The organism is Prevotella phocaeensis (genome assembly GCF_900065875.1).
GTDB lineage: Bacteria > Bacteroidota > Bacteroidia > Bacteroidales > Bacteroidaceae > Prevotella > Prevotella phocaeensis.
Genome location: NZ_LT160623.1, coordinates 230,685 through 271,987 on the forward strand (window position 1 = coordinate 230,685; position 41,303 = coordinate 271,987).

General features: G+C 45.7%; 34 protein-coding genes (1 of these 34 only partly in view). 17 read left to right on the plus strand and 17 right to left on the minus strand.

What is annotated here, in order from left to right:
* The 12 genes from porL to BN3912_RS05310 all read right to left on the minus strand — a co-directional run.
* On the minus strand, positions 1-579 hold the 5' portion of the coding sequence (porL, locus tag BN3912_RS05255) for a type IX secretion system motor protein PorL/GldL (RefSeq protein WP_023984595.1). Its footprint begins 171 nt before the window's first position; 579 of the gene's 750 nt are visible here — the first part of the coding sequence; it begins with the start codon at positions 577-579; the stop codon falls past the left edge of the window.
* A complete protein-coding gene (gene porK, locus BN3912_RS05260; RefSeq protein ID WP_195906768.1) occupies positions 579-2,027 on the minus strand; it encodes a T9SS ring complex lipoprotein PorK/GldK in 1,449 nt (482 codons plus the stop codon). Before porK ends, porL begins: the two co-directional genes overlap by 1 nt.
* Positions 2,028-2,068: 41 nt before the next feature.
* Positions 2,069-3,022: a PorP/SprF family type IX secretion system membrane protein gene (locus tag BN3912_RS05265; RefSeq protein ID WP_023984593.1), complete on the minus strand. Its 954-nt coding sequence runs from the start codon at positions 3,020-3,022 to the stop codon at positions 2,069-2,071.
* Between the two features lie 150 nt (positions 3,023-3,172).
* Positions 3,173-4,111: a hypothetical protein gene (locus tag BN3912_RS05270; protein ID WP_023984592.1), complete on the minus strand. Its 939-nt coding sequence runs from the start codon at positions 4,109-4,111 to the stop codon at positions 3,173-3,175.
* Between the two features lie 369 nt (positions 4,112-4,480).
* Positions 4,481-4,702 carry a DUF2795 domain-containing protein gene (locus BN3912_RS05275; RefSeq protein WP_004369470.1) on the minus strand — a complete coding sequence of 74 codons (222 nt, stop codon included), beginning with the start codon at positions 4,700-4,702 and terminating at the stop codon, positions 4,481-4,483.
* 57 nt (positions 4,703-4,759) lie between these two features.
* On the minus strand, positions 4,760-5,308 hold the full coding sequence (locus tag BN3912_RS05280) for a cob(I)yrinic acid a,c-diamide adenosyltransferase (RefSeq protein ID WP_023984590.1): 549 nt from the start codon (positions 5,306-5,308) through the stop codon (positions 4,760-4,762).
* An 11-nt stretch (positions 5,309-5,319) separates the two neighbouring features.
* Positions 5,320-5,886, minus strand: coding sequence for a hypothetical protein (locus tag BN3912_RS05285; protein WP_230204656.1), 567 nt, complete (start codon positions 5,884-5,886; stop codon positions 5,320-5,322).
* A gap of 331 nt (positions 5,887-6,217) precedes the next feature.
* Positions 6,218-8,731, minus strand: coding sequence for a carboxypeptidase regulatory-like domain-containing protein (locus BN3912_RS05290; protein WP_023984588.1), 2,514 nt, complete (start codon positions 8,729-8,731; stop codon positions 6,218-6,220).
* Between the two features lie 11 nt (positions 8,732-8,742).
* Entirely contained in the window at positions 8,743-9,381 is a 639-nt protein-coding gene (locus BN3912_RS05295; RefSeq protein WP_023984587.1) for a DUF4974 domain-containing protein, read from the minus strand.
* Complete coding sequence (locus BN3912_RS05300) at positions 9,365-9,874, minus strand: sigma-70 family RNA polymerase sigma factor (RefSeq protein ID WP_023984586.1); 510 nt, start codon at positions 9,872-9,874, stop codon at positions 9,365-9,367. The genes BN3912_RS05295 and BN3912_RS05300 overlap by 17 nt, the downstream gene beginning before the upstream one ends.
* Before the next feature lie 248 nt (positions 9,875-10,122).
* Positions 10,123-11,580 (minus strand): aminoacyl-histidine dipeptidase, encoded by a 1,458-nt coding sequence (locus BN3912_RS05305; protein ID WP_023984585.1) that lies wholly within the window; start codon positions 11,578-11,580, stop codon positions 10,123-10,125.
* Between the two features lie 147 nt (positions 11,581-11,727).
* Positions 11,728-12,732 carry a lysylphosphatidylglycerol synthase transmembrane domain-containing protein gene (locus tag BN3912_RS05310; RefSeq protein WP_023984584.1) on the minus strand — a complete coding sequence of 335 codons (1,005 nt, stop codon included), beginning with the start codon at positions 12,730-12,732 and terminating at the stop codon, positions 11,728-11,730.
* A gap of 448 nt (positions 12,733-13,180) precedes the next feature.
* Here BN3912_RS05310 and rsmA point away from each other — a divergent pair, with 448 nt between their 5' ends.
* The 4 genes from rsmA (at position 13,181) to rsgA (ending at position 16,289) form a co-directional block, all read left to right on the plus strand.
* Complete coding sequence (gene rsmA, locus BN3912_RS05315; RefSeq protein WP_023984583.1) at positions 13,181-13,990, plus strand: 16S rRNA (adenine(1518)-N(6)/adenine(1519)-N(6))-dimethyltransferase RsmA; 810 nt, start codon at positions 13,181-13,183, stop codon at positions 13,988-13,990.
* Between the two features lie 124 nt (positions 13,991-14,114).
* Positions 14,115-14,588, plus strand: a complete 474-nt coding sequence (locus BN3912_RS05320; RefSeq protein ID WP_023984582.1) for a GAF domain-containing protein — start codon at positions 14,115-14,117, stop codon at positions 14,586-14,588.
* Between the two features lie 94 nt (positions 14,589-14,682).
* A complete protein-coding gene (gene frr, locus BN3912_RS05325) occupies positions 14,683-15,243 on the plus strand; it encodes a ribosome recycling factor (RefSeq protein WP_004369821.1) in 561 nt (186 codons plus the stop codon).
* Between the two features lie 113 nt (positions 15,244-15,356).
* Positions 15,357-16,289 (plus strand): ribosome small subunit-dependent GTPase A, encoded by a 933-nt coding sequence (rsgA, locus tag BN3912_RS05330; protein ID WP_004369822.1) that lies wholly within the window; start codon positions 15,357-15,359, stop codon positions 16,287-16,289.
* A gap of 49 nt (positions 16,290-16,338) precedes the next feature.
* Here the strand turns inward: rsgA and BN3912_RS05335 are convergent, their stop codons facing one another.
* On the minus strand, positions 16,339-17,958 hold the full coding sequence (locus BN3912_RS05335; RefSeq protein ID WP_023984581.1) for a sialidase family protein: 1,620 nt from the start codon (positions 17,956-17,958) through the stop codon (positions 16,339-16,341).
* A 311-nt stretch (positions 17,959-18,269) separates the two neighbouring features.
* On the opposite strand from BN3912_RS05335, the gene BN3912_RS05340 reads away from it, so the two are divergent.
* Positions 18,270-23,879 carry an alpha-2-macroglobulin family protein gene (locus BN3912_RS05340; protein WP_230204658.1) on the plus strand — a complete coding sequence of 1,870 codons (5,610 nt, stop codon included), beginning with the start codon at positions 18,270-18,272 and terminating at the stop codon, positions 23,877-23,879.
* Between the two features lie 12 nt (positions 23,880-23,891).
* Here the strand turns inward: BN3912_RS05340 and BN3912_RS05345 are convergent, their stop codons facing one another.
* Entirely contained in the window at positions 23,892-24,818 is a 927-nt protein-coding gene (locus tag BN3912_RS05345) for a hydrogen peroxide-inducible genes activator (protein WP_016665248.1), read from the minus strand.
* A gap of 391 nt (positions 24,819-25,209) precedes the next feature.
* Here BN3912_RS05345 and BN3912_RS05350 point away from each other — a divergent pair, with 391 nt between their 5' ends.
* The 11 genes from BN3912_RS05350 (at position 25,210) to BN3912_RS05400 (ending at position 38,986) form a co-directional block, all read left to right on the plus strand.
* Positions 25,210-25,911, plus strand: a complete 702-nt coding sequence (locus BN3912_RS05350; RefSeq protein WP_023984579.1) for a superoxide dismutase — start codon at positions 25,210-25,212, stop codon at positions 25,909-25,911.
* Positions 25,912-25,967: 56 nt separating this feature from the next.
* Complete coding sequence (gene ahpC / locus BN3912_RS05355; RefSeq protein WP_004369827.1) at positions 25,968-26,534, plus strand: alkyl hydroperoxide reductase subunit C; 567 nt, start codon at positions 25,968-25,970, stop codon at positions 26,532-26,534.
* A gap of 170 nt (positions 26,535-26,704) precedes the next feature.
* Positions 26,705-28,264 carry an alkyl hydroperoxide reductase subunit F gene (gene ahpF / locus BN3912_RS05360; protein WP_023984578.1) on the plus strand — a complete coding sequence of 520 codons (1,560 nt, stop codon included), beginning with the start codon at positions 26,705-26,707 and terminating at the stop codon, positions 28,262-28,264.
* A gap of 265 nt (positions 28,265-28,529) precedes the next feature.
* Entirely contained in the window at positions 28,530-29,012 is a 483-nt protein-coding gene (locus BN3912_RS05365; RefSeq protein ID WP_023984577.1) for a Dps family protein, read from the plus strand.
* Positions 29,013-29,316: 304 nt separating this feature from the next.
* A complete protein-coding gene (locus BN3912_RS05370; protein ID WP_230204660.1) occupies positions 29,317-29,601 on the plus strand; it encodes a hypothetical protein in 285 nt (94 codons plus the stop codon).
* Between the two features lie 230 nt (positions 29,602-29,831).
* Positions 29,832-32,006 (plus strand): TonB-dependent receptor, encoded by a 2,175-nt coding sequence (locus tag BN3912_RS05375; RefSeq protein WP_023984575.1) that lies wholly within the window; start codon positions 29,832-29,834, stop codon positions 32,004-32,006.
* 55 nt (positions 32,007-32,061) lie between these two features.
* On the plus strand, positions 32,062-32,817 hold the full coding sequence (locus tag BN3912_RS05380) for a DUF4625 domain-containing protein (protein ID WP_036859771.1): 756 nt from the start codon (positions 32,062-32,064) through the stop codon (positions 32,815-32,817).
* A gap of 36 nt (positions 32,818-32,853) precedes the next feature.
* Entirely contained in the window at positions 32,854-33,342 is a 489-nt protein-coding gene (locus BN3912_RS05385) for a DUF4625 domain-containing protein (protein WP_081710378.1), read from the plus strand.
* A gap of 668 nt (positions 33,343-34,010) precedes the next feature.
* Positions 34,011-35,417 (plus strand): T9SS type A sorting domain-containing protein, encoded by a 1,407-nt coding sequence (locus BN3912_RS05390; protein WP_023984572.1) that lies wholly within the window; start codon positions 34,011-34,013, stop codon positions 35,415-35,417.
* An 89-nt stretch (positions 35,418-35,506) separates the two neighbouring features.
* On the plus strand, positions 35,507-37,951 hold the full coding sequence (locus BN3912_RS05395) for a phosphodiester glycosidase family protein (RefSeq protein WP_023984571.1): 2,445 nt from the start codon (positions 35,507-35,509) through the stop codon (positions 37,949-37,951).
* A gap of 576 nt (positions 37,952-38,527) precedes the next feature.
* Positions 38,528-38,986 (plus strand): copper resistance protein NlpE N-terminal domain-containing protein, encoded by a 459-nt coding sequence (locus BN3912_RS05400; protein ID WP_023984569.1) that lies wholly within the window; start codon positions 38,528-38,530, stop codon positions 38,984-38,986.
* A 162-nt stretch (positions 38,987-39,148) separates the two neighbouring features.
* On the opposite strand, the gene BN3912_RS05405 is transcribed toward BN3912_RS05400, so the two are convergent.
* From BN3912_RS05405 to BN3912_RS05415, 3 genes are all read right to left on the minus strand, one after another.
* Positions 39,149-39,649: an SdpI family protein gene (locus BN3912_RS05405; RefSeq protein WP_023984568.1), complete on the minus strand. Its 501-nt coding sequence runs from the start codon at positions 39,647-39,649 to the stop codon at positions 39,149-39,151.
* A 21-nt stretch (positions 39,650-39,670) separates the two neighbouring features.
* Positions 39,671-39,868 (minus strand): type II toxin-antitoxin system antitoxin, encoded by a 198-nt coding sequence (locus BN3912_RS05410; RefSeq protein ID WP_023984567.1) that lies wholly within the window; start codon positions 39,866-39,868, stop codon positions 39,671-39,673.
* A 63-nt stretch (positions 39,869-39,931) separates the two neighbouring features.
* Positions 39,932-40,870 carry an SPFH domain-containing protein gene (locus tag BN3912_RS05415; protein WP_023984566.1) on the minus strand — a complete coding sequence of 313 codons (939 nt, stop codon included), beginning with the start codon at positions 40,868-40,870 and terminating at the stop codon, positions 39,932-39,934.
* A gap of 167 nt (positions 40,871-41,037) precedes the next feature.
* On the opposite strand from BN3912_RS05415, the gene BN3912_RS12425 reads away from it, so the two are divergent.
* Positions 41,038-41,303: hypothetical protein (locus tag BN3912_RS12425; RefSeq protein ID WP_230204662.1), on the plus strand; the 266-nt coding region annotated here is incomplete at its 3' end.

Sequence of the window (41,303 nt, forward strand, 5' to 3'; positions counted from 1 at the left end):
AACCTTACAGATACCGGTAAGTGTACGATTGAGGTTCTCCATCTCCTCACTATCGCGCGTAAGACGAGCACTTTGCTCACTAACTTTACCAAGAGTTTCCGTAAGTTTCTTCAATTCTTCTATATAATTACTTTGTGCTTCTGCCATTTCAGGCGATGCATTTTGCTGTTGCGAAACCCATTCAGCTTGCTCTACGGCGGCAACCTGATTACCTCCGACAGCAACCGTTCCACTTTCTATCGCTGTCGGTATAGCCTGTTGTTCGTCCTTTCCGTATTTATACTCGACTTGTCCTGTCTCAAGATATTCTTCTGTTATGCGTGTAGGAAGCTCACGTCCTTCGGCTGTTTTATCGAAAGGACGGTCGAATGCAGAGATGAAGAATACCAAAACCTCGGTTCCCATACCGCAAAAAAGCATAATATTGGCACCGGGCAGATGGGTTAGCTTAAAAAGCGTTCCAAGAATAACGATAGAAGCACCCCAACTATAGGCATAATTCAAGAATGTTTGCCCGGGAACACTATCCATCCACTTCTGCAGACGATAGACGATATTATATTTACTATATTCAGTCATTATTTCTTGCTTTTTTTCTGTTTATCACTTATTGTATTCGCTAAACTGCGTACGCATCTGAAACCGATATAAGATCGAGGCTGATTTTGATATTCCCATGTGCGCCATGCACTGCGGATGTACGACTCGGGATCCTTCCATGATCCGCCACGAACACTCTTCTTTTTTAACCGATAAGGATCTTCTTTAGCCGCCTTATACGAAAGTTCCGGATTAAGATCATTCATCGCTTCTACTCCTGCTTCAGTATAAATAGTGTTTGTCCATTCGGCAACATTGCCTGCCATATCATAAAGTCCGTTAGTATTGGCAGAATAAATTCCGACCTTGCTTGTTATCAGATTTCCATCTTTAGTATAGTTCCCTTTATCGGGTTTGAAGTTGGCATAGAAGCAACCATCGCCATTCATCACATCTTTATTCTCCCATGGAAACTCCGTTCCTTCCTTTCCACGGGCGGCATATTCCCATTCAGCCTCGGTCGGCAAGCGGTAACGCTGAATATAGCGTGCCTCCCCACCAAGTCCTTTCAATAGATAATCGGTGCGCCACGCACAAAAAGCGTTTGCCTGTTCCCATGTAACTCCCACAACAGGATAATCGTTATAAGCCGGATTGCTGAAGTAATTACGTAAATAAGTCTCGTTTTCCGAATTATGAAAATCGTTCACCCAACAAGTCGTATCGGGATACACATTCACGATATATGTATTGAGAAAGTCCCACGGACCGGTTAATTGCCGGTTGATCGTTTCGCTGACAATCCGTCCTTCATCATCCACATATGCCGTATCTTTCGAGATCATAACAACCTCATCAGGATTTACAGTCATATCGGTATTGAGATTTCTTTCCTGTGGATTTATACGATTGCGACGCAATGCAGCCGTGGTATAATCGTAAACCTCATAACGATAATTCAACTGACGATAGTCAAGAGACTTCTCTCCGGTAACGGGATTGGTAACATACATGCTTTCGATGGCACGCTGTTCATCCTCATTGGGTTTTCGGGGAAGCGGTTTTTTCCAATTGACATGAGGAGGTACGGGATCACCATTCTTATCTTCGGTAATCATATAAGTCTCATCTCCGCCAAAAGAAGGATCGGCCAAGCGGGTACGAAGTATACTGTCGCGAACCCACATAACGAACTGTTTGTATTGTGAATTGGTTACCTCGGTCTGATCCATCCAAAAGCCATCCACGGAAATATCTTTAACCGGCGTCTTTTTTCCCCACAAACTATCTTGTTTTTCAAGTCCCATGTGGAGGTAACCTCTGTTTATTTTGGTCATTCCATAAGGCGTAGGCTCAACAAACGAGCGACCTCTTACGCCGACGACTTCACCGCCTCTACCGGATGAAGAGGCAGTCTTGCTGCCGAAACATCCGGTAATAACCAAAGATATCGTACAAAAACCAAGGGCTATGACACTCTTTCTCATATATTCTTTTTTTCCTTTATCACTATCAAACTGACGACACGTCATAATATCCGAACGCTTTTATGTTTATTCTTTCCTTTTTTCACAAGGTTTATATCCATCAGATATCCCACACAAAGTTCATGGCTTCCATTCCCCGGAGCAATTGCCGATGTATATAATTCGTAACTATATCCTACAACAATCCCATGGAAATTTCCCCCTACAAGGAAAGTAACAGAATTGGTCGGACTATAACTTACCCCGCCATACATCATTTTCTTCTCATACGCATACACAAGCCGTCCGCTGATATCGGCACGATAGGCTACGCCATCGGTACGCACCAAGAACGAGGGCTTTATTGTCAAAAACGGATTTCTCAACTTAATATTGTATCCACCTGTTAAATAATACGTCGCATCTATCTTCAATTCGTTTCTCTCACCCAGTTCTATCAACGGCGAATTTACATGCTGCACCGAAGCACCCAGATACCACGGACCATGCATATAATAAAGCCCGAAACCGATATCCAAACCATTTTCGTTGAGCTCGGAAGCTGTAAAAGCTGGATCGTTCGACTCTCCCAAATCAAGTCCGGAGCCGTTAAAACTCTCATTCAGCAGCCCCGCTTGCACACCGATAGCAACAGTTCCTCCAAACAGCCGATGCTTATAAGCATATTGCAAAGCCAACTTCTGATGGGTAAACAGACCTATTTTATCATTCATGAACTGCAATCCGGCCCCGTGATAGGCATTAAGAAAGTAAAATGGCATATCTGCAGCTGCATACATCGTTTGCGGATTATGTTCGAAACCTGCCATATCGAGGGCATATGCCGCCGTAATATTCAACTTCGACTGCTTGCCTACCGATGCCGGATTGAAAGAAGGTTCCATGTCGAAATAATGACTGAACGACACATCGTACTGTGCCATGCTCTCACCAACCACGGAAACACACAGGAATGACAATATCAAAATACGTTTAAACACGTACTGATAACGCATCATATTATATTTTATTGTATAAACGGCAAAGAGTATATTCCCGACATAATGCCAAAAAGAAAAGAGAACTGCCTATATCCGTAAAAGATACGAGCAATTCTCTTACATGCAAGATGGCATATTTATGCCCATCTAACAGTACATATATCTTTATAACTGCACCTTGCGAGTAATGGTATTACCGTCATCACCTTTCCATGTCACGATCAAGAACCGGTGAGATGCGGCATTCAGAGGCACGCTATTCTTACCACTTTTCAGAGTTTTATCTGCAATTTTCTTGCCGTCGGCTGTATACACGCTAACGGTACCACTTTGCGAGGTTACCAATAAAAGGCATTTGTGAGTTCCGTCATAAGTTATTTCATCGGTTTCAGATACCTGCTTGATGGATGTCGGAGTTGTTACTGTAAAGTGTTGACGTGCCATCGGTTCATAGTGCTCATCGCGAATCATATACGTTATAAAGTAGTTTCCCGGGGGTAATACGGCATCATCACCTTCACCGGTCGCCATCTTTAACGTTCCATCCGCAACCCCTACAGGGGCATATTTCCACCTATCGGCAGTAATACCGGCACCATTCGGATCCTTACCTTCGGTATAGATGCCGAACCAGTCTTTATCTAAAGCGGGCAATCCTGCATAAGTTATCGTAATCTCTTCGCCCTCTTCGTAAGTTGTTTTATCTATAGAAAACGAGCCTTCTCTGCCGACAAAGAAAGACAATCTGTCGGGATAAGGGTTATGAACATCTCCGTCTTTGAATAATACCGCAGTATATGCGTTCGATTCATTGATATTAAAAGTAACCGAACCATTGGCAACTTCGGTATATTTATATGTATAAGATGCGGAATTCTCCGGACCTTTACCGAAAGGATAGATACCTATCCATGCGTTTACACCCACGGGCGCATTCGTGAAGTGGATAGAGAAATCGGTCCCTACATCCACACGTTTCTGGTCCATGCTCATCTTTGCGTCGGGTTCTTCGCCCTCGCCGGCAGGAATACTTTGGGCTGCTTGCACAGACATGATACTTAAAAACAGGAAGAGTCCAGTTGTTAAAAGTAAATTGTGTTTCATTTTAATGTTTATTTATTGGTTTAGGTTTAAAATATGGCAACATGGTTTACTCTCAATTGCCCATACAAAGCAATCGGTCGTTCATCATCGCCGTTAAAAATATCTCTTTTTCGTGTCAGTCTAATTTATAATTGCAAAGTTAGCTTTTCTTTCAACACAATCAAGTTATTTTATATATTTTAACGATATTTTCCGTACAAATGAGAAAAATATACTAGTTTCCTATCAAGCACATACACCCATTTTTTATTCCCAGCTGTATAAAAACAAGCCGGACACCCAAAGCTTCTGCTGCTTTAAATGTCCGGTTTGTAAAGTCATATCCGCTGCCTGCATGCTGCTTATTTGCCGCAACATGGACAAACATGCTTAATATTCGTCCTCGTTGAAAAGGAAATCTTCCTTTGTGGGATAGTCGGGCCAAATATCTTCAATACTGTCGTAGACATCACCCTCATCCTCTATCTCCTGCAAGTTCTCTAACACTTCAAGCGGTGCACCCGAACGTATCGCGTAATCGATAAGCTCTTCCTTCGTTGCAGGCCACGGCGCATCTTCGAGTTTAGAAGCTAATTCTAATGTCCAATACATAAGCCTATATTTTTATATGTTATACTTGATTTGCGTGCAAAAGTAATCATTTTTATATTATTTGCAAGGTTTCTGCCATTTTTTTTCATCCACTCCTTCAATAAAGTTTAATTTCCTTGCCAATACAAAAAGGTAATCCGACAACCGATTGGCGAAACGGATGGCATTCGCGTGCAAGCTGCCTACCGATGACAGATCGACAAGTCGGCGCTCAAAACGGCGACAAACAGTCCGACAGACATGCGCTTGCAAAGCGGCAGGTGTACCGCTCGGCAGAATAAACTCGCGCAACGATGGCAAAAGGCATAGCATACCGTCTATACAAGCCTCTAAATCCAGCAAGTCTTCATCGGTCGGAATATAGCGTTCGCTATCCTTGCAACACGCCAAATAGGCACCCAACGAGAAAAGCATGTTCTGCAACTTGCCGAGATATTCTTTGTCTTCACGTAAAGACTGGGGCATTTGCCCTGCAAGTACGCCTATATGGGTATTCAACTCATCCAACGTACCATAGGCGTCTATCCGTACATCCGACTTGGATACACGCGTACCGTCGGCTAAAACCGTCTTGCCTTTATCGCCCGTTTTAGTATAGATTTTCATTGTGCAATAGGTTAAAAATTGATGATATAATTCTGTTTATGTTTCTTCATATCGAAAAACACGATGCCACAATAATATAGGTCGAAAGTGATACCCGTACGATAGTCCTGCTCTATACGTCGCCATATCCGTATCGATTCTGCCGTTGTATAGATGCCGTTTATAATCAGTATCGAATGCTGGCCGGCATGTTCGATAAACTGCAAGTACGTCTCTTTCCGATCATTCCTTAAATCTATCAGCAGTATAGTGCTGTTTTTAAGACTGTCAGCTACATTATCGTGCAAGTTGTTTATTACTCTTGTTTTCTTACACCCAGCATTTATGTACCGTGTAACGGCTTCTTGTCCGGATAAACAAACTGTCCATTGCTCCGCTTGGGCGAAGTTGGCTATACGAAAGTAGAGCCTATAGAGTTTAAGCCGTGTTTTATCTGTCAATGGAGAGGTCTTTTTCAACTCATCGTAAGCGTAATAAGGGTAATGCTCATTGACGACATACCTCACGAACCGATATGCCCATGGCGATTGAATGCCGAACCCGCGGCAATGGCGGCATCGACGAAGCCAAATAAGCATTCTCTTTATACGATTGAGCATCCGATTAGATTTGAAATCAAAAGCAAAGTTACAACAAAGAAGCGACATTACCAAACAAACAGTATTTATAGCCTTTTTGTTTTATCCTTAACGAATAACCGGCCACACTGCCGAGCATGCAACATATAGGAGCGCCGTATAACGCCGGTAGAAGTATTATCCGACAGGCGTAAAGATATGGCCTGTCCGCCTTATAGCGTACATCTATATACTATGACAGGCTTCGCCATTTGGAATATTCACAAATATTTTTTATTAAAAACATCGGCAATAAGTATGTTTTTTCTTATTGCCGATAAATTTTTTCATGCTATCTGTGTAAGATGGTCGAATTGGTTGTCTTGTCTACTTCTATGTCGTGGTGTTGCGACTTACGCCCGAAATCGAAGCTATACGAACATTTTACATATATCATCTGTCCCATGTCGTCGTTGAAAATCCGGCGCTTATTAATATAATAAGGTGTAAATACACTTTCATGATAATAGGGATGTGTTTCGAATATCCGCTTTACGCCAGCTTCGGTGTAGAAACCTTTGTGGCTCCACGAGGCCGAAAAGCCGTAGTCGGGGTGTTCTTTGTAAAATCTCATCTGCATTGTCAGCATCTTCGACTGGTAAGTGCAGTAACCCGAAAAGGCAAATTTCCCAAGGAAATACTGCACTTGTGTCTGAAGATGATATTCGGTGTTGCGGGCCGTTCTCATGCCTGTATAGATATACCTCACACCCTTTACGCCCATCAACAGTTGCAACGATTTATTCAACAGCGTCATGGTTCCTCTCACATTAAGACTGAATGAATGAAGATTACCGTCGGAAGCGAACGAATGGATAAGAGTTTTTCCTTCGGGATAGTATGCTTCTTTCATTATGTTATAAATCCCCTCGTAATCTAATTCGGTACGAAGAGAGAAGGCAGACAGCCCGAGCGTATAGTATAAACCGCTCGATAAAAAGACTATTTTGCCCAGTTCAGGGTTGCCTCTTAGCGTTTCATATCGGTTTATGGGTTGCTCGAGTTCGCTTGTGGTAGACGGATCGGGATAGTTATTTCCTAAATATAGCACGTTCATAAGGGTGCTTTTGCTGTCTAATTGATATTTTATGCGATAAGCAGCCCGTGAAGATAAGTGGCTTTGGCGATGGTTCTGCGTGCCCCATGTAGCAATGGAAAGACCGAGAGGACGTAGCATAATGTTCAGTTTTTTACCGAAAGTTTGGCTGTATTCGGGGAATATAAGCGTTTCGGACGAATAAAGAAGTTGATTCGATACGGTGGTTCCCGTGTAATAATTGCGGTATCTGCTATAAACTTCGAGAACAGAAAGCGAGAATACATTGTTATGTTTGAACGCTTTGGTATAGTTTATCCAAAAAGAGCTATTTAAGGATAATTCTCTTGTTTGCGACGAAATGGCATATCCCCCCGTCTCTCTGTAAGCTGTATTCAAGTGGTTGTTACCTATGGTAATGCCTGCATCGAAGTTCAATTGCTGGCTTTTGGGTAAAATGAGTTGTGCATACACGCCTGCCGAATATTTGATATTCCGGCTGTCGTCCGTTGCTATAGATGCCTCGTTGCTATCGATCGCACCTGTATAACGTATGTTCTCTGTCGTACAGTACAACGGGATACGCTTCCAAACCAGCCCTATGTTCCCGCTTATGGTGAGGCTGTCGCTCCGATAGGCGATATTCAGCTGACCGTAAGGTGTTGTTTCTTTAATGTGCTCCTTTTGCTGTTCGGTGGTTTTGTTGTAAACTATAGCGGTATTGAATTGTTCTTGTTTCTCCTCATGATACCGGCGCTGATTATTGTAATCGGTACCTGTAATGAAGCTATATCTCATTTTTTTGCGATCGAGCGACAGCTGTGTGGAGTAATGACCTTGACTGTAGAGAAATCGGGTGTCGCTTTTCAGTGCCACATATCCGCCGTAATCGTAGTGTCGCACGATGATATTGAGCACTTCTTCCTTACCTGCGAATTTGCCTTGCGGTTGGTCTATGTATTCCACACGCAATATATCTTTCGGCCTGAGACGCTCTATTTCTTCCTTATCTACAGGGCGATCGTCGATACAAAGCGTCAGACTGCGGCAACTGGCACTCTTTATATCGCCCGTCATACGGTTTACATCCAGCTGTGGAATCATCATATTGGCCAGCAATCCGATACCAGAATTGGCGGCATTTCGCTGTTTACTGTTGGGAAGATATACATCTTTATCGAGTCTTACGATATGGTTCTTACTCTCTACCACCACTTCACCGATATGAGCGATCGTGCTTGGGAGTTCTATCTGCCCGATGTCGCCCACTTCGCAATGGCGGTAAATGGTTTCATAGCCTATGCACGATATCCTTATAACGACTTTTCCGGACTTTACAGGTATCACGAAGCGCCCGTCTTCATTGCTCACGCCGCTGTTGACCGGTACGCTATCGCCCGCATTAGTTACCGTAATGTTGGCATATTTTACGGGGTTCTTCTTTTTATCCACTATTCGTCCCGTAAGTTTTGTTTTCTCTTTCTGCAAACATTCTATAAAGATAAGACTGTCGGTAGTACTTATCGAGACCGGATAAAAGCCAACTGCTTGGCGTATGGCATCGGGAATGCTGCTCCGGTAGATATGTTTAGATACTACAAAGTCTTCCAGTTCGTCGTATATGAAACTGATGCGGTACTGTTGGGAGGCATGGTTCAGGTCGATAAGCACGTCGGATAAAGGTTTGTTACGGTATGTGCGATTCACGATTTGTGCACAGATAACTGCCGGCAGAGTGCATAGTAAGAGTATCGTAAGGTACTTTTTCATAGTTCAACGGTTTATTCTACGATGATTGTACGGTCGTTCAACTGTAGGTTCACATGTCGGAAATGATTAAGAACATCTACCACTTGTTCTACGCTGTCTGCCATGTTCCATTCGTAGAAGAGGCGAAGTTTGCGTGCAGATGCATTGTTGTAAACCACTTTCACATTATAATATTGTGCCATTTCGCCGAGCATATCTTCCAAAGGCGTATTCTCGAATGTTTTCGCCGCTACGTGTTCACGGTGTTGCACAGTGCTGTCAGACGTGTTGTTTACGCCGGTTGGGGATGCTGCGTGCTGCTCCTGCTGTGCCGTTGTGGTAGGCCGGTGGGCGCTTTTGCCGATAGGTAATACGATGGCAGCTACTGCCAACCCCGACACTAAGCACACGATGGCGGCGACAGCCGCCGTCTTTCGGCGTTTTGCACGACTGGTTCGGGAGAAGTACATACGTTCGAAATGGCGCCATTCCTGCTCGGTCGATACCGTTGCATGTTGCATCTTGTGCCTGATATAGGCACGTTTTGTCTTTACCATCGTATCGTAAAGAGCACGATATTCATCGTCGCAAAGCATCTCCTGTAACTGTCTGTCGGTGTAAAGCTCGGGATGCTCCGTCATGTGGAGTAATAAATCAATCTTTTTCATCATCTGTATAGGGGCTAAAGTGGGTACGAAGTTTGCGTATAGCTTGTGCAAGATGCTTGTATACAGCGGTACGACTGATGCCCGTTTCGGCAGCTATTTCGTGGTAACGCAGCCCGTGCGAGAAGCGCAGATGCACGATGTTGCGCGTTTGGGGCGTCAGTTCGCGGTCTATATAGGTCAGCATTTCGTCGAGTTGTCGCCCTTCCTGTTCGGGCGGAGTGATATCTGCAGCGGTGTCGAGCGGCAGCAGTCTGCGCATGCGCTCTGCTGTTTTCTTGCGACTGATTATATTCATACACTTGTTGCGCACGCAGACAAGAAGAAAATTTCCGGCACTCTTTTCGTACAAGGGGGTACTGCTTTCGAGCATATCGGCAAATACTTCGCTTGCTGCATCGCGGCTCTCGTCCTCATCATGCAGTAATGTCATCGCCAAAAGGTACATCTTTTGGTAATGTGTATGGAAGAGACGTTCTATTTCTTTCTTATTCCGCATGTATTATTATCTTTCTTATAATACAGACAAAGCGTGTTTTTGCTAACCCCCGATGATATGAAAAATAGATTTATTTTACTTTTTTTCGATGATTGCACGGCATGACTATAGAATTTAGAACATAGGAGTATCGCTCATAGGCATGCCGTGTAATGGGCTTATGGCGTATATGTAATGCAGAAAGGCACGGGTATGGCTGTGCATTCCGTGCCTTTCTTCGGGTGTTGCATGCACTGTTGTGCTGCGGTTTACTTTGCAGGTACGTCTTCAAGAACCTTTTTCATCAGTTCCCAGAACGGTGCTATAGTGCTTATGAGGCAACGTTCCGTGGTGGTATGAGGGCTGCGGATGGTGGGACCGAGCGACACTACGTCTAAGTTAGGATACTTGCCTAAGATGATCGAACACTCCAGTCCGGCATGGTCTACCTGCACAATAGCGTCTTCATGGAACAGTTCTTTGTAGGTTTTAAGTAACTGATGAAGTATTTCGCTGTCGGGGTTAGGGTCCCAACCTCCATAACTTCCCGCCGTTGTAACCTTCATGCCGGCCATGTTGAAGCAGCTTTCGAGCGTCTTCACAATATAATCTTTCATGTCTTCACGCGAGCTTCGTGCCAGTATTTTGACCGTTGCCTTGCCGTTCTCTATATCTATAATGGCAAGATTAGATGAGGTTTCCACTACTTCGGGATAGGAGGGAATCATACGAACCACACCGTTATGGCAGGCATATATGGCATCTATCAGGTTATCTTGTATCTCCACGGGCACTTCGGTCTTGGGTGTATCTACTTCTTCCGCATAAAATTCCACCGTATTTTCTATGCCCTTAAACTCGTCGATGAAGCATTCTTTCCAATCTTCAATGAGCTCTTTCACGCTTTGTACGTTCTCTTTAGGCATGGTAAGCACTACTTCTGCCTTGAACGGAATGGCGTTGCGCATGTTTCCGCCGTGCCATGTAGCGAGCCTTGCCTCGCATTCTTCGATGGCTTCGCGCACGAAACGTACCATAAGTTTGTTGGCATTGGCGCGGCCTTCGTGTATCTCTAAGCCCGAATGACCGCCACGCAGCCCCTTTAGAGTTACCTTTAAAGCGGCGTCTTCCTTATCTGTTTCGGCCTCTTTATAGTCGAGTTCCGCCGTTACATCTATGCCTCCGGCGCTTCCGATGACAAACTTACCCCATGTTTCCGAGTCAAGGTTCATCAGTATATCGCCATTCAGTTCGCCTACAGGTAAGTCGTTAGCGCCATACATGCCCGTTTCTTCATCGGCAGTGATAACGGCTTCTATCGGTCCGTGCCTAAGGTCTTTGGCTTCCATCACCGCCATAATGGCGGCAACCCCTATGCCATCGTCGGCTCCGAGTGTGGTATTGCGGGCTTTTACCCACTCTCCGTCGATGTAAGGTTCTATGGGATCCGTCTCAAAGTTGTGCTTGCTTTCGGGCGACTTCTGCGGTACCATGTCCATATGTGCCTGCAGTAAGATCGTTTTTCGGCCTTCCATGCCTGCTGTAGCGGGCTTCTTCATCACGATGTTGTTACCTGAATCTTTGAAAGCCTGTACACCTGCCTGCTTTGCAAAGTCGAGTAAAAACTGTTGTATCTTATCCAAGTGTCCGGAAGGACGTGGAACTTGCGTCAGCGCATAGAAGTTGCGCCAGATACATTCGGGCTTAAGATTTCTGATTTCGCTCATAGTTGTTGGTTTTAGGGGAGCGGGGAGTGAGGAATGGGGAGTATAGATTAATGCTTTCCGGCCTCCGTGCGGTTCTTCATTCTTTGGCTCCTGTGTTAAACATTTATGTGGATTGTAACTTCTGCAAATAACTAATTTTTTCTTTTGCTATACAGTTTGCATGCTTTTTTCCGTCTGTTTTCGTGTCATAGAGAGTGCTATCCACGCATATACACCGAGCGCTACAACGAGCAAGGTCTGTATGGAATGCACGATAAGCACGAAGTAAAGGGCATCTGTTTCGGCTATGCCGTAGAGAATGAGCATGGTTTTAACGGCGAAATGCCATGGGCCTGCGCCGTTCGGAGTGGGCACAATCACCGCGATGCTGCCCACTATAAAGGTGACTAATGCACAAGATATGCTTAGATGAGAGGTTGCCTCGAAGCAGAAAAAGGTAAGGTAATAGTGTATAAAGTAGCTTCCCCAGATGGCTAAAGTAAAGAAAACAAAGAGCGGAATGTTCTTTATATTCCTTAAAGAGGCAATGCCTTGCCACAGTCCTTGCAGCGTATTCTTCACCTTATTATATAGTGAGAGCCTGCGGAGCAGGTAAACTATCAGGCCTATAGCGGCAGTACCGCAGGCTAAGGTCACGATGTAACCGGTGGTAGTGAACCTATGTAAGATCGAATCCATGCTTGTTCCGGTCTTCTGGAAGAAGGTTGTAAAGACGCTGAACTGTGAAAGAAAGGTCAGTGCAGCAATCAACAACACGAGCAAGGAGTCGATGGCACGCTCGGTAACCACGGTGCCCAGCGCCTTCGGAAACGACACGTTGTCGTAACGTTTGAGCACTCCGCAACGGGCAAACTCGCCTATTCGAGGGATTAGGAGGCTCACCGCGTAGGAAAGAAAGATAGAATTGATGCGCACGGATGCACGGGAGTGTTCGCCTACAGGTTCCAATGTCTGGCGCCACCGCCAGCCTCTGAACATCTGAGCCAGTATGCCGAACGGGAACGAAAGCAGCATCCACGTCCAGTTCATCTCATGAAGAAGCACGTATTCTATGCGCTTAAAGTCGAACCCTCGATACATCCAATAGAGGATAATGCCTCCGAAAAGCAGTGAAAGTCCTATTTTTAAGGCATTATTCGCTATATTCTTCATTTGCGGTACTTGCTTTATATTCTTGCAAAGTTAATGTAATTTAGGCGTAATGCCAAAAATATATCGGCCTTTTTCTGCGTGTTTTCGTTCCGTTTCGTTGACATGTATCAATAAAAATGCCATATTCCGGCCTTTTTACTTCATATTGTTTGCGCACACAGAAATATGTTGTACCTTTGCAACGTCAAAAGAATAATAAGGATAATAAGTAAAAGAAAGGTAATTAGATTATGGTAACATTAATGGTATTTGCCGTTGTAGCAATCATGATTGCACAGGCTATCAATTTGGGAAACAAGATTAACTTGGAAAACAAGTAATCTCAATCCCTCTTAAAAAGAGTATTTTTTAGGTTTAAATATAAGTGGCGGATCGATTAAATATCGGTTCGCCACTTTCTTTTTGCATATTATTTCGTATCTTTGCTACCCGAATAGAAGTTTTGTTTATGAAAACCGTCAGGCCTAAGAAGAACCTCGGTCAGCATTTCCTGACCGATCTAAGCATCGCAAAACGCATTGCAGACACAGTAGACGCCTGCCCTGATATCCCTATACTGGAGATCGGGCCGGGCATGGGAGTGCTTACACAGTTCTTGGTTACCAAGAATCGCGAGGTCAGAGCTGTGGAAATAGACCGCGAGTCGGTAGCTTTTCTGCACGAAAACTACCCGCAATTGCGCGATAAAATCATCGGAGAAGACTTTTTGCGCATGGATTTAAGTACGATATTCGGCGGCCATACGTTCGTTCTTACGGGCAATTATCCTTATGATATCTCCAGTCAAATCTTTTTTAAGATGCTTGAATATCGCCAATTCATACCTTGTTGCACAGGTATGATACAGCGCGAAGTGGCGCAGCGCATTGCTGCGTCGCCGGGAAACAAGCTCAACGGCATCCTTTCGATACTCATTCAGGCGTGGTACAATGTAGAATATCTGTTCACGGTCGATGAAAACGTGTTCGATCCACCGCCCAAAGTGAAGAGCGCGGTCATACGTATGACGCGCAATAACGTAACCGATTTGGGGTGTGATGAGGTGCTCTTCAAGCGGTTGGTCAAGGCTGTATTCAACCAACGCCGTAAGATGTTGCGTGTTAGTCTGCGTCAAATATTCAATCAGACCAAGCCTTCGGCAGCGTTCTATGCACAAGATGTGATGACCAAGCGCCCCGAACAGCTGGGTGTGGCGCAGTTTGTTGCGCTGACGAATATCGTGGCCGAGGAGCTTCAGCGGCTGGGATACAATCGGTAGAGCGGAGAAGTGCGGAAAACAGAGCGGGAAACGGAGCTGCATAACCCCTACTTCTGTCAGGCATAAACGGTGTATTTATTGCCGATAGACCATAGGCATAATAAAGATAAACAAGATATGTAACATGGATAAACAGGAAAAACAAGAAATTTATAATTTGCTTTTGGCGCAGATAAAAGCGCTTGTCGAGGGCGAAACAAACACTGTGGGTGTGCTTGCAAACGTATCTTCAGCGTTGCATCATGCCTTTGATACGTTCTTTTGGACGGGTTTTTATCTGCGACAGGGCGACACGCTGCGCTTGGGACCTTTCCAAGGTACCGTGGCTTGTTATACCATTCCGGTGGGCAAGGGCGTATGCGGAACGGCGTGCAAGGAGGCATCTACCATCGTCGTACCCGATGTAGAAAAGTTCGAGGGGCATATTGCGTGCAGCTCGCAGTCGCGTTCCGAGATTGTTGTTCCGCTGTTCGACGGCAACAGACAGGTAGTCTGTGTGCTCGACATAGACAGTACAGAGCCGGCAGCTTTCGATGATATCGACAGAGAGTGGCTTGAGAAAATCGCCGAAACGGTAGCTTTGTCGCTCTATCGGTAACCGTCTGTTCGCAGAATATTTTTAATTAAACTGTTGCATAGTTGCGGATTATTCTCTAAATTTGTGCTTTAGAACCTAATAAAAACAAAGAAATATGATTGATGTTAAAGCAACATTGAACGACGCGGAGGAACGTATGCAGATGGCATCCATGTACTTGGATGAGTCTCTCTCGCGTATTCGTGCCGGACGTGCCAACGTGGCAATCCTCGATTCCGTAAGAGTTAGTTCCTATGGTTCCATGGTTCCGCTAAATCAGGTGGCCAACGTGTCGGTGCCCGATGCCCGCACTATTGCCATTCGTCCGTGGGACAAGAAAGCCATTAAGGATATTGAAAAGGGCATAATGGACAGCGATGTGGGCATTACACCCGAAAACAATGGCGAGATTATACGCCTTACGATCCCGCAACCTACCGAAGAACGGCGTAAAGAACTGGTAAAACAGTGCAACAAGATCGGCGAGAAAGTAAAGGTAGAGGTGCGCAACGTACGCTCTGAAATTAAGGAAAAGCTGAAGAAAGCCATCAAGGAAGGCCTTTCAGAGGATAATGAGAAGGATGCCGAAGACAGTCTCCAGAAAATTCATGATAAGTATATCAAGAACATAGATGCCCTGCTTGCAGAGAAAACAAAGGAGATAATGACGGTGTAGAGCTGTCAAGTGATAAAATCGGTATGTAGGTTAAGGAGTTAAACCGATAGTTTTCTTCTTGAGAACACAGGTGTCTTAACTCCTTAACTTATTAATATCTTAACTCCTTATCCATGCATGGATTAGTAATCAAGAATACAGGTAGCTGGTACACAGTGCTCACCGACGACGGACAGATTATCGAAAGTAAGATCAAAGGCAACTTTCGTTTGAAAGGTATACGCAGTACCAATCCCGTTTCGGTGGGCGACTTAGTTACGCTAATTGTCAATCGAGAAGGCACAGCCTTTATTTCTTCTATCGACGAACGCCGCAATTATATCATACGGAAGTCGCAAAATCTGTCGAAACAGAGCCATATTATCGCTGCTAATGTAGACCAAGCGTTCCTGTTAGTTACGGTAAGTCATCCCGAAACATCTACCATGTTCATCGATCGTTTCTTGGCTTCGGCCGAGGCATACAGCGTGCCCGTTACGCTCGTATTCAACAAGAAAGACCTTCTGACCGATGATGAACTGCGCTTACAGCAAATGTTGATGACGCTTTACGATACCGTGGGTTATCCGTGTTTTGCGGTTTCAGCAACGACAGGCGAGGGTATCGAGCCCGTCAGAGCGGCCTTACAGGGCAAGATAACCGTGCTTAGCGGTAACAGCGGAGTAGGGAAATCCACGCTTATCAATAGCATCTTGCCCCATGCGAAGCTACGTACAGCCGAGATATCCGATGCACACGACACCGGTATACATACCACCACGTTCAGCGAGATGCTGCCCCTGCCCGAGGGAGGTTATATCATCGACACGCCCGGGATTAAGGGTTTCGGCTCTTTCGATATGGAACCGGAAGAGATAGGCAGCTATTTTAAAGAGATTTTCAGCTTCTCCAAAGATTGTCGTTTCAATAATTGTACGCACACGCACGAGCCGGGTTGCGCCGTCAGACGTGCCGTGGAGGAGCATTATATTGCCGAAAGCCGCTATCAGAGCTACCTTAGTATGCTCGAAGACAAGGAAGGCAATAAATACAGAGAGGCCTACTGACAGCAGCAGGCCTCTCTCGTATATCTGTTATTCAATAGTGCTGTCAGCACTATTCATTTCCTATATTCCCGAAATTTTCTACCTGTTCTTTGGTCAGCACCACGAAGTTGATCGTATGTCCGCAGCCCTGATTTGAATTGTCTTCATAAAGTACGGCGAGCGAACCGTCGTTCAAAACCTCCATAGTAGAGTATGAAGCATCGCCGGGCTGTATGTTGAATACCTCTGTCCACGTGTTTCCTTCGTCGTGACTTTTATAAATAGTAAGGTTCTTGCGCCTTTCCGATTTCAGTATCGAGTGCAGCATCATGTCGCGTTTGCCGTTTCCGTCGATATTACGGGTATAATATATGATGTCTGCATTGCAATCTGCGCCCCATAGCGTATTGCTGCGCCACTGACGGTTCCACTGTCTACCGTCGGCAGAACCCTTGTTAAAGCCCCTGAACCCATGCTGTCGCACCGATGCAAGCAGCGTGCCGTCGTTTTTTTCTATGAGTTTAGCCTCGTTGGCACGGTCGTATACCAGCGTTGGACCGAGCTTCCAGCTGCGTCCTTCGTCCGTAGATTTCAATAAGAAATTCTTTTCGTGTCCGTTAGGTTCGGTTATGCAGTCGCATAGAAACATCACATCGCCCCGCCGTGTGGTCAGTCCTTTGCCCGAAGACACAAAGACTGCGTACATTCCCGTGCCGTTCTTCAGGTCGAAAACCGAGTCGGTAAAGTTGCCGGTCGTTATCTCTACCGGTGCTGTCTGCCACGTAATACCGTTATCAGAACTGCTTTGCATGGCTATATAACGCATACCCTCGAAGAACGATTTCTTGCCTGCACTCATCAAACAGAGTATCTTTCCGCCCGACGTACGTGCGAAAGAAGCGTCTCCGTAGCCGTATCGGCCCTCGGTAAGACTGTCGCCTTGCGCTATAATCAGGGGCTCGCTCCACGTTTTTCCGTTATCCGTACTGCGGCGCACAGCCACGTCTATCTTATGATTACCCAAGTCGTTGCTCTGTTCGTAGCGCCGGTCGATGGCGGTAACGATACTTCCGTCTGCCGCTACAATCATGGCCGGTATGCGATAGTTCTTGCAGCCGAAGCTGTAAGGCGTGTACAGAAACTGCTGCAGGGCGAATATCTTCATGCCATAGTCGGGATCGCCGTCGGTGGGATATACCGTTTTCAGCCTGCCCGTCTGCGTGGTCCGATAGACTAAGGCCGTAATTTTTGCGTCGATATAGTCTTCCAGCGTGGCCCTTGGAGATACGTCTGCCGTGATCCAGAGATACGGTTTATCGCCCGCAGATCGGCATCCGTTAAGGTTAAGCGTCATTTTTCCCTTTTGCGGAAGCACGGTGCAGAGCAATTGTCTGCGTTTTTTTTCGAGCGAATAAAACTCGGCTGTCGCCGTTTGATATACCTTCACGCGGTCGATGTTGCGATGCGTGTTGCCTTTCAGCACCATGTCTATTCGGCTTACCTGCGTATTCCGTGGCATCTTCCCCATGTCTATACATAGCATAACAGCATCCTTATTGCCCCGTCCGGTGGTATGGTAACCTTGTTTAACCGCGGGTTTCGGTTTCTCTGTAGGGGCACCTTGTGTGGGCAATGTATAAACACAACCGCAGATAAGTGCGGCAATCAGCAATGTTATAGGTTTGTTCATTAGTTTTTATATGTAAGCAGTTCTACGGTTACAAAGATACGGAAAAAGATTCGATTATGCCGTTTAATACGGCTAAAATCACAAAATCGGTTCTCTAAAATAGGGGGCTGTGGATGAGGGAATGGTGATGGAAAGCGGATAAGTGATAGCTGTGTTGCAACGATATGGTACATCTGATGGTTTTAGGCATGCACTCTAACGGACTTAAACAGCCTATTTAAGAAAGCCGTTTATAATAAATGGTTTCGCAGGCATTGCCGTTTCGCCGAAAAAGACTATATTTGCAATATCTTTATCAAATGCTATTTATTATGAAAAAGGGCATTCTCGTCGTTGTTATATCCTTTTTGTTGCCATCCTGTTTGCAGGCTCAATCGCTCAAAGCGTTATGGCGCGATGTGCACAGCAGCGCTTCTTTGCACCCGCAAACAGCTGTGGCGAAACTCGAAAAGATAATTGATGCAGCCGAAAAGAAAGGCGCCTACCTCGAACTTTTAAGGGCGGATATTGCCTTAGCCGGCCTGAAAACCGACGTTGCCCCCGATAGTTTGTTGCCGCAACTCAACCGAATAAGGGCGCATGAACTGCTGGTTCGCGACCGTGAACCCGTGGTGGCGTCGCTCTACGAGGCCTATCTCGGCCTTACAGTACCCGATTCCGTGCCTTATTTGCGCATGGCCTTGGAGCGAAAGGAGGCCCTTGCACGGGCGAAAACTACCGATTACAGCAGCGTTGTTTGCTTGAAACAAGGCAGTAAATACTTCGGTAACGACATGTTGAGTGTGGTGGGTTATGCCGTTGGCGATGTGCCCTTGTTGCACGATTACTATGCTCTTCACGGCAATCGGGCGGCAACTATGCTCACCGCCCTCGATGTGTTGCGCGGTCGTTCGTCTGCTGTAGGCGGTTCAGGGCAACGGTCTGCTTATGTTGCATCGCTCGACTCGCTCCTGCATTTGTACGGCGATCTCGAGGTATCTGCCGAGGTTGCCATCGAAAAATATAATGTCTTGGTTCGCAATGCCGACTATACGCGAGCACAACGCGTGGCGTATATCGAAGAAATGTTGGCAAGATATCCGAAATACGAGCGCATGAATATCCTGCGAAATGCCTATCGGGAGCTTATAAACCCTTATGTCAACGTTGATATAAAGGATATCTTGCTCACCTCGAGGGATACTCTAACGCTGAAAGTGGCGCATCGTAACATCGAAAAATTGCGTATTAAGGTGGATCGGATAGACCGATCGACGGCGGAATTGAGCACTTTCGATACGGATTTCGAGGAGAATTGGGGCGATTTGAAGTACAAACGTCGGCATCGGATAGGCAGTGTATCGCAGACGATTACATATTCCGTAACCGACAGAAGTAAGATCGAGCGCGACACGCTGCGCCTTTCGTCGTTGCCCGTAGGCATATATATCATAGAAACAAGTACTTTCCCGAAGACCAAAAAGGCCCGCTGTCTGCTTCATGTAAGCGATATACGCCCCATAGTGGTATCGCTTCCCGACAGTACAGTGCGCATCGCGGTGGTGAATGCCATAACAAGTAAGCCGATAGGTGGTGCGAAAATAAAGATCGAAGACGGCGAAACGCTGTATTGCAATGCGCAAGGAGAGGTAACGCATCGTGTAAAAGACGACGAATGTGCTTACGCCTATACCGATTACGACAGGGCTTGTACGTTCGTAAATCTCTCTGAAGCGCTGATAGATGATGGGAATGAAGAAGATACAACGTATGTAAAGAACGTGTTGACCGACCGTACAGTCTATCGCCCCGGGCAGACTGTCCATGCTGCAGCCACGGTTTTTCGGCGTAAAGACGACCGTGTGACGATCGATAGCGGTAAGGATATCACTTTCAGACTGCACGATCCGCAGCGCAAGGTTATCGATTCGCTTACGGTAAAAGTCGATTCGTATGGCACAGGTACGGCAGATTTCCGCCTTCCTGCACGCCTGTTGAACGGTAGTTATAGGGTTGAAGTAGACGGAGAGTCGTGCTATATTCGTGTAGAAGAGTACAAGCGTCCCACGTTCAGCGTAACGGTTCCCGATATAGAAACACGCTACAAGGCCGGCGACACGTTGCATTTGGCGTGCAAGGCTACCGCTCTGATGGGCGAAGGTTTGAGCGGTGCTGCCGTTGAATGCAAGGTTTCGTTCAATTCTTATTCCTATCCGTCGGACTTTCCCGATACTACTTTCGTGCTTACAACCGATGCCAAAGGCGTTTTCATGCTCGATCTGCCGCTGCCGAAGATAGTAAAAAAGGGTTCTAAAGGTTATTCTTTACGCTTGAATGCAACGGTAACAGACCGTGCAGGCGAGAGCCAAACGGCAGATAAATATATCAGTGTGGGCTGTAAGGCTGTGCAGTTGTCGGCACCGTATGCCGACTATGTGCCCCGCGACAGCATGAAGCATCTGCCGTTCTTTGCACGAAATAACATGAAAAAAGAATTGGATGCCACCGTTAGATATTGGCTGAAAGGCTACGAGGAGCAGGTTTATACGGCAAAAAGCGGCAGGCCTGCGGGGTTTGTGATGCCCGCCTCGTTGCCTAACGGGCGATATACGTTTGTGATAACCTGCGAAGACGATACTATCGAACGGTCTTATATCGTTTATAATCCGGAGGATCGACGCCCGCCGGCCTATGTGGATAGCTGGGTTATATGCCCCTACAATGTGTTCGACAGGGAGGGAAAAGAACCGTTGAAAATACATTTCGGCACTTCTCAACGCGATGTGCACATGGTTTACACCGTAGCAACGGCCGACTCGGTGCTTGAGTGTAGCACCGTCGAATTGAGCGATAGCATCGTTACACGCGAGTTCTATTACCGCAAGGAGTACGGTCGGGGCCTCATGGTTTCGTGGGCTTGGTACAAAAACGGTGTGTTCTACCATGAACAGGCGGAGCTCATAAAACCGCTGCCCGATAGCTATTTGAACTTGAAGTGGAACACCTTCCGCGATCGTTTGCAGCCCGGAAGCAAGGAACAGTGGCAGCTTACCGTGACTACTGCCGACGGGAAACCGGCCCATGCGCGGCTCATAGCGGCGATGTACGATAAGTCTTTGGATTATATTGACCGCAACGATTGGTACTTTAATACCGGTATAAGTCGAGAACTGCCGCAATATGAGTTTGCTACACCTAATAACTATAGTTGGCAAACTGTGGGCTCGTCGGTGATAAAAAGGCTTCCGGAGCCTGCTTTCAGGTCTGCCTGTCTCGATTTGGGAAACGGTTTGTGGGGCATGAAAGTGAGTGGTAAGGTGGTTACCGACGAGGGATATCCCGTTATCGGGTGCAGTGTAAGAACCGAAGGCAGTGCCTCTTACGGTGTTGTTACCGATATCGGCGGCAATTATACGATAGTCGTACCTTTGGGAAAAAGGCTTGTTTACAGTTACATAGGTTATAAAAAAGAAGTGCGGATGGTTACTTCGAGGGTGATGAACGTAACGCTTACCGACGACGATCGGTCGCTCAATGAGGTGATAGTTACGGGGTATGGAACAGCAAAGAAGTGTGCCTTGACGGGCAGTGTGGCCGGTGTAACGGTTCGAGGTGCTGCATCTGTAAAATATACAGCGCCCGTTATCAAGAGGGATGCAGCCCTTTATGGCGCGCTGGCTCCCAAAGATGATTTCTTTATACCTGCGGATAACCGGAAACAGGCATCGGCTGCGCTGCTGCCGGTGCGTAAGAATATGGCCGAAACGGCTTTCTTCTATCCGCGACTAACCACCGACGAAAAGGGGCAAGTAGGTATTTCTTTCACCCTTCCGGAGAGCATCACGGCGTGGCGTTTTATGGGGCAAGCCCACACACGCGATATGAAAAACGGCTTTATAGAGGCCGAAGCGGTGGCGAAGAAAGCACTGATGGTGCAGCCGAACCTACCGCGTTTCGTGCGTACAACCGATAAACTGACCATACAGGCACGCCTTTTTAATACGACGGAAGTCGATCTGCGGGGCACAGGCACACTGTTTTTACTCGATCCGGAGACCGAACGACCGATTTACAGCAGGCAGGTGTCGTTCCAAGCAGTGCCGGACAGCAGCGTTACACTAACCTTTCCGAGCATAGATATGGCCCGCATAGAGCCCTCGAAAGCATTGTTATACATCTGTAAAGTGGTGGTTTCGGCGGGGAATATGAGTGATGGAGAGCAGCATTACCTGCCGGTTTTGCCCGACGTGGAGCAGGTATTGCGCACTATTCCGTTCACTCAAACGGCGAAAGGCACCGAACGTATCGACATCAGTCGGCTATTCCCGAGGGGTTCTACAGGCAGGAAACTAACCGTAGAATACGTGGATAATCCTGCTTGGATGATGCTCGAAGCCCTTCATGCCTATGCTCATCCGTATGATGATTGTGCTGTTTGCCAGAGTATAGCTTACTACTCGCAGTGCTTGGCAGCGCATATATTGGCGTCGTCTCCCGCGATTAAGGCCACTATAGAGACTTGCAGGCGCGATACATCGGCACTCCGCGGATTGAAGAGCAAACTTGCACAAAACGAAGAACTGAAGAGTATCATGCTCGAAGAGACTCCTTGGAACGTTTCGGCAGACACTGAAACAGAGCAAAAGCGGCAGCTTGTCGACTTTTTCGATACCGAATTGCTCGCCGAAAAGATGAATACAGCCATCTCGAAGCTACTCCATTTGCAGAATACAGACGGCTCTTGGAGCTGGTTCAAAGGCATGAAAGGCAATCGATACATAACGGAAACCGTTACCGAAGTGCTTGTGCGTTTGAACAATATGGTGGGTATGCGCCCGCAAACCAAGCATATGATTGACCGAGCATTTGCCTATTTGAGCCGACAGGAGGCCGATATGGAATACCTGTACCTATGTGCTCTTGACGACAGACAGCCTGCGGATAAGGGTAAGAAGGGCAAAAGAAAGTTGCTGAACGATGCGGAGAAGACCGCTGAAAGTATGACTATTTTGCAACGGGCGCTCACTGCAATCGTCATGCAGAAAGAAAATACGGCACATAGCAGGGCCGTGGCACGCCGTTTGGTGGAGAGTATAAAGCAGTATTCCGTATATGATAAGGCGAAAGGACGCTACTTCGATACCCGACGAGCGGGCTACTCGTGGCTCGATTACAAAATACCTACGCAGGTTGCAGCCATAGAAGCGCTGCGATTGATTACCCCTGAAGACACGCAAACCATTACGGAGATACAGCTTTGGTTGTTGCAGGAAAAGCGTTCGCAGTACTGGCTGACGGCGATAAACAGTGCAGCTGCCGTGTACGCATTCCTCTCGGACAGCACTTCTTTCGTGCAACCGACGGCGAAAGACGATGCCCCCGTGCTCCGTATAGATGGTAAGCAGCTGCGTATGCCGCAGGCAACAGCGGGCTTAGGATATGCAAAAATCACGGTTACACCTGCCGGAGAACGCCTGTTTACGGCCGAAAAGAAGACGAAGATTGTCTCTTGGGGAGCGTTATATGCACAGTATTTGCAAAAAACATCGGATATACAACGGTCGGGGAGCGAACTTTCGGTAACGCGACAGATTATACCTGTGAAGCCCGGACCATTGAAAGTGGGCAGCAAGGTGAGGGTAAGAATAACGTTAAAAGCGGCACGCGACCTCGACTTTGTGCAGGTGATAGACAAACGTGCGGCCTGCATGGAGCCCGTAGACCAAAGGAGCGGTTACGACGGAACCTACTATTGCAGCAACAAGGACTGTGCTACGGCATATTACATCAGCATGCTCAGCAAGGGTACTCACACGATAGAAAAGGAATATTACTTGGATAGGAGCGGCACATATACCCTCGGCAGTGTAACCGCCCAGTGTGCCTATGCCCCCGAGTATGCTGCTACGGAGCGGGCAGGCGCCATGATTACCGTAGAATAACATGGCGAACGATTACACCCGTTGCTGCGTCTGTTTCAGTTGGAGCATATCGGCAGGCACGGCTTGTTTTATCTCTTCGACGATCAGACCGAGCAACGAAGTGCGGATAAAGTTCTTTCCGGTAACCATAATTATCTCGCGCGTGGGGATCGGAAGGGCAAACGGTCGCACGAGTTTGCGCTGAACGTCGGTGAGTTGCAGTAGAGATAACTCCGGTATAAAGGTAACCCCTTTGCCGCTCTCTACCATTCTCATGAAGGTTTCGATACTGCCTAACGAGTATGCACGCTTGCTCTGCATGGCTCCTTTGAGGTCGCAAAACCTCACAAGTTGGTCGCGCAAGCAGTGTCCTTCGTCGAGTAACCACAGATATTCGCCCTTCAGATCGGCGGTACGTATTGTTTTATTGTCGAATAGAGCATCGCCCTGTGCCACGTAGGCGAAGAACTGTTCGTAGAAAACGGTGGTACTGTCGAAGTCGCCAAGCCCGTCTACCTTTGCTATGATGCCCGCATCGATGTCGCCGTGGTGCAGTGCATGCTTGATATCCTCGGTCTTCATCTCCGTTACACGTACGTCCATATCGGGATATTTCTTCATCAACTGCGGGAAGAAGCGCGGAATAAGATAAGGAGCAATGGTGGGTAAGATGCCTATATTGAATGTTCCGAGCAGCGAGTGCTTAGTTTCTTCTACCGTTTCGCGCAGCTCTCGTGCCTCTACAAGTACCTTCCACGCCTGATCGATGATAAGTTTACCGGCGGGAGTCGGCAGTATAGGCTGCTTACGTCGGTCGAATATCTTCACTCCGAGTTCCTCCTCCAGCTTCTGTATCATAGAACTAAGCGTGGGTTGTGTTATGTTACAGTTGTCTGCAGCCTTGGCAAAATGCTTGTATCTGTATACTGCAATGACGTATTCCAATTGTTGTAGTGTCATGATGCTATAGAGTTTAGATGTAAAAATAGTACGAACGAGCACGATGAAAACTATCTTTCAGATTGCCGGATGTGGTCTATTTTTTGCAAAGGTAGGCTTTTTTTGCCATATTCTCGCAATGTTCTTGTCGAATATTCCGCATATCTGTCCGGAACAGATGTATTGTCTGTCGTTGATATATATACCATCTGTCGGACATAGACGGGCTGTATAAAAAAATAATGCACGGCAGATTATTTTTACAGGACAATGTTCTTGAACCCCTTATGCTTACGGTTATTGTAACGAGATGATAGATTTTTTCAATGAAGTTATAGTTTTTATCTGTTGCGGAAGGAAGATGTTCTGCCTATCTTTGCATCAGAAATCAGAACAACAAACATAAAACAGTATGATAATACAAATGCCCCCGATGCCTTACATGGAGCAGGCGACAGCGCCAAAAGGGGATTTTTATTTAATAAAAAAGGAAGATAACAGAGTTATTAATGCTAAATACGACAAGAATATGAAAGTAGAAATGCCAGTACTGCCTTATGCAGCAAACGCTTTAGAGCCCGTAATCAGCGAACAGACCATCAATTTTCATTACGGAAAACATCTGCAGAATTACGTTAACGCCCTTGCCAATCTGGTGAAGGGCACAGAGTTTGAAGACAAAAGTGTAGAGGATATCGTGGTTAGTGCGCCCGATGGTCCCATCTTTAACAATGCCGGACAAACGCTGAACCATGCACTTTACTTCGGTCAGTTTATGGCCCCGCAGAAGAATAACGTACCTCAAGGCAAGATAGCCGAGGCGATTAATGCCGCTTTCGGTAGCTTCGATGAGTTCAAGAAGCAGTTTTCACAGGCGGCAGCCACACTCTTCGGCTCGGGTTGGGCATGGCTCTCGCAGGACAAGGAGGGCAAACTTGTTATCACGAAAGAACCGAATGCGGGCAATCCGTTGCGCCACGGAAACAATCCACTCTTAGGTCTTGACGTGTGGGAGCATGCATATTACTTGGATTACCAGAACCGACGTGTAGACCATATCGCAGCCGTATGGGACATAATCGATTGGAAGGTTGTGGAAAGCCGACTGAAATAAACAAACAACAAGCTACTTAATCAATTATAATTCATTTAATAATCATTCAATAGAATATGGAATCAATCATCAATGCACAGGTACCTGAGTTTAAAGTTCAGGCATTCCAAAACGGAAATTTCAAAACAGTATCGAACGAAGATATTAAAGGCAAATGGGCTATTTTCTTCTTCTATCCGGCAGACTTTACATTCGTATGCCCCACAGAGTTGGAAGATTTGCAAGATAAATACGAGGAATTGAAGTCGATGGGCGTAGAGGTGTTCTCGGTAAGTTGCGACACTCACTTCGTTCACAAGGCATGGCACGACACTTCCGAGCGCATTAAAAAACTGCAATACACCATGCTTGCCGATCCTTTGGCGGTGCTGAGTCGCGGTTTCGGCGTATATAAAGAAGACGAAGGTCTATCATATCGCGGTACTTTCCTTGTAAACCCGGAGGGACAGATCAAGGTTGCAGAGGTGCAAGACAATAGCATTGGCCGCAATGCAGAGGAGCTTTTGCGCAAGGTGGCAGCCGCTCAATTCGTGGCATCTCATGAAGGTGAGGTCTGTCCGGCTAAGTGGAAGCAGGGCAAGGAAACGCTTAAACCGAGCATAGACCTTGTGGGCAAACTCTAAATCAATATAATTTATACAAAGCAGTTCCCTGTCATAGTGTTGTTATCAGCATTCGGGCGGGGAATTTTTTGTTATCTGTATGAACGATTTTTGCAGGCTGTACGGCCGGCAGACGGGAAGAATTGCCGTTACACAGGCTGCAAATTGAATTTATAAAGAGGAAATATAATATGTTAGAACATGATATTTTAGAGCAGGTGAAAGGCGTGTTTGCAGACCTTTCCGCTACGTATGTGTTCGATGCCGCGTACAATCGTGGCAACGAGCATGCCGATGAATTTGTGTCGTTTCTTAGCGATGTGGCTTCTTGTTCGCCCAAACTCTCGTGCTATTTCGCCAAATCGGACGAACAGATGTTGGGTTTCAGGCTGCTGAAAGACGGGAACGATACGGGTATAAGGTTTCGCGGTATTCCCAATGGGCACGAGTTTACGTCGTTGCTCCTTGCGGTTATCAATGCTGACGGTAAGGGGAAGAACCTTCCCGATGAGGCTATAAGGCGGCGAATTGGTGCGATTAAGGGCAACGTAGATATAAAAACCTACGTTTCTCTGACGTGTACGAACTGTCCGGATGTGGTGCAGGCGCTTAATATAATGGCACTCTACAACCCGAATATAAAACATGAAATGGTGGATGGCGCACTGTTTCAAGACGAAATAAACAAGCTGAATATCCAAGGAGTGCCATCTGTATTCGTGAATGGTGAACCGTTTCATACCGGTAGAGGCGATTTGGGAGAGCTTTTATCGAAGCTTGAAGAGCAACAAGGCACAACTGCCGACGAGCACGCAAAGCCTGTGGAGCGTACTTACGATGTGGTGGTACTGGGCGGAGGGCCCGCAGGTACCGCTGCTGCAATATACTCCGCGCGCAAAGGTTTGCGCGTTGCAATGGTGGCAGAGCGTATAGGCGGGCAGGTGAAAGATACCGTAGGCATTGAAAACCTGATATCTGTTCCGCAGACGACCGGTGCGAAATTGGCCGACGACCTGAAGACTCATCTGGGCAATTACCCCGTTGAAGTGTTCGAAAACCGCAGGATCTCGGCCGTTAACCTGAAGGAGAAAATGAAACGCATCAGCGTAAAAGGAGGCGAAGAGTTTATGGCTCCCGCCGTTATCGTTGCCACCGGTGCCGGCTGGAGACGCCTGAATGTAGACGAAGAAGCACGGTATATCGGCCATGGAGTGCACTTCTGTCCGCATTGCGATGGCCCCTTCTACAAGAATAAGCGCGTTGCAGTGGTGGGAGGCGGTAATTCCGGCATCGAAGCAGCTATCGATTTGGCGGGCATTTGCAGTCGTGTAACGGTGCTGGAGTTTGCCGACGAGCTTCGTGCAGACAACGTGTTGCAGGAGAAAGCGCGCAGTATGAAGAACGTAGAGATATTTACTTCGCAGCATACAACGCGCGTTATCGGCGACGGAACCAAGGTGACAGCACTGCAAGTGAAGGATCGTAAGACCGATAAAGAGCGCAAGATAGAGCTCGATGGGGTATTTGTACAGATAGGACTTGTAGCGAATACGGAACCTTTCAGCAACGAATTGCAGCTTACGGAGCGCAGGGAAATACCCGTAGACGAATACTGTAGAACGGCTATAAAGGGTGTTTATGCCGCCGGAGACGTCTCCAACGTGCCCTATAAACAGATTGTAATTGCGATGGGTGAGGGAGCCAAGGCCGCTCTTTCGGCATTCGAAGACCGCATGCGCGGCGTTATTTAATCGCGTAACCTTATGAACAGCCGGCGAAGGTCGGCTTTCCGGTAGGAAAAGACCGGCCGGTTGCTTCAGCTACAGCATAGAAAAAAATGCCTTTTCGGTATTGTCTGTTTATTGATAAGTATCTGTAAATCAACGTTAAAAGTACTAAAATTGATAAACTCTATACCGTTATAGTTTTTATCTGTTGTGCGGATACGAGAAAAATACTATCTTTGCATCAGAGATAACAATAAGAGTATTCATAAATAAAGAAAGGAAAAGAATTATGAAGAGTTTAGATTATTTGAACTTAGATGCAAACAAAGTTGCGGATGTAGTTAAGGGATTGAGCCGCTTGTTGGCCGATTTCCAAGTGTATTATGCTAATCTTCGCGGGTTTCATTGGAACATCAAAGGCGACGGTTTCTTTACTCTACATGCGAAATTCGAGGAACTTTACAACGATACAGCTAATAAAGTAGACGAAATTGCGGAACGTATATTGCAGTTAGACGGCACACCCGAGCACCGCTACAGCAAATATCTATCGGTGTCGACCGTGAAAGAAACCGATGTTATACATAGCGGACATGGTGCGGTGGCCCACATACTCGATACGCTTAAAGAGATTATCCGTCAGGAGCGTGCGTTAATTCAAACGGCGTCGGAGGCCAATGATGAGGTTACCGTAGCACTGCTCGACGACTACTTGAAAGGGCAGGAAAAAACGGTTTGGATGCTGGTTGCCTTTAACAGCGATCGCGCGTAGAGCCGATAGAAGCAACATCTGACCGAGACAGACCTATGGTCTGATAGCGATAAGTCTATTGTTCAACGGGCGTAGATGTATGATATATCGAGCGACAATGTACCGGATAACGGCGCATTGCCGCTCTTTCTTTTTAAATAGACAGCCAACTTTTAAATAAAATTAAAAACATTCATTTTTGCAATTGATCCTTTGTATGCTCGAAGAAACTTATTAATTTTGTCAGCTGAATAGCTGTTCGATTATGTTAGAGTCTAAGCATACGCGGAGAATTTTTATTTCTTGGTTGCTGTTGGCCGTATTTATGTTGCCGATAATAATCAAGGATTTTCATGTATGCCAGTATGATAACAGCATCGAATTAGCCTCTTCGAAAGCCTCAGGGAACCATTCCGGCGGGCATAATCCCGATAAATGTTTTATTTGTCAGTTCTCTTTTTCTACTTTCGGTATTGCCGATACCATAGCCATAGCGGCGGTTGTTGCCGTGTTGATGGGCACTGTAGTATTGGTATGTGTGCAGAAAGTAGCGCGCAGAGTAGCCGAAGTTATCAGTCTGCGGGCGCCTCCGTGCGCCGTATTGGGATAATTCTTATCCCACACCGACATTAATTATCCACCTTGTTTTTACGGTGCAGAGGGTGAAAGGCGTATTCTTTTGAACCCGTTATAGTGCGGTTTATCCGCCGATGGCACCCGTTTTTCTGCCGTGCAAGCAATATGCGTGGATAGGGTATGCCCCGTGTTCTGTGCCTGTAATGCAGGCTTGTGCGCGCAATACCCGTCTTTTATTACAGATTTTTTTATATTCTTACGGTTATGAATAGATTTGCTTTGGCAATAATTCTATCGTTGTCGGCAGCGTGCATATCGGGTGTTCCGCCCTTATGTGCCGCGCCTTGCGCCGCCATACCGCCATCTGTCGACACTACACGTATCGATACGGGCATTGTGTTGCACGATGTAACGGTGTATGGCAATGCGAAGAAAGACTATCAGATGAAGGCCTCGGTCAACGAGATAGAACTCGATCGCCGTTATTTACGGGGGAATTTCGCCGGTAGTTTAATGCAGAGTCTGCGCGGGGTACCCGGTGTAAAGGCGATGAGCATAGGTTCCGGACAGTCGAAACCCGCCATCCGTGGTTTGGGTTTTAACCGTATGATCGTGTCGGAAGACGGTATTAAGCACGAAAGTCAGCAGTGGGGAGACGATCATGGGTTAGAGATAGACCAGTTTGCCATAGACAGAATAGAGATTATCAAGGGCCCTGCAGCCCTGTTATATGGTTCGGATGCCATCAGTGGAGTGATTAATCTCTACAGCAACTATGTGCCTGTAAAGCCATTAGAAGGCAGCGTTTCGCTTTTCAGTCGTACCAACAATGCATCGTTAGGCGTGTCGGCCAAGTTGCAAGGACGCAATAAGAAGTTTTTCTATAAGGCAAATATGACATGGATAGACTATGCCGACTATAAAGTTCCGACGGACAGTATTCAGTACTATTCATACTATATAAAGCTGAAAGACCGCACGCTTCGTAATACTGCAGGGCGCGAACGTGACGGCAGTTTTACGCTCGGATACCTCGGATACCGTTTCAGAACCGACCTTAAAGTATCGGACTCTTATGCCAAGAGCGGCTTTTTTGCCAACGCACACGGTTTGGAAGTGCGCCTTTCCGATATCGACTACGACGCCTCGCGGCGCGATATAGACCTCCCATATCAAACAGTAAATCATCTCAAAATTATGAGTCACTCGGTGTATCAGGCGGGAAATCTTGTGGTAGAAGGCAATCTGGCTTATCAAAACAACCTGCGTAAGGAGTTTTCGGAGCCTGTCTCGCATGGCTACATGCCCATTCCGCTTGGCACGTTGGAACGGCGTTTCAACAAAAGCACCTATACGGGAAACATCGGGATGACACTTTCGTTGGGCGAAAAGCATCGGCTTAACGCCGGCATGAGTGCCGAATATCAGCACAACAGGCGCGGCGGATGGGGATTTATCATACCCGATTTCGAGTCTACATCGTTGGGTGCCTACGTTTACGACCGCTACACGATCAATCCGAATCTCATTCTGAATGCGGGAGTACGGTATGATAACGTGCATACATCTATCCATCGTTACAACGACTGGTATAAAACACCGGTGAAAAACAGTACCGATTCGGTGTTTAAAGAGCGATCCGGCGAGCTTAGACGGGCATTCAACAGCCTTACTTGGTCGGCTGGAATAAACTATAATGTAGGGCATTGGATCCTTAAAGCCAATGTTGGCAAGAGTTTTCGCGTACCTATACCGAAGGAATTGGGCGCGGATGGCGTGAATTATCATATTTTTCGTTACGAAAAGGGCAACTCTCTGCTCGATCCGGAAGAGTCGTATCAGGTCGATGCAGGTATCAACTGGAGCAACAAGGTGCTGGATATTCAGATCGATCCTTACCTGAATTACTTCCCTAATTATATCTATATGAACCCTACTTCGGAGTATTATGAAGGCCTGCAGCTATATTATTACCGCCAAAGCCGCGTTATTCGTTACGGGTTCGAGGCACAACTGACGTGCAAAGTTATGCGTAATTTGGAAGCAGAACTGAAGGGAGAGTATCTTTATGCAGAACAACTGTCGGGTGAAAAGAAAGGCTTCACGCTGCCGTTTTCTACTCCTTGGTCGGTCGATACGGGGCTTAAATACACGTTCTTTACCCGTCGACAGGGGCAAGAAGGATATCTTACGTTTAACGTCCATGTGGTGGGCGACCAGAATAATATCGTTCCGCCGGAGAAACCTACTAAGGGTTACTGCACTATAAATATGTCTGCGGGGAAAGAGTTTGCCCTGAAAGGCTGCTCACTCCGTGTAGGTATCAATGCCGAAAACCTGCTGAACCGCAGATATTACGACCATACAAGCTATTATAGACTAATAGACGTGCCCGAACCAGGGCGCAATGTGGCTGTGATGGTTGGCTTAGATTTTTAAATTAATACATTAATATAAACTTGAGACTCTATGAGTCTTGCAATTACAGACTATTATGAGAAAAGGAATGATTTGGGGAGCTATGACAGCTCTTGTTAGTATTTTAACGCTGTGTTTGGCTTCCTGTAGCAACAACAACGATGATCCGACGGAGACAAAGTTGGAGATTAATAAGCGTGAACTGGGCGAAGAAAATTCCAAAACGGCCGTTTTGGGCAAAGATCTGCACATCGAATGCGAGATATTGGCCGAGTCTAAGATCAGAAGCATTCGGGTGGCACTCATACAGGGGAATGCTGAAACCGTATTGATGAAAGACTTTAACAGCAATAAGAACTATGTGGGTGTGATCAATGCACACTTCCATGAGCACTTGGAACTGGACGGTAAGCTCGCTGCAGGTACTTACCGGTTCATCTTAACCGTTACTGATGAAAAAGGAAAAGAGGTGTCTTGGACCGACGAACTTACTTTGAAGGCTCCCGATCCCAATGCTCCGAAGATAGAAATCACCAGTCCTAATGCAAATAACAATACGGCCGAGGCAGGCAGCAAGTTCACCGTAAAGGCCGAAGTTACCGTGAAGTCTGCTGTTAAGAGTATCGAACTCGAGTTCCATGGAGACAAGGAATATCCGATAGAAGTGAGCGATTACAACGGTAAGACCGGTACCTTCGAGTTCAGTAAAGAGATTACAGTGCCCGCAGAAGCTGTAGCTGGCGAGTATCACCTGCACTTCACGGTGACCGATACCGACGGAAGAACGAACACGGAGGAGTTCGAAGGTTTCAAAATAACGGCTAAGAAGTAGGCCTATAGCAGGAGTATATATATAATAAGGTATAAGATGATGAAGACTATAAAACTGTTTTTACTTGCCTTTGTGCTTTGTTCGCTCGCCGCATGCAGCAGCAGTAGCGATGATAACGGTACGAAGGATAAAGAGAAGCCTGTTATTTCAGATAAGGATATTGTGGCAAGTCCCACAGATTGTCAGGTGTATAAGCGCGGAGAGACGATACCTGTGAGGTATCTGTTCAAGGATAATATAGAGCTCGGAAGCTTCAATATCGAGATACATAATAACTTTGATCATCACACACACAGTACCTCTGCCGCCGATTGTCCGCTCGATGAAAAGAAGAGTGCGGTTAATCCATGGGTCTACAACGAGAGTTTCGACATTCCGGCAGGGCAGAAAGAGTATGCCTCTACCGTGGATATAAAGATTCCCGACAATATAGATGTGGGCGATTACCACTTCATGCTGCGCCTTACGGATAAGGTTGGATGGCAGGAACTAAAGGCGGTTAGCATAAAAATTACCGCTCAATAACAGTGCTGTTAAGGCATTTTTTCATTGAAGTTCGGGGGCTTTGTCTTGCGAAAGACGGCCTTTATCTGTAAGGAGATGGCCTTTGTATCGTAAAGAGACGGTCTTTAGCGTGTAAAGAGATGGCCTTTTTATCGTAAAGAGACGGCCTTTTATTCGTAAAAGAGCTATTTTCTTAACGAAATAAGCGCTTATTCTTCGTTGCATCGAGGTGCTAAAAGACGAAGATATCAAGAAAATGGAGTGCAAAAGAAAATGATTAAAATCTTACGAATTGTTATTTCGTAAGATGCGTGGTAAGTGGTAAGCGATCCGTCGGTTCAGCAAATTTATTGTACGTGCCGACGGGTTTTTCGCTTTTGAGCATCTTGTTTTACCATCTTTCTTTCCTTCATCTCCCTCTTTCTCTTCTTTGAATGTAAGAGGTAGCGAGGTAAAAAAAATAGGATAAAATGATGATAATATGAAAAATAATGCATATATTTGCACAGCATGGGTTATGCCTCTGCAATTAAAAAAACAAGTTTTATTGTGTTCGACTTGTACTATCTTTGCACAAGATAGTTACCGCTGCAAAGATTACAGCTTGTAATGAGAGAGTATCTATTTGTTGTAGACAACCATAGACCTATTAACAAAAACTAATATTAACCATTTAAAACCTAAACATTATGAGCAAAACTTTACTTAATTTGGCTGTATTTGCTTTGTGGAGCATTGCTGCAGTGGCACAAACCGATAAAGATCCGGCAATCTATGCACCGACAGCGTCGGGTGAACAACTCACCAATTTGTATCTTAACTCAGCCCTTTTACATGGCGGAACTCCCATCTATCCGGGCAATGTAACGGGCGATGCACGCGGAATGGCTGTTGCCAACGGCAAGATGTATATGTGCAACAGAGTTTCAGGCAATGTTTCGCAACTTGTGGAACTTGATGGAACAACAGGCACATTGCTTCGGAAGATAGATCTTCCGGAGGAGATGTGGAAGGAAGACGACAATCAACTGGGATTTATCTGTAACGATGTGCAAGTAGATGATGCCGGTCATATTTTTGTTGCCAACATGTCTACGGACATGCGCGGAACAACAGCGGCACATATCTTCAGGGTAAATTATGTAGATGTTACGCAGACGCCCGTACAGTATCAAACAGTACTTAACGCGACCTTACCCACTACCCTGCTTAAGGCGATGCGTGTAGACACCTATGATCTTTACGGAGATATTTTGCATGGCAATGGTTTCATTATGCTTCCGATTAGCGGTGCTGAAGAAGGTGCGGGGAATACGGTGATCAAATATACGGTAACAAATGGTGTGGCCGATGCTTCCAATCCGCAGACAATTGTACTCACAGAGTTCAATCCTTCATCGGCAAAAGCTGCCGGTGCGGCTCCGCGCATTAATATCATCGACAACGATCTTTTCTATCACGACGGCTTTAATACGATGCCTATGCTTTATGATATGAATGGTGCAGTGGTAGACGGCTTCCAAAACAACAAACCACTGACTCCCGCAAGCACGGGGCAGAATGGAATCACAGAGTTCGAACTCAATGGATCTTATTATCTCGTTGTAGCTTCGACAAATACTGATGATGGAGAGGCACCACAAGCCTTCGATATATTTAAGTTCAAGGACGAAGGACGCTCATTTGCCGACATGACATTGCTCTATCGCTTTCCTCAAACAGGATTAGGTAAGGTCGCAAATGCCGTGAGAACAGCCTTGCCCAGAGTAGAAATCGTCAACGGAGAAGACGGACAAAAGAAAGCGCGCATCAATATCTATGCCTACAGAAATGGTTATGGCATCTATGAATTTGTGAACAATCAGCCTACTGACATCGTTAAAGTGGAAAGTGAAAAGATTAACTACGCAGTTCATGGAAACTTAATCACGGTGAATGAAAATGTAAAAGCCATCGTTCTTTATAACCCGTCAGGACAAAAAGTGGATGAGTGTACAAACGGCAACACTGTTAAAGCTTCTGCACGTGGCGTATATGTACTGAGCATTCAAAGTAAGAATGGAAGTATGAAAACGATGAAAATCGTTATTGGTTAGTTTCATTGAACTGGCAAAGACTTTCTTTGCAAGGTTTCTATCGGCTTCTCTTTTACCCTTATATTATAGCATATAACACTTATTCTCCTATGAAAAAGATTATTCAAAGTTTCCTTTTTCTTCTGTTGCTGACAGCTTCTGCACATGCAAATGATGTTATCATTGATGGAAAAACCTATCGTGTAGACACGGTGGCTTTGTTTAAAGCTGGCCCCGGAACACAGTACATGGCCTTAGAGTTTAGAGGAACCAAGCGTATCAATGCATTCTTCTTGAAAGTCGATCTCACCAATCCTTATATCATCTATCGGGCCGCTTTGGGCCGCGACTCTATTTATGGAGGCGAACAACCGTCAAAAGTTGCTATGCGAAAGAGCAAGGAAAATGCTGCGTATATTGCGGGAACAAACGGTGATTTCTACAATGTCACCAACTATGTGGGTATGCCTATCGGTTATACGGCGGTCGATCACGAGCTGGCTAACAACACTTCGTTACCTAATCATCAGCAGGCACTGGCTATCGACGAGTCAAAAGTGCCTTATATCGGTGCGATGAACTATTCCGGAAACCTACAGATCGGAACCAATAACTATGCGATTGATCATGTCAATCATTTGAGAGGAAATAACCAATTGGTACTTTACAATCAGCATAACGGACAATATACCCACACGGATGCGAATGGGACGGAAGTGCTTGTAACGCTTGCAGAAGGTGAAACTTGGGATATCAACAAGGAAATTCGTACAAAAGTGGTTTCGGTAGTGCAGAATAAAGGCAATATGTTTATCCCATCAGGCGGTGCTGTTCTGTCTGCCAACGGTGCTATGGCCGAAAAACTATCCACTCTTACTAAAGGGATAGAAGTAAAAATCTCACTGGACCTATCGCTTGATGGTGTTACTTCATCGTTTACCGATGTGGTAGGTGGCGATCCCCGTAGCCCCATGTTGAAGAACGGTATCGTTAATACAACCGAGGTATGGAACGAGCTGCATCCGCGTACAGGATTCGGTTATACACAGGATAAAAAGACGGCTATCCATTGTGTGGTAGATGGCCGCAGCACGCTCTCTTCCGGAGCAACGACTAAAGAGCTTGCCGAAATCATGCAATTTGCAGGTGCATACGATGCTATTAATCTTGATGGTGGCGGTTCGAGTTGTCTGTTCTTAAAAGATTTTGGTCCAATGAACAAGACCAGTGACGGTTCTGAGCGTGCTGTCGGCAATGGTATCTATGTGATTTCTACGGCACCAACAGACAACACAATAACCGAAATAAGAAGCCTTCGAACAAAGGTTCGTCTACCACGTTATGGCATCTACAAACCTACATTCTACGGCTACAACCGTTATGGAGTGCTTGTTTCAAAGAATGTCGAGGGCGTAACACAGACCGTTGCCTCCACAGTGGGTGAGATATTGTCTGACGGTAGTTTCTTTGCATCGGGAAAACAGTCAGGAGAAATCATCGCACAATATAACGGAGCAACAGAGAAAATACAGGTAGAGCTGCTGCCCGAAGCTCCGATTACTATTCGGTTAGACTCCGTTTTACTCGATAATCACGTAAGTTATCCCATAGAAGTGCAGACTGTTGTTGAAGGAAATCTTCTCGATCTCTATTCGGGTGCACTAAAATGGGAGGTTGCCGATCCATCCATTTGCACCGTTACCAACGGTATTATCAAAGGATTGAAGAATGGCTCTACTTTCGTAACCGGCACATTGGGTAGTTTTACTGACCAGATCAAGGTGAATGTAGAGATCGCCAATAAGCCTTCAATTACGGTCTGCCCCTTTACTGATCCCCAATGGAGCATTACGCATTCAGGCAACTTGACGAATGTTGTAAATACAACAACGACAGATGCCATCAAAACAACATTCACTTATAAGGCAGGGCGCAACACCAATGTGGCCTATCATAACGATATTCCGTTGTACAGTTTGCCCGACAGTTTTAAGATTACGTTCAATATCGGCGAAACAAACGTTAGCAAGTTGAGCCTGCGCTTTAAGGAGAACAATAGCAATATGGAGACAATCAACAAGGAATTTCAAAGTTTTGAGAAAGGCAAAGACCACACTATCAGTCTCGCATTGGCCGATATAATGGACCACCCTAACGATAGAGGAGCTTATCCCTTGCACTTCAATTTTATGCAGTTCTCTATCAGCGGCTCAGGTATGACAGCTCAAAAGAATTATGATATCGCCATCAAAGAGTTTGTTCTTATCTATAAAGATGCCACAACAACCATTCAAAGCACAACGAAAGACACACAGCAGAAAGTGTTTGTCAATACTATTAAGGGCGAAAAACTCATGGTTTATTTTGATTTCGACAAAGAAGAGAAGGCACAAATTGAACTTCTCTCGGCATCAGGAAAAGTGCTGTACAAAAAACATTTAGGTATTGTTAGAAAGGGCAGCCACACATTTCCAATAGAAAAAATGGCTCACGGCGTATATTTAATAAAAGTCAGCTATGGCAAAAAGTATAAAACCTTAAAAGTAATGATTTGAGTCTGATTGAACTGCTTGCGGCTATGGATAATAAAGTTCTGGTGTTGTAAAAGCCACCAAAGAAAACAAAGGAAGAAAAAGAAAAGCACTGAAAAGTGTTTTACTGAAATCTCTTCCTTAATAGTATGGCCGGCATACAGAAATGTGGTAGGGAGCAGATTTGCCATTTTTTTTCGAAAGACTGCCTCCTTTCTCTTTTCGTCGGTCATACTAAAGACTGGCATGTGTTATGCCCGATAGCGAAATTTATGTAGATAGAGAACATTACTTATTTCTGTTGAAGACGAGGGGAAATTCCTGCAAAACAATAAAAATGATTGTTTGACAAACAAAAAACAAGCATTTCCTTTGGTTAGACAGCACCTTTTATTTATCTTTGCATCCGTAGCAAGAGTTGTTTTTGACACAAACGCAAATTAAGGAAGTTTAGGGTATTTGGGTAGTAATCAAAGCGTAATCCTTTTTTGTTTCCTGTTTTATAAGTACTTATAATCAAAGAGTTACAAAGAGCCGATACTTTTGCACCGCAAATACGTAATATTGCACTCGAATAATTAAAACAAATTTAAAAAGAAGATGAAAAAATTAATGTTGATTGTTGCTGCATGTGCAGCAATGGTAGCTTGCAAACAGAGTGGCAAGACTGCCGAGAATATGAACGGAACCGACTCGGTTACCGATTCTGTAGTAGTAGATTCCATGGTTTATGAAGGTACTCTGCCGGCAGCAGACGGCCCGGGTATCCGTTACAGTTTGGCCCTTGCAGGCGATTCTACCAACGGTTATCACCTCACGATGACTTATCTTGAGGCCGAAAACGGTAAGGACAAAGCGTTCGATTACAACGGAGTAGCAGAGGTTGTTACCAAGACTGTCGGCGGTAAAGAGAAGAAAGCCTATAAATTCAGCCTTGGTGAAAAGGAAGCGCCAGCTTACTTCATGATCGTTGACGACTCTACCTTGCGTGCCGTTAACGACCAATTAGAGGAAGCAGTTACTAAAGATTTGAACTACGATTTGAAGCTGAAGAAGTAATATAGCGCGCTTTTTCGATAAATATAAATATTCCCCGAACCTCACGGTTTCGGGGAATATTCGTTTTAAGAGTTATGTGTAGCCCGCTTAGAAGTACGGCCTATTCCTTTTAACCGGTGCTTCTATCGGGCTTATTTCTATGCTCTATGCCGGCGGGCAGATTTATGTGTACTGAATTTTGTATATGTAGTACAGCCACACACCTAAGAAACCAACGACGAAAGTGACACCTAAAATATTGCCGAATGTATCGGATAATGTGTAATAACGGCTGATTGCATCGGTTAGGAGTACCATCGACAGGCAGAAAGTAAGCAGTCTGTTGGCTCTGGAGGCCAATTTCAGCTGGCGCATTTCGTGGGCGAAAGTGTCTAAATTGTACCGTTTCGGATAATAAGATTTGTAAAGAAAGAGCAGCACGACGAGACTCAAAAGAACATTTATGCGTACATCTCTCCATTTAGATACGTATTCTGTCACGTTTCCTGCTTCGTCGTAGGCCTTCGGAATCATATCCGGAGCGTGCCTGAATGTCCAGAACGTCAGGATCAGAGATATTGCAATTATACAAAATATGATACTTTCGAAGATCTTGGCTTCGATGTTTCTGTTAGGCAGGATATGGTTGTAATATTCGTTCCGGATGCTTTTGATAATGTTCATAGCTTCGTCTTTGTTTCTCGTTTATTCGCTGTTGTCTTCTTTCTCATTGGCTTTACGCTTTCTCAGTCGGCCGTTTTTGCGCAATGCCTCGGTAATAATCCACTGCAATTGGCCGTTGATAGAGCGGAAATCATCGGCAGCCCATTTCTCTATAGCATCCATCGTGCCGGCATCCACACGCAGGATAAAGCTCTTGTTCTTATTTTCTTTTTTCGCCATTACTGCTGTTTTCTGTCGCCATGCTCGTGCCCTATTCCCGAAAGAGGCAGGGAACGGGGCGCTTTACATATTCAAAGTGCCTGTGTTAACGACCGGTTGCGCAGTGTCGTCTCCGCAGAGTACCACCATCAGATTGCTCACCATGGCGGCCTTCTTGTCGTCGTCGAGTTCTACAACCCCTTCGTCTGCCAGCTTTTCAAGTGCCATCTTCACCATCGAAACGGCCCCTTCGACGATCTTTTCGCGTGCTGTAATGATGGCATTTGCCTGCTGTCGTCGCAACATAACGGCTGCTATTTCGGGTGAATAGGCCAAATAATTGATACGGGCCTCTACTATATCGATGCCAGCCATGTCCAATCGTTCTGTCAGACGCTCCTCCAACTGCTTGTTGATATCGTCTCCGCCATCGCGGAGTGTAAGTTCTTTAGAATCTGTTTCGGTATCATCGTAGGCATATTGCCCTGCTACTTGTCGTAAAGCAGCCTCACTTTGTATCTTTACAAAGTTCTCGAAAGCCCGCATAATATTGTTCACGTCTTTACCGATTGCGGCTGCTCCCGCCATTGTTTGGGCATCGATCTCGAACATGGCCTTATACGTATCTTTCAATTTCCATACGAGTACCAGCCCTATCATTACAGGATTGCCTATTTTATCGTTCACTTTAATAGGCTCGGCATTTAGGTTTCTGGCCCTAAGAGAGAGTCTTTTCGTGTTTATAAATGGATTTACCCAGAAGAAGCCTATATGTGTAAACGTGCCACGATACTTTCCAAAGAACATCATAACGCGAGCTTCGTTAGGTTCGAGTTGCATCAAGCCCTTGAAACAGAACAGAGTGGCAAGCATACAGGTAAGAGATACGAAGCTTAGAGGCGACTCCGCGTTGACATAGAAGCCGAACAAAGCGCCGAAAACTACTGCGAGTGCGAGGAGTATTACAAGCATGAGGAAACCGTTTACGATAGCTCCTTTGAAACTGAATTCCTTATTTTCCATAATCGTAAGTATTTTATTATTTTTATATGATATCATTTCGATATCACAAAAATATATGTTTGTTTCAAACAAACCAAATGTTTTATCGGCTATTTTACATAATTTAACACATGATAATCCTTTATACACACTAATTCCTCGAATTTATACACAGCCCTATCAAACTTATGTACAATTATCAATTTCATTGTCTCGAAATCCGATTCCGTGGTTCATCACGTCAACCTCCGTGGTTCATCGCGTCAACCTCCGTGGTTCATCGTGTAAACTTCCGTGGTTCATCGTGTCAACCTTCGTGGTTCACGATGTCAACCTCCGTGGTTCATCGCGTCAACCTCCGTGGTTCATCGTGTCAACCTCCGTGGTTCATCGTGTCAACCACTCGTATTCAGACAATAAGTATAGATAGATTGTATATAAAAAAGCGTCCGCA

Bases quoted from the DNA above. Each gene is read 5' to 3' on its own strand.
- BN3912_RS05295 (WP_023984587.1), bottom strand. From the start codon at position 9,381: ATGATGAAAAAGATTGATTTATTACTCCACATGACGGAGCATCCCGAG.
- BN3912_RS05345 (WP_016665248.1), bottom strand. From the start codon at position 24,818: ATGACACTACAACAATTGGAATACGTCATTGCAGTATACAGATACAAG.
- BN3912_RS05335 (WP_023984581.1), bottom strand. From the start codon at position 17,958: ATGAACAAACCTATAACATTGCTGATTGCCGCACTTATCTGCGGTTGT.
- BN3912_RS05275 (WP_004369470.1), bottom strand. From the start codon at position 4,702: ATGTATTGGACATTAGAATTAGCTTCTAAACTCGAAGATGCGCCGTGG.
- BN3912_RS05390 (WP_023984572.1), top strand. From the start codon at position 34,011: ATGAGCAAAACTTTACTTAATTTGGCTGTATTTGCTTTGTGGAGCATT.
- rsmA (WP_023984583.1), top strand. From the start codon at position 13,181: ATGAAAACCGTCAGGCCTAAGAAGAACCTCGGTCAGCATTTCCTGACC.
- BN3912_RS05410 (WP_023984567.1), bottom strand. From the start codon at position 39,868: ATGGCGAAAAAAGAAAATAAGAACAAGAGCTTTATCCTGCGTGTGGAT.
- BN3912_RS05320 (WP_023984582.1), top strand. From the start codon at position 14,115: ATGGATAAACAGGAAAAACAAGAAATTTATAATTTGCTTTTGGCGCAG.
- BN3912_RS05270 (WP_023984592.1), bottom strand. From the start codon at position 4,111: ATGAAACACAATTTACTTTTAACAACTGGACTCTTCCTGTTTTTAAGT.
- rsgA (WP_004369822.1), top strand. From the start codon at position 15,357: ATGCATGGATTAGTAATCAAGAATACAGGTAGCTGGTACACAGTGCTC.
- BN3912_RS05280 (WP_023984590.1), bottom strand. From the start codon at position 5,308: ATGAAAATCTATACTAAAACGGGCGATAAAGGCAAGACGGTTTTAGCC.
- frr (WP_004369821.1), top strand. From the start codon at position 14,683: ATGATTGATGTTAAAGCAACATTGAACGACGCGGAGGAACGTATGCAG.
- BN3912_RS05370 (WP_230204660.1), top strand. From the start codon at position 29,317: ATGTTGCCGATAATAATCAAGGATTTTCATGTATGCCAGTATGATAAC.
- BN3912_RS05285 (WP_230204656.1), bottom strand. From the start codon at position 5,886: ATGCTTATTTGGCTTCGTCGATGCCGCCATTGCCGCGGGTTCGGCATT.
- BN3912_RS05340 (WP_230204658.1), top strand. From the start codon at position 18,270: ATGAAAAAGGGCATTCTCGTCGTTGTTATATCCTTTTTGTTGCCATCC.
- BN3912_RS05290 (WP_023984588.1), bottom strand. From the start codon at position 8,731: ATGAAAAAGTACCTTACGATACTCTTACTATGCACTCTGCCGGCAGTT.
- BN3912_RS05405 (WP_023984568.1), bottom strand. From the start codon at position 39,649: ATGAACATTATCAAAAGCATCCGGAACGAATATTACAACCATATCCTG.
- BN3912_RS05385 (WP_081710378.1), top strand. From the start codon at position 32,854: ATGATGAAGACTATAAAACTGTTTTTACTTGCCTTTGTGCTTTGTTCG.
- BN3912_RS05265 (WP_023984593.1), bottom strand. From the start codon at position 3,022: ATGCGTTATCAGTACGTGTTTAAACGTATTTTGATATTGTCATTCCTG.
- BN3912_RS05375 (WP_023984575.1), top strand. From the start codon at position 29,832: ATGAATAGATTTGCTTTGGCAATAATTCTATCGTTGTCGGCAGCGTGC.
- BN3912_RS05415 (WP_023984566.1), bottom strand. From the start codon at position 40,870: ATGGAAAATAAGGAATTCAGTTTCAAAGGAGCTATCGTAAACGGTTTC.
- ahpC (WP_004369827.1), top strand. From the start codon at position 25,968: ATGGAATCAATCATCAATGCACAGGTACCTGAGTTTAAAGTTCAGGCA.
- BN3912_RS05380 (WP_036859771.1), top strand. From the start codon at position 32,062: ATGAGAAAAGGAATGATTTGGGGAGCTATGACAGCTCTTGTTAGTATT.
- BN3912_RS05365 (WP_023984577.1), top strand. From the start codon at position 28,530: ATGAAGAGTTTAGATTATTTGAACTTAGATGCAAACAAAGTTGCGGAT.
- ahpF (WP_023984578.1), top strand. From the start codon at position 26,705: ATGTTAGAACATGATATTTTAGAGCAGGTGAAAGGCGTGTTTGCAGAC.
- BN3912_RS05310 (WP_023984584.1), bottom strand. From the start codon at position 12,732: ATGAAGAATATAGCGAATAATGCCTTAAAAATAGGACTTTCACTGCTT.
- BN3912_RS05305 (WP_023984585.1), bottom strand. From the start codon at position 11,580: ATGAGCGAAATCAGAAATCTTAAGCCCGAATGTATCTGGCGCAACTTC.
- BN3912_RS05400 (WP_023984569.1), top strand. From the start codon at position 38,528: ATGAAAAAATTAATGTTGATTGTTGCTGCATGTGCAGCAATGGTAGCT.
- porK (WP_195906768.1), bottom strand. From the start codon at position 2,027: ATGAGAAAGAGTGTCATAGCCCTTGGTTTTTGTACGATATCTTTGGTT.
- BN3912_RS05395 (WP_023984571.1), top strand. From the start codon at position 35,507: ATGAAAAAGATTATTCAAAGTTTCCTTTTTCTTCTGTTGCTGACAGCT.
- BN3912_RS05300 (WP_023984586.1), bottom strand. From the start codon at position 9,874: ATGCGGAATAAGAAAGAAATAGAACGTCTCTTCCATACACATTACCAA.
- BN3912_RS05350 (WP_023984579.1), top strand. From the start codon at position 25,210: ATGATAATACAAATGCCCCCGATGCCTTACATGGAGCAGGCGACAGCG.